46 protein-coding genes are annotated in these 57671 nt (G+C 68.6%); 27 read left to right on the forward strand and 19 right to left on the reverse strand.

All coding sequences use genetic code 11. The features are described from left to right. The first annotated feature begins 67 nt into the window (after positions 1-67). The 3 genes from I0C86_RS14810 (at position 68) to I0C86_RS14820 (ending at position 3106) form a co-directional block, all read left to right on the forward strand. Positions 68-400: an SbtR family transcriptional regulator gene (locus I0C86_RS14810; RefSeq protein ID WP_196201797.1), complete on the forward strand. Its 333-nt coding sequence runs from the start codon at positions 68-70 to the stop codon at positions 398-400. A 165-nt stretch (positions 401-565) separates the two neighbouring features. Continuing rightward, positions 566-1198 (forward strand): hypothetical protein, encoded by a 633-nt coding sequence (locus tag I0C86_RS14815; RefSeq protein WP_196201798.1) that lies wholly within the window; start codon positions 566-568, stop codon positions 1196-1198. Positions 1199-1582: 384 nt separating this feature from the next. Continuing rightward, positions 1583-3106, forward strand: a complete 1524-nt coding sequence (locus I0C86_RS14820; protein WP_196201799.1) for a serine hydrolase domain-containing protein — start codon at positions 1583-1585, stop codon at positions 3104-3106. Positions 3107-3527: 421 nt separating this feature from the next. Here the strand turns inward: I0C86_RS14820 and I0C86_RS14825 are convergent, their stop codons facing one another. Further along, positions 3528-4289 (reverse strand): SDR family NAD(P)-dependent oxidoreductase, encoded by a 762-nt coding sequence (locus I0C86_RS14825; RefSeq protein ID WP_323373639.1) that lies wholly within the window; start codon positions 4287-4289, stop codon positions 3528-3530. A gap of 203 nt (positions 4290-4492) precedes the next feature. Here I0C86_RS14825 and I0C86_RS14830 point away from each other — a divergent pair, with 203 nt between their 5' ends. After that, positions 4493-5362 carry a helix-turn-helix domain-containing protein gene (locus tag I0C86_RS14830; RefSeq protein ID WP_196201801.1) on the forward strand — a complete coding sequence of 290 codons (870 nt, stop codon included), beginning with the start codon at positions 4493-4495 and terminating at the stop codon, positions 5360-5362. Positions 5363-5420: 58 nt separating this feature from the next. Here the strand turns inward: I0C86_RS14830 and I0C86_RS14835 are convergent, their stop codons facing one another. Beyond that, complete coding sequence (locus I0C86_RS14835) at positions 5421-5876, reverse strand: nuclear transport factor 2 family protein (RefSeq protein WP_196201802.1); 456 nt, start codon at positions 5874-5876, stop codon at positions 5421-5423. A gap of 109 nt (positions 5877-5985) precedes the next feature. On the opposite strand from I0C86_RS14835, the gene I0C86_RS14840 reads away from it, so the two are divergent. Continuing rightward, a complete protein-coding gene (locus tag I0C86_RS14840) occupies positions 5986-6642 on the forward strand; it encodes a TetR/AcrR family transcriptional regulator (RefSeq protein WP_230394174.1) in 657 nt (218 codons plus the stop codon). 385 nt (positions 6643-7027) lie between these two features. Here I0C86_RS14840 and I0C86_RS14845 read toward each other — a convergent pair whose 3' ends face one another. After that, a complete protein-coding gene (locus tag I0C86_RS14845; protein WP_230394175.1) occupies positions 7028-7921 on the reverse strand; it encodes a NucA/NucB deoxyribonuclease domain-containing protein in 894 nt (297 codons plus the stop codon). A gap of 444 nt (positions 7922-8365) precedes the next feature. On the opposite strand from I0C86_RS14845, the gene I0C86_RS14850 reads away from it, so the two are divergent. After that, positions 8366-10681: a tetratricopeptide repeat protein gene (locus tag I0C86_RS14850; protein ID WP_196201804.1), complete on the forward strand. Its 2316-nt coding sequence runs from the start codon at positions 8366-8368 to the stop codon at positions 10679-10681. A 528-nt stretch (positions 10682-11209) separates the two neighbouring features. On the opposite strand, the gene I0C86_RS14855 is transcribed toward I0C86_RS14850, so the two are convergent. Beyond that, positions 11210-12094, reverse strand: coding sequence for a LysR family transcriptional regulator (locus tag I0C86_RS14855; protein WP_196201805.1), 885 nt, complete (start codon positions 12092-12094; stop codon positions 11210-11212). Positions 12095-12414: 320 nt separating this feature from the next. On the opposite strand from I0C86_RS14855, the gene I0C86_RS14860 reads away from it, so the two are divergent. The 3 genes from I0C86_RS14860 to I0C86_RS14870 all read left to right on the forward strand — a co-directional run bounded on the left by I0C86_RS14860 (position 12415) and on the right by I0C86_RS14870 (position 14752). Next, positions 12415-12921, forward strand: a complete 507-nt coding sequence (locus tag I0C86_RS14860; RefSeq protein WP_230394176.1) for a pyridoxamine 5'-phosphate oxidase family protein — start codon at positions 12415-12417, stop codon at positions 12919-12921. Between the two features lie 63 nt (positions 12922-12984). After that, positions 12985-13485 carry a dihydrofolate reductase family protein gene (locus I0C86_RS14865; RefSeq protein WP_230394177.1) on the forward strand — a complete coding sequence of 167 codons (501 nt, stop codon included), beginning with the start codon at positions 12985-12987 and terminating at the stop codon, positions 13483-13485. 244 nt (positions 13486-13729) lie between these two features. Then, positions 13730-14752 (forward strand): protein kinase family protein, encoded by a 1023-nt coding sequence (locus I0C86_RS14870; RefSeq protein ID WP_196201806.1) that lies wholly within the window; start codon positions 13730-13732, stop codon positions 14750-14752. Between the two features lie 314 nt (positions 14753-15066). Here the strand turns inward: I0C86_RS14870 and I0C86_RS14875 are convergent, their stop codons facing one another. Together I0C86_RS14875 and I0C86_RS14880 are read right to left on the reverse strand one after the other, a co-directional pair. Continuing rightward, positions 15067-16056 (reverse strand): hypothetical protein, encoded by a 990-nt coding sequence (locus tag I0C86_RS14875; RefSeq protein ID WP_196201807.1) that lies wholly within the window; start codon positions 16054-16056, stop codon positions 15067-15069. Between the two features lie 235 nt (positions 16057-16291). Continuing rightward, on the reverse strand, positions 16292-18262 hold the full coding sequence (locus I0C86_RS14880; protein ID WP_196201808.1) for an AfsR/SARP family transcriptional regulator: 1971 nt from the start codon (positions 18260-18262) through the stop codon (positions 16292-16294). A gap of 109 nt (positions 18263-18371) precedes the next feature. Between I0C86_RS14880 and I0C86_RS14885 the strand changes: the two genes are divergently transcribed. After that, positions 18372-19247: an alpha/beta fold hydrolase gene (locus I0C86_RS14885; RefSeq protein WP_196201809.1), complete on the forward strand. Its 876-nt coding sequence runs from the start codon at positions 18372-18374 to the stop codon at positions 19245-19247. 96 nt (positions 19248-19343) lie between these two features. Next, positions 19344-20087 carry a phosphotransferase gene (locus tag I0C86_RS14890; RefSeq protein WP_323373640.1) on the forward strand — a complete coding sequence of 248 codons (744 nt, stop codon included), beginning with the start codon at positions 19344-19346 and terminating at the stop codon, positions 20085-20087. A gap of 89 nt (positions 20088-20176) precedes the next feature. Here I0C86_RS14890 and I0C86_RS14895 read toward each other — a convergent pair whose 3' ends face one another. Continuing rightward, positions 20177-21013 carry an oxidoreductase gene (locus tag I0C86_RS14895; protein WP_196201890.1) on the reverse strand — a complete coding sequence of 279 codons (837 nt, stop codon included), beginning with the start codon at positions 21011-21013 and terminating at the stop codon, positions 20177-20179. Positions 21014-21122: 109 nt separating this feature from the next. Here I0C86_RS14895 and I0C86_RS14900 point away from each other — a divergent pair, with 109 nt between their 5' ends. Continuing rightward, positions 21123-22025: a LysR substrate-binding domain-containing protein gene (locus I0C86_RS14900; RefSeq protein ID WP_196201811.1), complete on the forward strand. Its 903-nt coding sequence runs from the start codon at positions 21123-21125 to the stop codon at positions 22023-22025. Positions 22026-22282: 257 nt separating this feature from the next. Beyond that, positions 22283-22840 carry an aspartyl/asparaginyl beta-hydroxylase domain-containing protein gene (locus I0C86_RS14905; protein WP_323373648.1) on the forward strand — a complete coding sequence of 186 codons (558 nt, stop codon included), beginning with the start codon at positions 22283-22285 and terminating at the stop codon, positions 22838-22840. Positions 22841-23017: 177 nt separating this feature from the next. Here I0C86_RS14905 and I0C86_RS14910 read toward each other — a convergent pair whose 3' ends face one another. From I0C86_RS14910 to I0C86_RS14920, 3 genes are all read right to left on the reverse strand, one after another. Further along, a complete protein-coding gene (locus I0C86_RS14910; RefSeq protein WP_196201813.1) occupies positions 23018-23620 on the reverse strand; it encodes a hypothetical protein in 603 nt (200 codons plus the stop codon). Between the two features lie 518 nt (positions 23621-24138). Then, a complete protein-coding gene (locus I0C86_RS14915) occupies positions 24139-27414 on the reverse strand; it encodes a CHAT domain-containing protein (RefSeq protein ID WP_196201814.1) in 3276 nt (1091 codons plus the stop codon). A 527-nt stretch (positions 27415-27941) separates the two neighbouring features. After that, a complete protein-coding gene (locus tag I0C86_RS14920; RefSeq protein ID WP_196201815.1) occupies positions 27942-30842 on the reverse strand; it encodes an AfsR/SARP family transcriptional regulator in 2901 nt (966 codons plus the stop codon). Positions 30843-30973: 131 nt separating this feature from the next. On the opposite strand from I0C86_RS14920, the gene I0C86_RS14925 reads away from it, so the two are divergent. The 7 genes from I0C86_RS14925 (at position 30974) to I0C86_RS45465 (ending at position 37396) form a co-directional block, all read left to right on the forward strand. After that, positions 30974-31168, forward strand: a complete 195-nt coding sequence (locus tag I0C86_RS14925) for a hypothetical protein (RefSeq protein WP_196201816.1) — start codon at positions 30974-30976, stop codon at positions 31166-31168. A 238-nt stretch (positions 31169-31406) separates the two neighbouring features. Continuing rightward, positions 31407-31946, forward strand: a complete 540-nt coding sequence (locus I0C86_RS14930; protein WP_196201817.1) for a TlpA disulfide reductase family protein — start codon at positions 31407-31409, stop codon at positions 31944-31946. After that, positions 31943-33781, forward strand: a complete 1839-nt coding sequence (locus tag I0C86_RS14935; protein ID WP_196201818.1) for an ABC transporter ATP-binding protein — start codon at positions 31943-31945, stop codon at positions 33779-33781. Before I0C86_RS14930 ends, I0C86_RS14935 begins: the two co-directional genes overlap by 4 nt. A 14-nt stretch (positions 33782-33795) precedes the next feature. Continuing rightward, entirely contained in the window at positions 33796-34290 is a 495-nt protein-coding gene (locus I0C86_RS14940) for a S26 family signal peptidase (RefSeq protein WP_196201819.1), read from the forward strand. Positions 34291-34806: 516 nt separating this feature from the next. Then, positions 34807-36960, forward strand: coding sequence for an MMPL family transporter (locus tag I0C86_RS14945; RefSeq protein WP_196201820.1), 2154 nt, complete (start codon positions 34807-34809; stop codon positions 36958-36960). 2 nt (positions 36961-36962) lie between these two features. Then, on the forward strand, positions 36963-37244 hold the full coding sequence (locus I0C86_RS14950; protein ID WP_196201821.1) for a hypothetical protein: 282 nt from the start codon (positions 36963-36965) through the stop codon (positions 37242-37244). Continuing rightward, positions 37244-37396 (forward strand): zinc-binding dehydrogenase, encoded by a 153-nt coding sequence (locus tag I0C86_RS45465; RefSeq protein WP_407676309.1) that lies wholly within the window; start codon positions 37244-37246, stop codon positions 37394-37396. The genes I0C86_RS14950 and I0C86_RS45465 overlap by 1 nt, the downstream gene beginning before the upstream one ends. A 37-nt stretch (positions 37397-37433) precedes the next feature. Here the strand turns inward: I0C86_RS45465 and I0C86_RS44455 are convergent, their stop codons facing one another. The 3 genes from I0C86_RS44455 to I0C86_RS14965 all read right to left on the reverse strand — a co-directional run bounded on the left by I0C86_RS44455 (position 37434) and on the right by I0C86_RS14965 (position 42322). After that, positions 37434-37556, reverse strand: coding sequence for a hypothetical protein (locus I0C86_RS44455; RefSeq protein WP_255527734.1), 123 nt, complete (start codon positions 37554-37556; stop codon positions 37434-37436). A gap of 183 nt (positions 37557-37739) precedes the next feature. Then, complete coding sequence (locus I0C86_RS14960; RefSeq protein ID WP_196201822.1) at positions 37740-38543, reverse strand: PrsW family intramembrane metalloprotease; 804 nt, start codon at positions 38541-38543, stop codon at positions 37740-37742. 257 nt (positions 38544-38800) lie between these two features. Continuing rightward, positions 38801-42322, reverse strand: coding sequence for a BTAD domain-containing putative transcriptional regulator (locus tag I0C86_RS14965; protein ID WP_196201823.1), 3522 nt, complete (start codon positions 42320-42322; stop codon positions 38801-38803). 611 nt (positions 42323-42933) lie between these two features. On the opposite strand from I0C86_RS14965, the gene I0C86_RS14970 reads away from it, so the two are divergent. Both I0C86_RS14970 and I0C86_RS14975 read left to right on the forward strand, forming a co-directional pair. Beyond that, positions 42934-43350, forward strand: a complete 417-nt coding sequence (locus I0C86_RS14970; protein WP_323373649.1) for a N,N-dimethylformamidase beta subunit family domain-containing protein — start codon at positions 42934-42936, stop codon at positions 43348-43350. Between the two features lie 339 nt (positions 43351-43689). Next, the gene (locus tag I0C86_RS14975; protein ID WP_196201825.1) at positions 43690-44769 is read left to right on the forward strand and encodes a hypothetical protein; all 1080 of its coding nucleotides are present in this window, start codon (positions 43690-43692) and stop codon (positions 44767-44769) included. Positions 44770-45357: 588 nt separating this feature from the next. Here the strand turns inward: I0C86_RS14975 and I0C86_RS14980 are convergent. After that, entirely contained in the window at positions 45358-46248 is an 891-nt protein-coding gene (locus I0C86_RS14980) for a hypothetical protein (protein WP_196201826.1), read from the reverse strand. A 763-nt stretch (positions 46249-47011) separates the two neighbouring features. Here I0C86_RS14980 and I0C86_RS14985 point away from each other — a divergent pair. Further along, the gene (locus I0C86_RS14985; protein WP_196201827.1) at positions 47012-47530 is read left to right on the forward strand and encodes a hypothetical protein; all 519 of its coding nucleotides are present in this window, start codon (positions 47012-47014) and stop codon (positions 47528-47530) included. A gap of 509 nt (positions 47531-48039) precedes the next feature. Further along, entirely contained in the window at positions 48040-48435 is a 396-nt protein-coding gene (locus I0C86_RS14990) for a DUF3224 domain-containing protein (protein ID WP_196201828.1), read from the forward strand. 134 nt (positions 48436-48569) lie between these two features. Here the strand turns inward: I0C86_RS14990 and I0C86_RS14995 are convergent, their stop codons facing one another. From I0C86_RS14995 to I0C86_RS15005, 3 genes are all read right to left on the reverse strand, one after another. Further along, the gene (locus I0C86_RS14995) at positions 48570-48986 is read right to left on the reverse strand and encodes a hypothetical protein (protein ID WP_196201829.1); all 417 of its coding nucleotides are present in this window, start codon (positions 48984-48986) and stop codon (positions 48570-48572) included. 83 nt (positions 48987-49069) lie between these two features. After that, positions 49070-50149, reverse strand: a complete 1080-nt coding sequence (locus tag I0C86_RS15000) for a hypothetical protein (protein WP_196201830.1) — start codon at positions 50147-50149, stop codon at positions 49070-49072. Positions 50150-50360: 211 nt separating this feature from the next. Continuing rightward, complete coding sequence (locus tag I0C86_RS15005) at positions 50361-51974, reverse strand: DUF885 domain-containing protein (RefSeq protein ID WP_196201831.1); 1614 nt, start codon at positions 51972-51974, stop codon at positions 50361-50363. A gap of 265 nt (positions 51975-52239) precedes the next feature. On the opposite strand from I0C86_RS15005, the gene I0C86_RS15010 reads away from it, so the two are divergent. Continuing rightward, a complete protein-coding gene (locus I0C86_RS15010) occupies positions 52240-53532 on the forward strand; it encodes a serpin family protein (protein ID WP_196201832.1) in 1293 nt (430 codons plus the stop codon). 223 nt (positions 53533-53755) lie between these two features. Here the strand turns inward: I0C86_RS15010 and I0C86_RS15015 are convergent, their stop codons facing one another. Further along, positions 53756-54316: a hypothetical protein gene (locus tag I0C86_RS15015; protein ID WP_196201833.1), complete on the reverse strand. Its 561-nt coding sequence runs from the start codon at positions 54314-54316 to the stop codon at positions 53756-53758. 28 nt (positions 54317-54344) lie between these two features. Next, positions 54345-55595 carry a S1 family peptidase gene (locus I0C86_RS15020; RefSeq protein WP_196201834.1) on the reverse strand — a complete coding sequence of 417 codons (1251 nt, stop codon included), beginning with the start codon at positions 55593-55595 and terminating at the stop codon, positions 54345-54347. Positions 55596-55925: 330 nt separating this feature from the next. Here I0C86_RS15020 and I0C86_RS15025 point away from each other — a divergent pair, with 330 nt between their 5' ends. Then, positions 55926-56318 carry a YciI family protein gene (locus I0C86_RS15025; RefSeq protein WP_196201835.1) on the forward strand — a complete coding sequence of 131 codons (393 nt, stop codon included), beginning with the start codon at positions 55926-55928 and terminating at the stop codon, positions 56316-56318. Beyond that, a complete protein-coding gene (locus tag I0C86_RS15030) occupies positions 56315-57529 on the forward strand; it encodes an RNA polymerase sigma factor (protein WP_196201836.1) in 1215 nt (404 codons plus the stop codon). Before I0C86_RS15025 ends, I0C86_RS15030 begins: the two co-directional genes overlap by 4 nt. Positions 57530-57671: the final 142 nt, after the last annotated feature.

Below are 57671 nucleotides of genomic sequence, written 5' to 3' on the forward strand. Positions count from 1 at the left end.
GTAATGCACGCACGGCGTCCGCACCGCGTGCCGCGTTGCGAGCGCCGATCACCACGTGGGCTCCTTGATGGTGCTCGACCGTCTCCACGCCCTGACCGACAAGGCCCGTTCCGGCATCGACTTCGCCGAGTTCTTCACCGTCATGGTGGAGGCCGGACTCACCAATCGCGCCATCGCGGACGTTCTGGCCGGCGGCGGATACCACATACCCGCCGATGCTGACGCCGCCCTCAACGCCGCCTTCGCCGAACTCCTCCAAGAGGCGCAGCAACGCGGAACCATCCGTCCGGACGTCACGCCCGACGACATTCAAGCCCTCGTGATCGGCTGCGTCGCGACCGCGCGACACCGCGGCGCCACCGTCCTCGTTCAGATCGTCGTCGCCGGCCTACGCGCCTGATGCCGGGAGTCCCTCAGTTCCGCTTCGGCCCACCCAGAGTGCCAAGATCGAGTGCGCGATCAGCGGCAGGAGCGGATGGTCCCGCCCGCCGCGCTCGCCAGCCGCCAACCGTACCGGGGCTGAAATGCGTCGCGCTTTCGGCAGGGTGCCCGGCAAACTGCTGGCGTGTTGCTGACGATCGCGGGCTCGAGTTGTTCCGGGAAGACGACTGCGGTTCGGGCGTGCGCGGAGATTGACGGGCTCGTCGTGCACGACTTCGACGAGATCGGCGTCCCGGCCGGCGCGGACATCAAGTGGCGTCAGCGCAGCACGGAGGAGTGGATCCAGCGGGTGCTGAGTTACCAGGCTGTCGGCCTCGACGTGATCCTCACTGGGCAGTCGCCCCTGGGTGAGGTGTTGGCAAGTCCTTCGGCCACTGAGCTGAACGGTATCGCGGCCTGCCTGCTCGACGTCGACGACGGGGTGCGCTGGCAACGGATTGAGGGCCGTGACCCCGGTAAATGGGATGTCGATGCGAAGCGGTCGTTTGTCGACTGGGCGCGGTGGCACCGCGGGCACGCCACCGATCCCCACCACCACCCTGAAGTGGTCACTGCCAACGGGTATGAGGGGATGAAGTGGGCGCGCTGGAGCGGCTGGCCCAGCACTGATCACCGCTGGGTGGTGCGGGTCATCGACACGACCGGACGAACGGCAGAGCAGTCGGCGGCGGACATCGGACGGTGGGTCGCCGAAGCCCGCTGCGACCTTGCTGCCGGCCGGCTTGCGTTGGCAGGAACGTGGGCCTCCGGTTCCTGACCGACGGGGTGTCCAGCGCAGTACCGCCTCGAGATCCTGGGCGACAGCGCCGTAGCGGCTACGCATAGTCGCCGTGGCGTCGTCGGTGGCCGATCAACCGAGCATCTGATGCCGGCCACTCGCAACGGGTTTCGGCGCGCGGGAAAGCGACGTGGCCGCTCGTCGGCTACGTCCGGGCGGCAGCCGGGCCAGCTTGGCGTGAGGCTGCGTACCGCGCGGATCGCGGCAGAACAAGGTGGTTGATCCTTGAATGAATTCCGAGAATCGTAGGGATACTCCACCGGTGCCAGTTACGACATCGGCGGCGGGCCGCGCCACCTATTGATCCGATTGCTTGTGCCGCACATCTAGATTGGAGGCTCGGCCTCAACCGCGGGGGTTCTCATGCCACCACAACAGTTGTCCCGTCGCAACCTCCTACGCGCCACCGCGGCCGGTGGATTCGTCACCGCCGTCGCCACGCCGCAACGACTCACCCGGGTCCCGTCCGCCGTCCGGGAGCTTGAAGAGAAGATCCAGACCGGGATGGAGAAGTACGGCGTCGCCGGCGTCGGCCTCGGCCTCTGGTATCGCGGAAAGGAATATGTCCGCGGTTTCGGCGTCACTCGCACCGATGCTCCCGAGGACGTGGACGGCGATACGGTGTTCCGCGTCGGCTCGACCACCAAGACGTTTACCGGTGCGGCCATCATGCGTCTCGTGGAGCAGGGCAGCATCGATCTTGATCGTACGGTCCGGAGCTACCTTCCCGGCTTCCGGACCACCGACGCTGCGGCCTCGTCGCGGGTGACCGTCCGGCAGACGCTCAACCACACGGCTGGCTGGCTCGGCGACTTCTTCCTGGATACCGGCGACGACGCCGGGGCGCTCGCCCGCTACGTCGCCGCGATGGACCGCCTCCCGCAGCTCAACCCGCCCGGCCGGGTGTTCGCCTACAACAACGCCGCGCTATCCCTGGCCGGGCGGTTGATCGAGGTAGTGACGCGCCGCTCGTACGAGGAAGAGGTGCGGCGGGGGCTGCTCGATCCGCTCCGCCTGACCCGGTCGGGGTTCTTCCTCGACGAGATCCCCGGCGCCCGGGTCGCGCAGCCGCACGTCTACGACCCGGCCACCGGCGGCATCGTGGTCTCGCCGGACTCCTGGTGGATTCCGCGCTCGCTCCACCCGGCCGGCGCGCTCATCTCCAGCGCACGCGACCAGATCCGGTGGGCCCGATTCCATCTCGGCGACGGCGGTCGCGTGCTGAGCGGCCGCTCGATCCGGGCGATGCGGTCCCGTCCCGGCCCCGGGGGCACCCTGTTCGTCGAGCTGGACGGCGTCGGCGTCACCTGGATGCTGCGGCCGACCGCCGAGGGACCGACAGTGGTGCAGCACGGGGGCGACTGGGCCGGGCAGCACAGCGGCTTCCTGATGGTGCCCGCCCGCGACTTCGCCATCACGGTGCTCACCAACTCCGACGCCGGGACAGCGTTGCTCGACGACCTGTTCGTCGACGATTGGACGCTGCGCCGATTCGCCGGGGTCAGCAACATCCCCGCACCGCCGCTCAAGCTCACCGACGCCGAGCTCGCGCCGTATTTGGGCCGCTACTCCGGTCAGCAGATCGACATCGACGGCACCATCTACACGCGGGAGTTCGAGTTCGTCGCCGACAATGGCCGGCTGGTGCTGATGTTCGGCGGCCAGGCGGTGGACGGGTTCGCGTTCTACCGCAAGGACTACGTGGTAGACCTGCCCCTGAACGGCGGCACCGAGGAGGGCATACGCGCCAACTTCGTCCGCGGCCCGGACGGGACGGTCCAGTGGTTCCGTTTCGGCGGCCGCCTCCTCCACCGCGGCGCGCCTTCCGCCGCCGCCCGTGGCGGACGGCGGGCCACCACCTTCAACCCGCGGTCGCTCCTGTCCTAGCTTGGCGGGGCTTCCTCGTCGAAGGTCGGATCCAGAACGAACCGCGAGCCGGCGTAGTCGAGGACAGCGGTCGGTCCGCCGATGAGCTGTACGGTCGGCCTACCCATGTCTCCTCCTCGGGTGCCTGGCTGGCGCTCGCGGCTGTCGCGATGTGCTGCGCCATACCACCAACTCACCCCCGTAGGGTCCATGAGGAGTGAGAAGCCTATGACCGAGGCGGCACGGTGCATGGCGTGGGCGCCGCCGAAGTTGGCGTTCAGCGGGTTCCGGTTTCCGGCTGAGGAGATCGTCGTCACGTCCGCTGGTACCTGCGTTACAACCTTTCCTGTCGAGAGGTGCAGGAGTTATTCGTGATGGCGTGTGGGAACGAGGTGGGGCGCGGCGGCCTGGTGTGATGCCGCCGAACCTTGCTGCTCGATCGTCAGGAGCGGTAGCGGGTCGCCAGTTGCGGGGACTGGCCGCCGAATGCGGCGAGGTCGGCGTCGAACACACTCTGCAGGAGGTCGTTCTGCTCGACGCCCGGTGCGGTGACGGTCTCACCGAGCTCAAGACCACGAAGACTCGCGGTGACGACGTCGGCCGCGCTCATCCGCGGGGCTGCGCTGAGGTCCATGCCCTGCCGTTCGTGGAACTCGGTCGCGACGACGCCCGGACAGAGCGCCTGGACGTGGATCCCGTGCGGCGACAGCTCGGCATGCAGCGTCTGCGACAGGGCGACGCTGTGCGCAAGGCTGGCCGCGTACACCGCACGGCGCAGCGGGACCTGCTCCAGGCTCGCCGGGCCGCTGAACGCGATCATCCCGGACACGTTGACGATCCGCCCGGCGCCACGGGCGACCATGCCGGGGGCGATCGCACGGGTCAGCAGGGTCGGCGCGAGCACCTTCACCCCGACCAGTTCCGCGGCCTGCTCCGGTGGGAGTTCGACGAACGCCATGTAGTGCGCCACACCGGCGTTGTTGATCAGCATCGTCACCGGCTGGTCCGCGACCGCGGCGATCGCCTGCTCGATGCCGTCCCGCGTCGCCAGGTCCGCGACCACCGTCTGCACGGTGACATCGGGGAACTCGGCCTTCAATTCGTCGAGTCGCTCCCGCCGGCGCCCGACCGCGATCAGTGACACGTCCTGCGACGCCAGCCGGCGCGCGTACTCGCGGCCGATCCCTGACGACGCACCAGTCACTACTGCCAGCCCAGTCACAGTTCTTCCCTTCGTTCGCAGCCGCATACGCGGCATTGAGAGCGCCCGCACCTCCGATGGGGAAGCCGGTCGCGCTCGATCTGTTACCAATGGTGGTCTCGCCGCTGTCACCGCGGGTATGCCCCCGAAATACTGGTCCCCGCAGGGCTACGACCAGCCCCGCTCCGGCGATCTACGATCAAGACATGGCCTCCGGCAAGAACATGCTCGGCGACTACCTGCGCGCCCACCGGGCGCGGGTACGCCCCGATCAGGTCGGCCTGCCCGTTACGGGTAACCGCCGGGTACCGGGCCTGCGCCGGGCGGAAGTGGCCCTCGTCGCGGGGATCAGCCCCGACTACTACCTCCGCCTCGAGCAAGGCCGCGACCGGCACCCCTCGCCGCAGGTCCTCGAAGCCCTCGCTCGCGTCTTCGGGCTCGACCCGACCGGAACCGCCTACCTGCTCTCCCTCACCGAGCAGGCCCCGGCGCGGGCGCGCCGGCGGCCGCGCGAAACCGTCCCGGAAGGCATCCGGAAGCTCCTGGTAGCCCTGCACCTGCCTGCTTTCGTCGAGGGCCGCTATCTCGACGTCCTGGCCGCCAACCCGCTCGCCACCGCGCTCTCGCCCCGGCTCACCCCGGGGGAGAACCGTCTTCGCGCGGTCTTTCTCGACCCCGATGAGCAAGCCCTCTTCCCGGACTGGGACGACACGACCGCCCGGCTCGTCGCCGGATTCCGCCGCTCCGTCGGGGCCGACACCAACGACACCAGATTCGTCGAGCTCGTCGGCGAGCTCTCCCTCGCCAGCGAACGGTTCCGGACCCTCTGGGCACAGCACGACGTCCAAGCCCAGCAGAACTGGCCGGTCACCATCGACCACCCCCTTGTCGGGCCTCTCACCCTCAACCGCGCGAAGCTCATCGTCGGCGACACCGCGCAGACCCTCGCCCTTGCCGTCTACCACCCCGACCCGGGGACCGACAGCGCCGACAAGCTCGCTCTGCTCGCCTCCTGTACAGCATCTGCACCGGTTGGCGTTCCCGCAGGAGAATCGCCGCACCGTCAAGAAGCGTGACCGGATGCTGCGCAACAAGCACGATCGTCGGCAGATCGGTGCGTCTGGGGGCGCGGTGTCAGGTCGACGTGGTGGCGGCCGAGTTGACGGCTGCGACAAGCCCGTCGAGTTGGCCGCGGATTCGAGCGGCGGTGAGATGGTCGAAGTAGTCGTGGGAGCTGACGATCTCGCCGTTGCGCACACGGAGCACGAAGATGCCGGGCAGTGCGAACCGCTCGCCGGTCTCAGCGACGGTGCCCTGATACTCGAACTCGGCGATGATGACTTCAGGATCGGTTGTTTCGTGGATGGTGATGTTGGCCGCCCGACGATGCAGCCGCGGGCTGGCGTCGGTTGGCCGGAAGTGCTCGCGAAGTTCGTCGCGGGTGCGCAGCGCAGGGGCGCGGAGCGGGTCGAACGGGTGCACGACGTGGGTCTGTTCCGCGTAGAGGCTGGGAAGTTCGTCCCAACGGCCCTCCGCAACGCCGTTCACGAGCGCGAGGAAGACCTCTCGCGGGCTCAGGGGTCGGGCCATGGGATTCTCCTGTCATCGGCGCGGGTCCGTCCGCGAACGAGTACGATCCGAAGTGTCGACTCCGATTATGCGGAGTTGGGACTTCGGATATCAAGCGGGCGAAGGAGCGATGAGTACCTCCGACATGAGCCAGACTGGCGACGGGCGGGCGCGACGCGTCGATGCGCGAGCCAACCGCCGCCGCATCCTGGACGTTGCCGAAGAGGTCTTCGGCAAGGGCGGCGAGTCCGCATCGACGGAGGAGGTGGCCCGCCTGGCCGGGGTCGGCATCGCCACGGTCTTCCGCCACTTCCCCACCAAGGCAGCACTGCTGCAGGCCGTTCTCGTCAGGCGGTTCGATCGCCTGCGCGAGCAGGCCGAAGCGTTGCTCGGTACCACGGATCCCGGCAGCGCGTTCTTCGAGTTCTTTCGCCACCTCGTCGCCGACGCGGCAACGAAGATCGCCATAGCCGAGGCTCTGCTCGACGCCGGCGGTGACAGCGACGGCGAAGCCACTCAAGCATCAAACGGACTACGCCGAGCCGTCGGCGCGCTTCTCCAGCATGCCCAGCAAGCCGGCGCCGTCCGGGACGATGTCGAATTACCCGAGGTCTACGCCTTGCTGGTTGCCACATCCCGAGCCGCCGCGCACACAAACCTCGACGACGAGGTGAAAGCCCGCGCGCTCGCCATCGTCTTCGACGGCCTCGCGCCACACCGGAACGCACGGGTGCAAGCACACCAGCAGCCCGAACTGTCCCAGCCTCATGGCCAACCACCTACATGACGAGCCCGGGCTGTCGTACCAGCCGTTGAGGAAACCGTGGTTCGGTACCCCCACGAGAGGATGCTGGCGGGCGGGCAGTCGACGACGAGGGACGGCCGTCGAGGGCCCGCCGATGGACAGAACGCGTATCTCGGCCTCGTGCTCCGACTCTGCGCCAGGTCTCGCAGCGCCGCGACGCTGGGCCGGCACGGGCCGCGAACTCGCGCTGGGTCAGCCCGCTACGCAGGCGGATCGTCCGTGAGAGCCGGCCCACCGTCGTTCGCTCTGGCGTGCTCGGAGCATCCCTTGAGGGTGCACCGTCCGTCCGCCGGACTGTGATGCTAGATCAACAAGGTCATGGCGGTGGGTATCCGCGCCGATACCCACCGCCATGACAGTCGGCCGACTAGGCGCGCACGTTGAAGTTGTCCCGGTCGATGACCCGGTTGTCGAGGAAGAACGACTGTAGGTCGGAGCCGCCGAGGCTGTTCTGCGCCGCGGGGATCATGCACACGCTGTGGCCACGGTTGGTGGTGCTGCGGTGTTCGGTCAGCCATGGCACCTGGCAGACGAGCCTTCCCAACCGTTTGGTGTCGAAGTTGAAGGTGAACCCGGCGGGATTGGCGACGGCGCCCTGGGTGGTGGAGGCGAAGGGGTACTCGTCGCAGGTGTGGCCGGCCGGGCGCGGGTAGCTCGGGCCCGTGGGGCAGGAGGTACTCCGGTTGGCGTCGATCACGGCGCTGTTGGTCGTTCGGGTGAGCTGCGACGGCAGGTTGGTGGTGTTGATGGCATGTCTGATGTGGAAGGCGTACATGGGATAGCGGCTTTCGGGGACCTCGAGGGTCGGGACGAAGTCCTGGTTGGCACAGCCCTCGGAGCCGCCCGGAAGCGCGTCGTCGCAGCGGTGGCCCGGGTAGTTGGCCCACAGCGTGGGGGTCACCTTGTTGAGCGTCGCCGGGTTGACGATCCAGAATCCCCAGTCCGACCTCGCACCCCAGACCTGGCCGGGCAAGCGCGTCGAGGTGAACGTCGCCGATCCGGAAAGGTTGTTCAGCGGACTGCCGGTCGGCGGGTTGCCACCCACGAGGGTGCAGTAGAACATGCAATCGGGTACGGACCAGAGCGTCGGCGTCCCGAGCAAACCCCAGGCGTAGGTCGGGGAGTACTCGAAGGACTGGGTCCACCGCAGGTCTCTGGCTGACAGCGTCACCATGCTGGAGTAATTGAAGTAGATTTCGCCCACTACTGTGCCGCCCTCCGCCAGAATTACCTGGTACACGCCACCGGTCGCCTTGCACATCGCGAAGCGCGACATGTTGGCCCAAGCGCCATCGCCGCACCCCGCCGGAGCCGCAGCGGGCGCGGCGGTCGTACGGACGGAGGCTGGCGGGCTCACCCCGAGCCGGAGGCAGCCCATGGTCCCGTCCGGAGCGCCCGACGCGGTGCACCCAGGGGCCGGGGCCACCTTTCCAGGCGCCGCCGCCGCGGTCACCGGGCTCACCGCGAAGGTCGTGCCTGCGGCCACAAGCAGGCCGACGCCCAGGCGTGCGAGCCATCTTGCCGGCAATCCATCCATAGATACCTCCAGACGAAGCGATCCCCGCTGGCATGGTGGCCCGGATGACCATCCGAAGGCCCGGTACTCCGTTGATCGGCGAACATCAGCGAACATCGGCGAACGCCTTTCACCGCCACCGGCCGTCCGGGTAGGCTGCCGGCACCGGCGTCTGTGGCGAGAGCGGCGATGAGACAGGGCCCCGAGGAGCAGCTTCCGAACAGGGCGGCGGACGCCGTCACGACCGGCCAGATGGCAGCACTTCTGCGCGCCCTACGCCGCAGGCACGCCCGGCACAACCGGGATCGCGAGCTGACCTACCGGGAGATCGCTTCGCGTACCGGATGGTCAACCACGGCCGTCGCCGAATACTTCACCGGGCACACACTCGCCCCCACTGACCGCCTCGACGCGCTGGTACGCCTGCTCGGTGCGACCTCGGTCGAGCAGGGCGCGCTGGCTACCGCCCGGGACCGGATCGACGAGCACCGGCGCAGCGGTCGCCCGAGAGCTCCCATTTCCGCCCGGCCGGTGCTTCGCCAGCTCCCGCCGCCGCCCCGGCATTTCAGCGGCCGCGACGAGGAACTGGCGGTCCTTGATGGGCTGATCGACGGCACCAGGGCGGCGGGCGTCGTGGCGATCGCCGCGATCGACGGTGCCGCGGGCGTCGGCAAGACCACCCTGGCGGCGCATTGGGCGCACCGGACCGCTGACCTGTACCTGGACGGGCAGCTCTATGTGGACCTTCGGGGATTCGACCCGAGCGGCCGCACGGTGACGGCCGCGCATGCCCTGCGGTCATTCCTGTCCGCGCTCGGTGTGCCGGACTCGCAGGTGCCCGCGAGTGAGGACGCCGCCGCGGCACTTTATCGCAGCCTGCTGACCGGACGGCGGGTGTCGATCCTGCTCGACAACGCCTACGACAGTGCCCACGTGCGCCCGCTGCTTCCCGCGACGGCCACGTGCACGGCGGTGGTCACCAGCCGCAACCGGCTCACCGGCCTGGTGGCCCTCGACGGCGCACACCCGATCACGCTCGGCCCGCTCCCGCAGGCAGCCGCCCACATCGTGTTCGCCACGCGAATCGGGGACGGCCGAGCCGAAGCCGAGCCCGCCGCGACCGCCACAATCGTCGGACTCTGCGCCGGCCTGCCACTGGCACTCGGCGTGGCCGCGGCTCGGGCCGCCACCAACCCGCACACCCCGCTGCAAGCCCTCGCCGCGGAGCTGAGCGCGGCCCGCCTCGACGCGCTGACCGGCGACGACCCGCGAAGCGATACCCGGGCGGTGTTCTCCTGGTCCTATCACGCCCTCACGGTGGCGGCGGCGCGCCTGTTCCGGATGCTCGGCCTGCATCCCGGAACGCCGATCTCGGTCGCGGCCGCCGCCAGCCTCGCCGCGGTGAGCGTCACCGAAGCTGGTGCGGCGCTCGCCGAACTGGTGCGAGGCAACCTGCTCAGCCATCGCGGCGCCGACCGCTACCTCATCCACGACCTTTTTCACTGGTACGCCGCCGAACTGGTCCGCGATACCGAACCGGACGGCGTGCGGGAGGCGGCAACACATCGCCTGCTCCACCACTACCTGCACACCGCCCACGCCGCAGCACGCCCGGTCGAGCCTCCGCTCCAAGCACCGGCGCCCGGCGTCGTGGCCGGGGACCCCGGCGACGACGCCTCAGCCTGGTTCGCCGCCGAACACACGGCCTTGCTACGCGCCATCGACATCGCCGTCGCCCGCGGCCAGGACGCGATCACCTGGCAGCTCGCCGAGAAGCTCGGCGACTACCTCGACCGGCGGGGCCACTGGAACGACCTGGCCTCCATCCAGGAGGCGGCACTCACCGCCGCCCGGCGGCTGCGCGAACCACTCAGCGAGGCCGGCGCACACCGGCATCTCGCCCGCGCGCACCTCAGACTCGGACACTACGGCCAGGCACGCACACATTTGAGTGCGGCACTCGAACTTGCTCAGCGGCATGGCGACCGGCACGCGGAGGGACGTACCTGGCTGAGTCTGGCTCTACTCAGCGAGCGGGAAGGCCGGCTGGATGCGGCGCGCGACCAGGCACGACACGCGCTCGGCATCTGCGTCGAGATGGAAGACCGGCCGGGACAGGCCCGCGCGCTCAACGCCGTCGGCTGGTATCAGGCGCTGCTGGGAGAGTACGCCGACGCGCTCGCACACTGCGAGCGCTCCGTGACACTCGCCGCCGAAGTCGACGACCCGATCTGTCAGGCCAACGCCTGGCACAGCCTCGGCTACTCGCATCACCGTCTCGGGGACTACCACCAGGCGCTGACCTGCTATCACCAAGCCCTGGGCCGTTTTCGTCAGGCAGGCGACGACCACCTCGCCGGGCTCATCCTCACCGACCTCGGCGACGCCCACTCCTGCCTGGGCGATACGGTCGCCGCGGGCGGGGCTTGGCGCGAGGCGCTCGCACTGCTCGACAACGTGCGCCATCAGGACGCCGAGAAGGTGCGGGCCCGGCTGGCACATTGACGGTTTGTGCTGTCGAGGCGCCGGTGATGGCAGACGGTGAGCTGTCCGGCGAGGCGCGGGGCACCACGGACGACGTCAGCGAGCGTGCGGTGCCGACATCGGGCCGGGGTCGGCGAACATGCGTGGCCCGCCGGGTTCGAGGTGGTTGGCCCATCGGTCGGCGACAGGGCGCCATCGGCGGCGCGACCGCTACAGCATCGGCGTCCCTGTGCCCGCCAGCGGTACCACCGCCGGCACTCCGAATGCTGGATCGCATCGGATCCGGACGCCAGGATCACTCGCTCGCTCATCATCGGTACGCCACCAGACGCGCGCGATCGGCGGCATGACAGTGAACGTGACCAGGCGCGGCCAGGTGCCAGGGGCGGCTGGTCGCGGAGTGGCGGCGCAGGGGGTGAGCCCAGCAGGTCGGCGGGAGTGCCCGGATGAAGGTTCGCTCGTACCGAGGACACCCGCAGGTAGCCGAACTTCCGTGCGGGTGGCATCGCCACGCTGGTGAGTTCGGCCGGAGCGCCGGAAGATTCGGCGTCAGCCGAGCTCCCGACTGTCCAGCGTGGTGGCGGCGCGGGTGAGGGCGTCGAGGAGCGCCGCGGTGGCGGGTGGGTCGGGTGGTTCGCCGTAGGTGGCGGCGTAGATCCGGCGGGGTGGCGTGGGTAGTCGGGTGGCGGTGATCGCGGGGTGTCGGTGTGCGCGCAGTGCCAGTCCGGGGATGGTGGTGACGCCCATGCCTGCGGCGACGAGGCTTTGCATGACGACCATGTCGTCGGTGGTGTAGGCCAGGTTGGGGGAGAAGCCGGCGTCCAGGCACATCTCGACGAGGTGGCTGCGGCAGCGTTCGCAGCCGGCGATCCATGGTGTGTCGGCGTGGTCGGCGAGGGTGATCCCGCCGCTGATGGTGAGCAGGTAGAGCGGATCGTCGAGCAGGTGGGTCAGTCGGACGGTGTCGTCTTCCGGGGTGGTGTCGTAGCGGAAGATGACGGCGACGTCGACGTGGCCGGTCCGGAGTTGTTGCAGTGCCTCTTCGGGGTGGGTGTCGGTCAGGCCGAGTTGGAGGCCGGGATGCTGCTGGGCGAGGACGGTGCCTGCCTGCGGGACCAGTGAGCTCATGACGGAGTTGAAGCCGGCCAGCCTGACCCGTCCGGCGTCCAGCCCGACAAGGGTGGAGAGTTCCGTCGTCGCCGAGTCGACCCGACCGATGATCTCGGCTGCCCGGTCGGCGAGGAGACGGCCGGCCGGGGTGAGCCGGATCCCGCGGCCGACCCGCTGGAGAAGCTGGGCACCGAGCTGGCTCTCCAGCCTGGACAGGTGATGGCTGATCGCCGGCTGGGTGTAGCACAGCTCTTTACCGGCCGCGGTGACCGACCCGTGGCGGTGGACGGCGTCGATCACGCGGAGCTGGACGAGGGTCACCATTCATAAATTTTAGGCATAGGTACGCGCCGGTATTGGCATTGGACTTCTCAATCGGCCGCCGGCATCGTGACTGTCGTACCGGAGGGAAGTGGTGATGACGACGTTCGCGATCGCGGCACTGGTGTTGATCATGCTGGTGTTGATCATGCAACCAGGTCCCGACCAGGCCCTGATCACCCGCAACGCCCTGGGCGTCGGGAGGCACGGCGGGCTGCTGACCATGGTCGGCGGCGTCCTTGGACTGGCCTGGCTCGGGCTGATCCTGGCCACCGTCGCCGTCCGGCTGGCCAGCGCAAGCCACGGATCCGCAACGAAGGAGAATGATGAGGCAACCGAACGAGCTAACCGAGGTTCTCAACGGACCGATCAGCCGGGAACTGTTGGCACGCGACATAACCCGCCTGGCCTACGTCGCCAAGGACGGCACCCCGCGGAACGTTCCGATCGGGTTCACCTGGAACGGCTCGGAGATCGTCATGTGCACTCCGCCCAACGCCCCGAAGCTCCCGGCCCTGCGGGCGAACCCGGCGGTTGCCCTGACGATCGACACCGAGGTGCACCCGCCCAAGATCCTGCTCCTCCGGGGCCGGGCCGACCTGGACGTCGTCGATGGCATCCCGGACGAGTACATGAAGGTGACCACGAGCTACGAGATGTCGCCTGAGCAACGGGTCGAGTGGGAGGCGGGGGTGCGTTCGCTTTACCGCGACGGCATGGTCCGGATCGTCGTGACCCCGACCTGGGCCAAGCTGATCGACTTCGAAACGACGCTGCCGAGCGCGGTCGAGGAACTCATCCAACGACGGGACGAGCGCCAGCGTGTCTGAGGTCGACCCCGGCCGGCCGATCATCCAGGTAACGAGACAAGGAACAGAAGGACAGTTGGCGTCATGCGAAAGCTCATAGTCCAGCAGTGGGTTACCGTCGACAACATCGCTGCGGAGGAGGATGGCGGGCTCAGTTTCGTGTCAGGGGAGCCCTTTTCCGAGAAGACCGACCCTGCGTTCAAGGCAAGCGTGATGGGGTTCATCGACTCGGTCGACACGATGATTCTCGGCGCGAACACCTACGCCCAGCCCAAGGACTACTGGCCGGACGCCGAGGAGCAGGGCGAGTACGGCGAGAAGCTCAACAACCTCACCAAGTTCGTCGCCTCGTCGAAGCTCGTGGAGGCCCCTTGGGGCGACTTTCCTGCCGCGACAGTGACGCGCGACCCGGCCGCCATGATCTGGGAACTCAAGGAGCAGAGCGGCAAGGACATCTGGCTGTGGGGGAGCCTGACACTCATGCGCTCCGTGTTGGCCGCCGGCCTCGTCGACGAAATCCGGATGTTGGTCTGCCCGGTGTCGCGAGGCAGGGAATCCGCATTTTCCAGGATCGGCAGGACCTGAAGCCGGTCGAGGCCACCTTGTTCGGCAATGGCATAGCACTTCTGCGATACGGGATCAGGAAATAGGCGGAGAGATCCGCCAGCCAGGACACCGCGGTTGAACGCGGCAAGCGCGTCTCCCGCCTCAGCGGCGGCCCGAGAGAGCACGGCTGCCCGGGTGTCGTCCCGTGTCGTGCCGATGCCGTGCTGAAGCAGGTAGGCGAGCGTGCGCCGAGCGACCGGTGGCTCGATGGCACGATGCGGCGATGCTCCTCACCCGGCGATCCCGCCATGACCGCGTCGTGGCGTCGCTGGCAGCCCACACCGACGGCGAACTGGCGGCGTTGTTGCGGGCCTCATCACTCAACGGCGTCGGCGTCGGCGTGGGCGTGGGCGGCGGCTCGTTGATCGCCGACATCGACGGTGTGCCCGTGTTCGTCAAGCGGATCCCTGTCAGCGACCGGGAGCTGGCTCATCCCCACAGCACGGCGAACCTGTTCGACCTTCCGGTCCGCTGGCAATACGGCATGTACCGCCTGGCCGGCCCGAGCTTCAACGCGTGGCGCGAGCTGGCTGCGAACCTGAGCGTCACCGAGGGCGTCCTCGCCGGCGAGGCGGAATCGTTCCCGCTGCTGCACCACTGGCGGGTGCTGCCCGGCCGCCCGCCGGTCGCACCCGAGCACCTCGACATCGACGCCGTCGTCGCCCAGTTCGGCGATAGCCAGGCCGTGCGTGGGCGACTCGAAGCGCTCGCGGGGGCCACCGCGAGCCTCGTGTTGTTTTTCGAACACCTCCCCAACGGGCTGCCCCGGTGGCTTGACGACCCGGTCGGCAACGCCGTGACGGTCGAGCGGCAACTGTTCGAGGTAGTGGCGTTTCTGCGTCACCGCGAGATGCTGCATTTGGACGGACACTTCGGCAACATTAGGGCCGACGACCACCGGCTCTACCTCGTTGACTTCGGACTCGCCACCTCCCCGCGCTTCGACCTGTCGGACGCCGAGCGCGACTTCGTCGCCCGCAACGCCGGCCACGATGCCGACTACGCTTCGATGCGGCTGGTGAACTGGCTGGTCACATCGGTATGCGGTGTGCCCGTGCCGTCCGACAGCGGTCCCGTCGCCCGCGACGAGTTCGTGCGTGGATGCGCGACCGGCGACATCCCACCGGACGTACCGCCGTCTGTAGCGGAGATCATCGCCAGACACGCGCCAGCCGCCGCCCGGATGAACAACTTCTGCTGGCGCCTGTTCGCCGGTGACCTTCACGCGGAGTATCCCGGCCTGTAGCGTCGCTGGATCAGCGCAGCCAGAGAAACCAGTGCCAGCGTTGAGGGCCGGTGCGCTGCCTCTGGTACCTGCTCCGACACCTCGGCCGCCGACGTGGGGCCTGGCCGGGCGCCTTACGGTGACTGTCGAAGTTCCGGGGAACCAGGTGGATGTTCGACAACCGTGGCAGCTCCCTCGCCGAGACTTTGCAGCCGAGGTCGTGTTCCTCCGGACCTCGCGTGATCAGCATCTGCATCGACCTGAGCCTGGAGATTCGCATCGGAGCCAGGCGGTAGGTCGTCGGTTGTCCGCTGTGGCAGCGAAGCGAGCCGAGTTCACCAGAGCTGGAGTTGTCCGGGTACCTCGTCGGTGATCCGCTCGGGGAGTTGCCACAGCCGTATGGTGCCGTCCGCCCCTTCAGTGACCCAGCGGCCTTGGCCGTCGGCAGCCGCAATGGCGTTGTGCTTCATGTCGTGGCCGTAGTTGACGTCGGCCTGCCAGCGCAGATTGCGGGTAGAGAGCAGTAGGTGGTCCTCGAAGTCGCTGGCGAAATCATCGGTGTTGACGGCCACGAGGACGTAGTCGTCGTCGACCAGCGCGGCGGCCTCCATGAGGCGGTGGTCGCCGTTGCAGTCGTAGCCCGCGATCTCGGTGGGATCGCAGGCGGCAACGATCGCGCCGGTGGCAACGTCACGGATCGCAATTTCCGGTACGTCGGCGTGCGGTAGCGCCAGGTAACGGTCGCCGGTACTGGTGAAGCCGCTGAGGAACGCCCCGGGAACCGTCCGTCCGTGGATCCGCCCGTCGGATACCCAGGCCAGATGGCTGAGCGGGCTGTCCTGCCCCATCGCGACGTGTAGTCCGAGCCGCTGGCGATCCGGGTGAGGAAAGAAGTAGGCCGCGCCTACCGAGGAATCCAGCCGGGCGCGGTCAATCTCCTTACCACTCGCCGCGTCGTAGACGACCAACTCGTCGCCGGCTGGCAGATACACCCACAGGTTTCCTTGGCTGTCGAGATGACAGTTCGGCCGGCAGGGCAGGCCCGTACGGGGGATCGTGTGCTCTCTGTGCCAAAGCGTCCGGCCGAGCCGGTCACAGACAACGAGTTCGTCGAGGGTCACCGCAGCCAGGTGGCGCTCGCTGGCACTCGCCATGAACTGCTGCGCCGTCACGGGGACGGGCACTTGCGCGACGACGCGTAGGTCGGCGTCCAGGACTGTCACCGACCGTTCGGCCGGGTGAGTGGCCAGCCATCCGGTCCCGGCGACGTAGATGATCCATCCTGTTGGCGGGAGAGTGACTTCGGCGATCACGACCGGACGCACCCGGGCAGGATAACGCTGGTGCGGCAGACGATAACCACGACCGTCTACGCCGGCGAACGGACCAGCGTCATCCCGTCGAGGGCGGCGTCGTGACCACCGCCACCGCCACCGCCATCGCCGACGCCCGCGATCCGCGTCCCCCCGGGGGACGTCTACGGCGTGTTCGCATGAGGATGATCGTTGGGGACCGGTGGTCCGGGGACGACCAGGATCGCAGGGGCCGCACCTTCCCGGCTCATCGGATGCGGTTGAGGGCCGCTACCAGGCGGTCGAGATGATGCGAAACGGGGCCGATGGTGAGCATGCCACTGCCGGCCCCGGCCAGCTCGTTGGCAGCCGGCGTGAGCTCGCTCCGGGCGCGTTCCATCGCGGTCCGGTCGCCTAGCGCGATTGCAGCCTGGGCGGTGAGGCACCACAGGGCCTCGAACAGCAGGTCGCGTGGCGGATCCGGGGTCCGACGCAGCGCCGCGGCCGCATCGGCCGGGCGGTCCCGGGTCAGCAGGACCAGCGGGCGTACCCAGGGCGTGTAGGGGCCCCAGTCAGGGTCGTCGTCGAAGCAGACCGGGTCGCCGTGCCACACGCGCAAGCCCAGCAGGGCCAGCGGGAGAAGGCCCCGCTCGACGCCGGGCATGCCGGCGTCGGCAAGCTGTGCTGCCGCGTCGCGGTAGGCGGCCTCCGCAGCCTGCGGCGACGGCCCGGTCGCGGCCAGTCGTAGTGCGCGGTACCACTGGATGAACACGTCGACCAGCGGGCGTTCGTGCCGCTCGGCAAGCTGGGCCGCGGCGGCGGCGTGCTCGTCGGCAACGGCGAAGTCCGCGAGCGCGCTGCGGGCCTGCAGTCGGACGAGATGACCAAGGATCTCGAACGTCACCAGGCCGTGCCGGGCGGAGAGCGCAACCAGCTCGGCACCGATCTCGTCGCGCTCGGGAGCCAGGCCCGCACGGTGGAAGGTCTGCATGAACACGCCGTTCAGGGCGAAGGCCAGCAGGACCGGATCGCCAAGTCTGCGCGCGATCCGCTCCGCTTCCCGGGCCGCCTCGGGCCCGCGTGCCGCGCGCGTGCCGCGTGACTCCATCGCGATCGTGGCCAGCAGCCGGGCCCGGATGGCCTCGGGCGGGCCGGGGCGAAGGGCGGCCAGGGCCCGCTCGGCCGCCGTCACGATCTGCGCCGCCTGCGCCGGATCATCCGAGCGCGTCCAGATCGCAGGCACGTCGTAGCCGCCGATCACCCGGGCGGTGAGCTCAGGATCGGCCCACCGCTCGGCTGCGGCGATGGCCGCGATCCGCTGCTCCCGCGCCGCCTCGAGCCCGCCCGCCCCCGTCACCGCGAGGCTTCGCAGCAGGCCGACCGTCGATTCCAGCCGAGCCCCGGAACCGGAGGCCACCGTACGGTCGTACGCCGCTGCGGTCTCCGCCCAGACCCGTTCCGGTCCCGGCCCGTCGGGACCGTCGCTGACCCGATCGGCCTGGCGGAGGATGTCGGCCTCCAAGCGACGCAGCCGCGGGCTCGGATCGACGCCGAGCTGTTCCAGCAGCAGGCTGCGCGCTCGGCGCAAAACCGCAAGCGCGTCACCCTGACGTCCTGCGCGGTACAGGGCAAGCGCCAGCAGCCGCCACGCCTCCTCCCGCCACGGATTCTCGGCCACGTGCGCGTCGAGATCCGGTACGACGTCGGAGGCACGCCCGACGGTCAGTCGCGCCTCGGCCCGCTGCTCGATCGCGTTCAGCCGTAGCTGCTCGAGCCGGGAACGCTCGGCGCGCGCCCACGGTTCGTCGTCGAAGTCGGCGAAAGCGGGCCCCCGCCACCAGCTCAGGGCACGCTCGATCCGTTCGAGTGCCTTGTGCGGCGGCGCGGCGACCGCGGCGGCGACCGCGTCCTCGAACCGCCAGGCGTCGACCGCGTCCGGTGCGGGCCGAAGCGCGTAGCCCGGTCCCTCGGTAACCAGCAACCGAGCCGGCTCACGCGGTGGACGCTGCGGCTCGAGCGCGCGCCGCAACGCCGCGACGAACGTGCGGACGGCGCTCACCGCGCCCGGCGGCGGCTCCCGCCACAGATCATCGACGAGACGGCTGACCGGTACGACCTGGCTGCGCGCGACGACGAGTCGCGCCAGCACCGCACGGTGTTTCGGCCCTTTCAGGTCTATCGGCGCACCGACGCCGTCCCAGGCGACAACCGGTCCGAGTACACCGAATCTGACCTGCACTGATCGAACCGCCCTTCCGCGTCTCGGCTCAACGTAGCGCGCTCATCGGTTGCTCATCCGCTATCGGCACGCTGGAGTCGTCCACCGACGAGACGAGAAAAGGACGATCATGACAGCTGCCATTCCCGGATTCGGCTACCAGCGCATCGCGGTTGACGACGTGACACTGAACGTGGCGGTGGGCGGCACCGGCAGCCCGATCGTGCTGTTGCACGGCTTTCCGCAGACCCACCTGATGTGGCGGCACATCGCCGTCGACCTGGCCGTCGACCACACCGTGATCTGTCCCGACCTGCGCGGCTACGGCGCCAGCGACAAGCCCGATGCGCGCGACGCCGACACGTACTCCAAGCGGACCATGGCCGCCGACATCGTCACCCTCGCCAGCAGGCTCGGCCACGAGCGCTTCGCCCTGGCCGGACACGACCGCGGTGCCCTCGTCGCCATCCGCGCCGGCCTCGACCATCCCGCTACGATCACCCACCTCGCCATCCTCGACGTCCTGCCGACCCTGGACATGTGGGACATCCTGCACGGGTCCACCGCAGCAGTCGCCTTCCACCTGTACCTGATGGCCCAGCCACCCGGCCTGCCCGAACAGATGATCAGCGCCAGCGCGGACGCCTTCTTCGGCTACTTCCTCGACGTATGGGCTCAGAAGCCGCAGGCCATTCCTGGAGACCTGCGGGCGGAGTACCTGAGAGCCTCCCGCGAGGCGATCCCCTCCATCGTCGCCGACTACCGCGCCTCGGCCGGCATCGACATCGAACACGACCAGGCCGACCGAGCCGCCGGCAACCGACTGCCCATGCCGGTCACCGTGGTCCAGCAGGACTGGGGAACCGCACTCGGCTACGACGCCGCCGCGCTGTGGCGCACCTGGGCCGCTGATCTTGAGCACCGCACCACCTCGGCCGGGCACTTCATGGCCGAGGAAGCACCTGATGAGATCATCAGAGTGCTGCGCTCCCTGCTCGTACGGTAGCGAATCGCCTGGTCACCGGCGACGCGGTGACGTCACGCATCCGGCGGGCTCAGGATCAGTACGGTCTGTGCGGAGGAGGTGTGCAGGATCGTGGGAGTGAGCGCGGACGGGCCGGAGCCGCTGCCCGGCGGTTTCGTCAATGCTGTGGTGCGGGTGGGTGACACGGTGCGGCGACCGGTCCCGCCGTCCGGTGGGTTCGTCCGGGACCTCCTGCGGTTTCTTGAGCATCGCCACTGGCCGGGCGCGCCCCGTCACCTCGGCTTCGATGAGCTGGGCCGTGAGATCCTCACCTTCCTGGCCGGGCACGTGGCCTGGGAGGAGGCGCAGCCGGCTGAGGTGCGATCGGACGAGAGTCTGGTGGCGGTGGCCCGCTTGGTGCGTCAGCTACATGATCTGACCGCGGGGACCGATCTCGCCGGTGATCAGGAGGTTGTTTGTCACAACGACTTGTCCCTGAAGAACACCGTCTACCGCGATCTCGGAGAGGGTCTGCGTCCGGTGGCTTTCATCGATTGGGATCTTGCGGCGCCGGGGTCTCGGGTGCACGACGTGGCCCACGTGTGCTGGCAGTTTGTCGGTCTGGGACCGGGCATGGACGTCGGTGAGGCCGCGAGGCGGGTGCGACTCATCGCGGACGCCTACGGCCTGCGGGCCCGAGGAGAACTGATTCGAACGGTTCTGTGGTGGCAGGACCGCTGCTGGAGGGGAATCGAGGCCGGCGCGGTGGCCGGCGAGCCAGCGATGATGCGGCTACGCGCGCTCGGCGCGGTAAACGAGGTACGGGGGGCCTATCAGTGGACAGCCGAGCACCACGTCGCGTTGGAGCGGGCGATGTTGTAGGCATGAGCGTGCATCCATTCCGGCTCTGGACGGCCGACCAGGGCAGCCGGGAACCCTGTGATGTCGTGCGGCGCCCGAGCTGTTGACGCCTACTCCAGGTCTGTTCCACGGCTGACCTTTTCCCATCTTGCCAAGTCGGTTCGCAGCAGTTCGTGATGCGCTGCGATGTGGTCGACCGCGTCGTTGCCGAGCGCCAGTCGCAGCGGTGGGTCAGGACTGTCGAGTACCTCCAGAATGGCCCGCGCCGCCTTGGCGGGGTCGCCTGGCTGGGTGCCGTCCATGGCGTCGACTGCGGCGCGAGTGGCCGCCGTCGACACGGCGTATTCCTCAATGATCCGCGATCTGTGCATCCGCTGGCCGCCAAACTCGGTCCGGAACGCACCCGGCTCCACGATCAATACGCGGATGCCGAACGGTACGACCTCAGCCGCCAAGGCCTCGGACAGACCCTCGAGCGCGAATTTCGCCGCGCAGTATGCTCCGAAGCCCGGCATGCTCAACTGCCCGCCCATCGAGCTGAGCTGGATAATCGCTCCGCTGCGCCGGGCACGCATGTGCGGCAGGGCGGCCTTGGTCACTGCGACCGCACCGAAGAACATCACGTCCATCAAGGCCCGCAGGTCGGCAAGGTCGAGTTCCTCGACAGCGCCGACACTCCCGTGGCCGGCGTTGTTCACCAGCACATCGACCCGGCCGAACTCGGCAATTGTCTGCGCGACCGCGGCAGCGACCTGCGCATCGTCGGTGACGTCGAGCGGTGCCGTCCGCAGCCGGCCTCGCCCGATGGTGACGAGATCGTTCAGCTGGTGCGGTTGGCGCGCTGTGGCCATCACCCGGTCTCCGGCGCCGAGGGCCGCCAAGGCCAACTCTCGACCAAATCCGGCCGAAGAACCGGTGATCAGCCACACCCTGCCTGGTTCCATCATCGTCACTGTCGCTCCTACATGCGTCGTCCAGGTCTCTCGGGTCTACATTGCCCAGCCGCCCCGAGACGCCGCCAACACAGCCTTCCTTCAGCGGTTACAGTCTCATCCTGTGACCGTCGAACTGCGGCAACTGCGCTATTTCGTCGCTGTTGCCGAGCACCTCAACTTCAGCCGCGCCGCGGAACGCCTGCACCTGGCCCAACAATCGCTGTCGCAGCAGATCAGAACACTCGAACGCGGTCTCGGTGTCCGCCTGTTCGACCGAGACACCCGCGGCACCCGGTTGACAGCCGCCGGACAGGTGTTCCTGCCGGAAGCACGCGCCGTCCTCGCCCGCTTCGACACCGCAATCGCCGTAGTGCGGCGCGCCGGCCGCGGTGACGTCGGCCGCCTCAGCCTGGCATTCCTCACCTCTACCGCCAACTACATGCTGCCGCCAGTCGTGCGAGCCATGCGTCAGCGGTTCCCAGACCTCGAACTTACGACCCATGACGTACCGATCGGCGAACTCGTCGCGGGCCTGCGTAGCGGGCGGTTCGACGCCGCGTTCACCCGCCCGCCCCTGGTCACCGACCTTGCCACCCGGACACTGGCCATCGAGCCGGTATGCGCGGTGCTACCTGTCCGGCACCCGCTCACCACCCGCGACGCACTCCAACTATCCGACCTCGCTGACGAGGACTGGGTCCTAACCCCGAGGGAGTCGTGGCCGCCCTGGCATGCGAAGTATGACCACGACTTCGCCGCCGCCGGGTTCACCCCCAGGGTCGTCCAACGGGCCACCGGCGTGCCCAACCTGCTCGGCCTCGTCGCCGCCGGCGTCGGAGTAACCCGCCTCGCCCGCTCAGCCCGCAGCATCCGCCGCACCGGAGTCGTATTCGTACCGCTGGTGAACGACCATGCCGAAACCGTCGTCGCATGGACGCCCACTCGCGAAGGACCGATGCTACAAAACCTTCTCGACATCACTACGAACCTCACCGCAACCGCCGACCTCACGTCCGAGGGCTGAGCATTCGAGATGCCGCCTCAACGTCCGCACATCGGCACGAGCGTGCGTCCGACACGTTGAAGGACCGTGTACGGAGAGTGACAAGGGAGTCGGCGTGTGACGTACACGATCGGCGGCAGGTCCGGACGTGACGCTGACGACGCGAGGGGCCGCCGGGTGCGGAGAATAAGCCGATGGACGATCACCGGTAGTGTCATATGTCCTGTCTCTCGGTCGATAACGCTTCAAATCAGGACGTCGGAGGGCATGCGTTGTTCGTGGATGAGGCGCCGTATCCGTTCCTCGAGGACCTGCGTGGTGCGTGGTCCGACATCCGGACCGAGTGTCTGGCGTTGGGCGACGATTTGTTCGAGCCGTGGGTACAGCGTGAGATGTACGGCACGGGTTGGAGCGTGTACGGCCTCGTTGCGTTCGGCACGCGTATTGACGCCGCGCTGGCCGCCTGCCCGAGCACAGCCGAGGCGTTGTGCCGCGTTCCCGGCCTGACAACTGCCGGCTTTTCCCGGATGGCTCCGGGCACTCACATCAAGCCCCACGAGGGTTGGGTCACGACCGTCTATCGTGCCCATCTCGGACTTGTGGTGCCGGACGGTGACTGTGCGCTGCGGGTGGGCTCGCAGACCCGGCCCTGGCAGGAAGGTGGTTTGTTCCTGTTCGACGACACGGTCGATCACGAGGCCTGGAACTACGCTGACAGCAGCCGCACGGTGCTGCTGTTCGACTTTCTCCGCCCGGGACGGACCATGGACGAGCTTGACGAACTGCCGCCGGCGGTTGCGGCTGATCTGCGCCGCAGGAATGAGTCCCAGCGGTAGCGGCGCGGGGTGCGGCCGACCATGTTGCCTCGCGGTGTGGCCCTGCGCTGCGCCTCGTTGTGGTACGCCGCGTTGTCCGGCGCCGCCGCGACGCGAATCTCGACTCAACTGGGTGCCGAACGCCGCTGCTCCTTGCGGCGCGACGCCCGGTTGGCGGCAGATCCGTGGACCTCGAACTCATGGGCCGAGGGGCGTCGGCCGGTCGTCGAGCTCACGGCGCCAGGCCCGTTGCCAGCGTTCCTCGATTCGGGAGGCACGCCAGCGTGCGGCGGGGCCGTCCGGATGGACGCCGCAGGTCGGGCAGGCACGGCCCGGGCGGCATCGTTCGGTGCCGCATGCCAGGCAGTGCCTGTCGACGTCGACCCCGGCATCGTAGCGATGGAAGACCGCCCGGACGACCGTGACGAGGGGTCCCGTCGGGTGGTGCTCAGGGTCGGGACAGTAGGCGATCCCGGACCAGCCCCACGAGTTCCAGGGCGGTGGCGTCCGTGGGGTTCGCCTGCCAGCCGCCTTCTCGCGATGCCGCAAGGCGGCGTACTCCTGCGCACGATGTAGGACCACGTCGCGCGTCCGCTGTAGTTCGTCAGCGGCGCGCACGAGCGCGTCGGGATCGTCGGTGAGTCTGCTCGGGATACGGGCGGCGACGACCAGGTGGTGCCAGGTGGCGCGGAATCCGTATGGGGCGCAGTGCAGGGTGCACTCCCGCAATGCGTAGAGCCTGCGCTGCGGTGAGAGCGCGCTGTCGCGGACGCGGCGCGCCTGCGCAGGGAAGCTGGTCACGGAGCCAATCATGGCGCCTTCCGGAGGAGGGCACGACTACGTTTCGGTGCCCGGACGAACCACAACGCAGGACGAGACGGCCATCATGACAGCCGGATGCGGCATCAACTCAACATCGACGAGGCGGTTGGCCTGACCGCTGAGCCCCGCCATGACGGCGCCTGCCAGCCGACTCGGCCGCAACGGGACCGCGACGTTCCAGGCAGGTACACCGACGCGGGCCGGCCCGCAGATCGCACCTCACGATCGTACGCATCATCTCGAACGGCTCCGGGTCAGTACATCCACATCGGCACGTCCGAACGTCGACCGCACCGGCTCGCCCCAACGCTGAGTTGGGCGCGATCGGGGCAGATGAGCGCACTGGACTCTGGCCCGGGTCGCGGTGAAAAGCGCCGCGCTGCCGATCGGGACCAGACAGCTCGACTCTGCGAGCGGCGATTCGTATCCGGGTAGGTCACGAAGGCGCGGCTCGCCTCCGCCCACAGCACCTCCGCCTCGTGTCGGCAGTCAGCCGACTACGGTCCGATGTGTACGTATGCTGCCCAGCGGGTGGGTATGCCAGGGTAGCGGTGACGCAACTGTCGGACGGCATCGTGCAACGCCTGCGCGCTTCGGCCCGCATCGGGTATCCGGCCGATCCCCTCGTAGAAGAGTCGGGCGGTCTCCGTCGCGGTGCCGTCGGTGACTTGCCACAGCGTGCCGACGACGTGCTGAAAGCCGGTGATATGAAACGCCGTCCCAAGGTGGATCACCTCGGCGGGAACGGCCGGGCTGCTGAGGACCGTCGCGCAGGCGGACAGGTAGACCAGCTCTCCGTGGGTTGCGCGTTCCGCCAGCAGTTGGCGTATGGACAGGGGCCCGTCGTACAGGTGCAGCGCACTGTCCGCCGGGGCGTTCGGATAGCTGCTGGCATGGCACGCCACGTGCAACCATCCGCCTGCTCGGAGCCTGGAGCGCACCCGTGCGCACGTCGCCTCGCCGTCGAGGAGCTGCTGCGCGTGCGGAACGCGTCTGAGGATCCGCTTCACCTCGGCGGTGACACCCGACAGTGAGGGCCGCCCGGGAGCCGCGCGGATCCCAATCAGTTGCACAGCGGGCGAAGCCGGTTCGGCAGCGCCGTAACGGTTTGCCGCTCGTAGCAGGGAGGTGACCGTCGGAGCGTACGAGGAGACAGCCAGGTCGAGCACCGACTGACCGGGGGACGTTCCGGCGGCGTGCAGAGGAAGTGCGGCGAGGCTGCCCGTAGGGATCCACCAGATCCGAGAAGGTGGGCTTCCGTCTCGGCCGAGGTGCGCCAGCACCGGACCGGCCACCGTACTCCACAGCCAAGACAGCACATCCCGCAACGGCTGCTGGGCGTCATGAGTCGCATGCTCATTTTCCGCTTGGAGTTCGGCGAAGGGCAGCGCGTTGAGAAAGGCCGCCGCCTGCTCCTGTAAAGCCTCGACGGTCACCTGCGGCAGGGGGACCGCGTCGACGCCGTCCCGGGTGAGCACCAGGGCGTGGCTGCCGTACCGGCTGACGTTGACGGTAACCACAGGACCAGCGGCAGCCGCAGGCATCAACTGGTCGATGGTGACCGGCGCCAGGAAATTCGCGCAGCCCGGCAGGCGGCGGATCCGAACGACGGTCTGATCCCAGGCCCTGACCAGGGCACGTCGGCGGTCAACGTCGCTTTGTCGGGCGTGCGGCGTGTTCGGATCGGGGCTACCTTCCGAGACAGCTAGCTCGTCGCCGATCCGGCGGAGATCCGCGATGAGCTGCGGAGCCTGCTCCGGGTCCGCTGCCAGGATCTGGTCGAGGTCCCCGCGTGAGTCGAGGGCCCGCCCGAGGAGCAGGCCACGGCCTCGCTCCAGCAGTTCGAGTGCCTCGTGGGGCGCGCCAGCCCGCACTGCCACGGCTGCCGCGTCCGAGGCGAGCTCCGACCAGATCGCGGTTTCGCGCAGGTGGTCGTCGGGAGCGAGCGAGCGGCCTACCAGCCGCGGCAACAGGCTGATGGCCCTTCCGAAAGCCTCGTGAGCGGTCTGCCAGTGGCCGAAGTCAGCGGTGCGGCCGATCAAGCACGCTGCCCGGATGCGAAATTGAGTGGCCGCGGCCTCGTCATCGACGATTCGCCGGCACTGGTCTACGGCAGCGTCGAGGTCCGCGGGGCGACCGGCCAGGCGGAAACGGTCCTGCAGCGCAAGACCCAGACAGAGCCGATGCGCCACGCGGTGTCCACGCTGGTGCTCGGGGATTTCGGCAATGATCATGGGCAACTCGGCGATGAGTTCATCCAGGAGAACAGGTTCGGGTACGGCCATGTGCCTGCCCATAAGGGCGTCGACTAGTCCTTCGCGAAGCTCCATCCGGGCGGTATCGGAGGTCGGGCCGTTGATCGCCTGCCTGAGCCGGGTGATCGTCTCGTCCATCTCCTGGACGAGTGCGAGATCAGGTTGACCGTCGGTTCTGCGTTTCGCCGCCAAGACCGAGTAAGGCCGCTGCAGCACGGCCTTGGATATGCCGATCAGCCTCGAATCCTGCCCGGTATCACGTCTGATAGACAGCTGATAACGTAGGAAGTGAGCCACGGCGCTGTCTACCGAACTAGCAGTCAGCTCCCCGCGCAAGGTCAGGGCCCTGGCGAGGGTGGAAGCGACGGGTGAGGCAAGGGCAGCGGACACATCGGGCTGCCTGTCATAGACACCTTGACCACGATCGATGACCTCGTCCAGGTCGCCCCACTGGCGGCTAGCCTCGAAGCGTTGGAGCAGCAATGAGCACAGTCGCGTCGACGCTGCGTCCTGCTCCTCCCCGGTGCTGCTCGCCCGTAGGGCCGTTCGCATCGCCCACACTGCAGCATCCAGGTCGTCAGCCGTACTCGGCCCACCCGCTTCGGCCCGCAGGCCCAGCGCGTGCCCGAGCATGGCGAAGAATGCCGGCTGTGGCGTCGGCTCAGCCTCCGCAGCCTCCGCAGCCGCGCTCAGGGCGTCGATCGCCATATCGAGGTCCGATGCCGAACCACTCGCCAGGTGACGCTGAAGCACCTGGTCGCCGATGTGGTAGAGAACGTTGCGGGCGTGCCCATCCGCCACCTGCGCAGTGACGAGGACCTGCCGCCAAGCCGTTACTTCCTCAGACAGCGAGACCGAGTCGCCACGCTCACGGATGAGCCGCAGCGTCTCGGCGTGGGCGCGGGCGCTCTCGCGTTCGACCTCCCCGCCGGCGGGAGCCCTACCCAACGCCCGGCGGAACGACTCGGCCAGCACCTGTAGGCCGAGGTCCCCGCCCAGCGGAGGCATCTCTAGTCTCAGCAGGGCGGCCGCGCTCTGTAAGGCATACAGAAGGTGGGGGTGGTCGGCGGGCAGCACGTCGAGGGCTTGCGCGCTGACGACCACGGCGTCGTGTACGGCCCTCGCGTCGTTCGGCAGCTCAATGCAACGGGCGAAGTGCGCCTGCGCAAGATGTCCCAGTAACGCGAAAAGGTCAGCGCCCTCCGGCAGTAGTTCGAGGGCGGCCCTGTACAGGATGATCGCCTGGTCGATGTCCTCGACTCGCGCAGTGCCGTGCTCCAATTGCTGAATGAAGCGGGACTTCAACGCGCCTGCGAGTGTCGACCACACCCGGATGGCCACGTCCGGGTAGAGGAGACCACGACGAGCATCGGCTACCGACGCAAGCGCTTCGATGCTGGCGTCCAACAGCGCCGGTGGGATCTCGTAAGCAGGCTTGCCCAACTGGAATGACACGTTCCGTTCCAGATCTGCGACCTCGGCATTTATCCTCGCGACAGCCTCTGGCGTCGATCCCATACGGCGAGTCTGGCAGGACCGCCATCGGTCCTGCCAGACTGAAGCATATGAACATCGATCGCCTGCCAGCAGACGGCGTCTATCCCCGCCCGGGGAGCGGTGCACAACGAGGCGGAGGCGACCTGTTCCTCGCTGTGCTCGCCGGATCGGCGCTCGCGCCCTTCGTCCAAGCTGTCGCCACCAGGGCCGGAGAGGATGTCTACGCGAAGATTCGTGGCCTCCTCACCCGCCAACGCGCCGACTCGACTCGCGAGCCACAGTCGGTCGCGGCACCGATCGTTCTCGCGGACCCAGGGGCAAGGATCATCCTCCGGTTTCCGGTGACGCTGTCGACGTCGGACGCCGGTGCGCTAGCCGGCGTGCGACTACCGAAGACCGACGGTCAGGCATGGCTCCTGGTGGAGCACCTCGCAGAGGGCTCGACCTGGACCGTGCGGCAGGTTCACCAACCTCCAGCCGGGGCGATTGTCCTTCGGGGTGAACCGTGACGCCTGAAGCTCATGGCGGCAGACGCCGGGTCGACGCGGTCACGCCCTCGCCAGGGGTGAGCGGGTCAGCCGAGCCTGGACCTCGGCCGCTCGCGGGTGGTCCAGTTCGGTGAGGATGGCCAGCGACCGCGACCAGTCGGCCCGAGCCGCTCTCAGGTCACCGGCCATCTCGCGGGTGTCGCCGAGCCGGGTCAGTGACACCGCTTCGCCGAGACGGTCGCCCACCTTCTGGAACAACAGGATGGCCTGCTGGAAGCAGCGGACGGCCGGTCGGTACCGGCCCAGGCCGTGGTTGGCCCGGCCGATGCTGTCCCAGGTGTCCGCCGCGGCCCGGTGGTCGCCGATCAGTTGGTGTTGCCGCAGCGCCCGGGCGCAGTACGTCAGCGCGGCCGGGTGGTCACCGAGGAGGCTGTGGCACCAGCCGATCGCGTTCAGCGCGTTGGCCCGGCCCGGACGGTAGCCCACGGCGCGGTACAGCACGAGCGCGCGCTTCGCGTGTGCCAGCGCGTCCCGGTACCGGCCCTGCCGCTCGCACGAGTCGGCGAGGCTCATCTCCGTGTTCGCCCGGCCCGCGTCGTCGCCGAGTTCCTCGTACCAGCGGAGTACCTGCTGCAACTCCCGCCGGGCGTCGTCGTGCAGTCCGAGACGCAGGTACGCACGGGCGAGTTCACGCCGGGCCCGGGCCTCCAGTAGCCGGTCCCCGAGCCGCCCGGCCGCTGACAGCGCGGTCCGCTGTACCGTCGCCTGGTCGTGCCGGTAAGCCCGCCGGTCGAAGTACGAGCACAGGTACCAGGCCAGCTCGCAGACCTCCCGATCGAGTCCGGCCGTGGCCGCCTGGTCGATCAGGGCGAGCAGCACCGGGTGTTCGGTGGAGAACCATCCGAACGCCGCCTCGGCATCGCCCGGCTGTTCGGCACCGGCCCGCTGTGCTGCCGGAACGTCGTCGAGCGCGGCAGGGAGCCGCGCCGGAACGGATCCCGCGTGCCGGTACGGTGAGATCAGCCGGTCCGCGATCGCGGCCACGTCCAGGTAGTGGTCGAGAATCCGCCGCAGCACGGCCCGGCGTACCCGCTCCGGTTCGACCGTCCGGGCGAGTTCGGCGGCGTAGGCGCGCAGCAGATCGTGACAGCCGAACCGTACGGGCCGGTGCTCGACCAGCAGATGGGCCCGAGCCAGCTGCGCCAGCAGTGGACGGACCCGGTCCAGCGGCAGGCCGACCAGAGCTGCCGCCGCGTTGGCCGAGAGTTCCGGGCCGGGATGCAGACCGATCAGCCGGAACAGCGTCGCCGCCTCGGTGGAGAGCAGCCGGTACGACCAGGAGAACACGGTCCGGACGTCGAACGCCGCCTCGTCGTCGGACAACACCGCCAGGTCGCCGGAGCCCTCCCGCAATTCCCCGACCAGCGCATTGAGCGGGAACGCCGGCTGGGTACTGGCCCGGGCGGCCACAATGGCCAACGCCAGCGGCAGCCGGGCACAGGTGGCGATGATCTGGCCGACCGCGTCGGGTTCCGCCGCGACCCGCTCCGGACCGATCCGGTCGACCAGCATCTGCCGGGCATCGACATCGGTCATCAGGCCCAGACTGAGTGGACGGGCGCCGGAGGCCACCAGACCGGACAGCTCGTTCCGACTGGTGACGATGACGAGGCAGTCGGCCGAGCCGGGCAGCAGCGGACGGACCTGATCGGCCCGGCGGGCGTTGTCGAGCAGGATCAGTACCCGTCGCCGGGCGAGCAGACTGCGGTAGAGGCCGATCTGCGCGGTCGGACTGACCGGGACGCGTTCCGGCGCGACCCCGAACGCGTCGAGGAACTCGCGTACCACCTCGTCCGGCCGGACCGGGTCGGCACTGGCGTCGAAGCCCGCGAGGTCGGCGTAGAGCTGCCCGTCGGGAAACCGCTCGGCGATCTGGTGTCCCCAGTGCACGGCCAGCGTCGTCTTGCCCACGCCGGCCGTCCCGGTCAGGGCGACCACCGTCGGCCCGCCCTCCTTCTCCGCCGTGATCAGCTCGTCGAGCCACCGCAACTGCGCGACCCGCCCGGTGAAGGCTGCCGTGTCGGGCGGAAGCTGGGCCGGGACCACCACCGGAGGCATCGCCGCCGACGCGGACCCGCCGACCGCGTTCGGCGACCGCTCGACCGGCCCGCAGGGCACACCGGCGGACGAGTCCGATTCGAGCAACTCCTGGTGGGCGTCGGCGAGCACCGCACCCGGATCCGCGCCCAACTCGGCAACCAGGCGCTTCCGCGCGGTGTCGAAGACCGCGAAGGCGTCCGACCGGCGGCCCAGGGCGATGTAGCACCGCATCAGGTGGGCCTGGGCCTGTTCGTCCAGCGGCCGGGCCTCGGCCCACTCGCGCACCACGCCGAGCACCTCCTCGGCCCGGCCCAGCCTGATCGCGGCGTCAACCCGCCAGGAGAACGCGAACTGCGCCTCCGCGATCAGGGGCGCCGTCCGGGGATGCCCGGCGAGCACCGGTACGTCGGCCAGCGGCGGCTGCCACAACCGCAGCGCCTCCCCGGCCAGCTCCCAGACCCGCGCCTGGTCGGCGCGGGCGCGCGCCGTGCGGGCCTCGGCCACCAGTCGCCTGAACTGGAGCACGTCGATGGCGATCGGGTCCACCACCAGCCGGTATCCGGTGCCCACCGACGGCAGCAGTTGGCTCGCCATCCGCAGCGGACGGCCCGGTTCCAGCACCCGGCGCAGGTACTTCACGTGGGTGTGGATAACGTTCGCACCGCTGCGCGGCGCGCCGGTCGGCCAGAGCGCGTCGACCAACTCGTCCCGGCCGACGGGTTGACCCTCGGCCGGCGCGAGGAGACCCAGTACCGCCCGCCGCTGCGGTGGACCGACCGGCAGTTCCACCGTGCCCCGCCACAGGCGTACCCGGCCCAGCAGACAGAGCCGCAGCTTTTCCGACCCGTCGTCCAGTTCCAACGTGACTCCCCGGTGCCGTAACGGCCAGTAGCGGAGTAATGGCGTTGCGGTCGTCCATTGTGCATCCAGTCAATAACCAGTGCGGAGATCCACGATGGCACAGCTGAGTCGATCGAGAGGAGGTGAACCAAATGTTGCGAGTCATGAACGAACTGGGTGACCGGATGCTTGCCGCCTTCGTCCCACGGGCAACCGCCGCAGCCGCTGACTGCGGTAGCGCCCACTGGAAGAACATCTGCAAGGACAACGTCTGGCAGTTCTGCCGCTGCTGGAGCAACAGCAACTGCAAGTGTGACGCCTGCGACCCATCGACCCATCGTTGCTGAACAACGAGCAGTAGAACGGTCCCGGATATCCGGACGGTCAGCAGGTCCCAGTGATCGACCGAGCCGTAGACGAACTGCGGCGGCAACGGGGGCCGTGGCAGCGGGACAACCAACCACGCGCGCTGGCGTGGGAATCGACCACGAGGTCCGGCGGCGAGTTGCCCCCCAGCCCGCCGCCGGACCTCGTTCTCCCCGCCGGCCACGCGGATCGGCCCGGGTCCACGAACAAGGAGCATTCATGCCATATCTTGTCGCCGCCGTGGTCCTGGCAAGCGCGCTGGGCACGCTGAACCTGCTGCTCACCCTGGCCGTCATCCGTCGGCTGCGGGAGCACACCGAACTGTTGGCCGGGCTCGCGACCGGTGCTGGCAGCGGAATCATCGAGGCTGGGCAGACGCCCGGCGACTTCGCGGTCACCGACACCGACGGCAGCGTCGTACGCCGGGAGAACCTCGGCGGTGACGTCTTGGTCGCCTTCTTCTCCCCGGACTGCCCCGCATGCACGGACGCGTTGCCACGGTTCGTGACGCAGGCGGCCGGGTTTCCCGGCGGGCGTGTCCAGGTGCTCGGGGTGGTGACCGGCGACGGGCCGGGGGTAACCGGACTCGCGGATCGGCTGAACGGCGTGGCGCGGGTGGTCGTCGACGGCATCGACGGCAAACTCGCCACGGCCTTCCAGGCACGCGCCTTCCCTTCCTGGTGCCTGCTGGACGCGACCGGCACCGTCGCGCGCAGCGGCAGCGGTTGGACCGAGCTTCCGGTCCCCGTCCCCGCATGACCTCGGGAGGCACCCGGCCGAAGGTGGACTTCCGGTTGGTGACCGCCGCCGTCCGCCTGGCCTACCGGGCCGCGCCGGGAGCGGCCGTGGCGCAGGCACTGATCGCGATCGGCGGTGGCCTGCTCCCGGTCCTGGTAGGTGTGCTCACCAAGATGGTGGTGGACCGGCTTGCCGGTTTGGACGGCGGCCCGGTAACGACGGTGATCGGCCTCGCGGTCGGGCTCGGCGTTGCCGGCGTTGCCGTGGCCACCCTGCCGCATCTGTTCGGATACGTGGATGCCGAGTGGCGCCGGGCGGTCGCGGTGCGGGCACAGGCGGACCTCTACGCGGCGGTCGACCGCTTACCCGGCCTCGTCCGCCTGGAAGACCCGGCCTTCCGCGACCATCTGAACGTGGCTGACTCTGCCGGCCGGCACAGCCCGGTCACCATCGCCGGTAGCAGCCTGGAACTGCTGCGCTCCATCGTGACAATCGCCGGCTTCGCTGGCACTCTGGCCCTGCTCAACCCGTGGATGGTCGGCGTTCTCGCGCTGGCCGCCCTCCCCACCGCCCAAGCCGAGCTGAGACTCGCCCGGCAGCGGGCCGGCCTGTTCTGGCGACTCAGCCCGATCGAGCGGCGCCAGTACTTCTACGCCAATCTGCTCACCGGCCTCGCCGCTGCCAAGGAGATCCGGCTGTTCGATCTCGGCGGCCTGTTCGGGCAACGGATGATCAAGGAACTCCGCACGCTCAATGCCGAGAACCGCAGGATGGACCGCCGAGAGGTTCTCGTGCAGGCCGGGCTCGCGGTGGTCGGTGCGGTCGTCGCCGGCGCCGGTCTGATCTGGGCAATCGTCGCCGCCCGCGGCGGCCGGTTGAGCATCGGCGACGTGACGATCTTCGTCGCTGCCCTGGCCGGCATACAGGGAGCGGTCGCCAGCGGGATCGGCCAGGTGGCCACCGCACACGAGGGCCTGCTGCGGTTCACCCACTACCGGGAGGTGCTGGGCACCGCCCCGGACCTGCCCCTGCCCGCCGAGCCGGTGCCGGTGCCGCCGTTGCGCGGCGGCATCGAACTGCGCGACGTCTGGTTCCGGTACGGGGACGGGCACCCGTGGGTGCTGCGCGGCGTCGACCTGACCATTCCGCCGGGGCGGACGGTGGCCCTCGTCGGGCTGAACGGCGCCGGCAAGAGCACTCTGGTCAAGCTGTTGGCACGGTTCTACGACCCCACCCGGGGCAGCCTGAGCTGGGACGGCGTCGACTACCGCGAGCTGGACGTCGTCCAACTTCGGAACCGGATCGGAGCGGCGTTCCAGGATTACATGTCCTACGATCTGTCCGCCGAGGAGAACATCGGCCTCGGCGACACCACGGCATTCGGCGACACCGGACGGATCGTCACCGCGGCAGAACGGGCCGGCGTGCACGACGTACTGACCGCGCTTCCGCACGGGTACGCCACCCAGCTGAGCAGGACGTTCGCCGACCCGGACGACCGGGATGACGAGAGCAGCGGAGTACTGCTTTCCGGCGGGCAGTGGCAGCGCCTCGCGCTGGCCCGATCCTTCCTGCGGGCCGGCCGGGACCTGTTGATCCTGGACGAGCCGAGCGCCGGTCTGGACGCGGAGGCAGAGGCGGACCTGCACCAGCGGCTGCGCGGGCTCCGGGAGGGCCGGACCACCCTGCTGATCTCACATCGGCTGGGTACGGTCCGGGACGCCGACCACATCGTCGTGCTGCGCGACGGGGTGATCGCCGAGCAGGGCAGCCACGACGAGCTGCTGACGAACCAGGGCGCGTACGCCCGGTTGTTCAACCTCCAGGCTGCCGGTTACCAGCCGGTGCCCGGCTGAACGGCACGGCACCCATGATCTACGTCGTGCTCGCCGGGGCGGTCGGGGCCGCCCTGGCCGGTCTCGTCACCCGGTTCCGGCGCAGGTGGGTCCTGGTCACCGTGCACGGTCGGTCCATGGTGCCGACGCTCGAACCGGGCGACCGCGTTCTGGTCCGCCGCGTCCCGCCCGGTGCGGTGCGGATCGGTCAGGTGGTCGTCGTCGAGGAACCCGTCGGTGGCGCCTGGCACACGTGGCCGCTGGTCGGCGGTGTCGCACCCGGGCCCGAACGTCGGTGGATCGTGAAGCGGGCCGTTGCCGGTCCCGGTGATCCGGTGCCGGCGACGGTCGTGCCGGCCGCCGGCTCCGCTCTGTCCCGGGTTCCGCCAGGAAGGTTCGTGCTGCTCGGTGACAACCAACCCGAGAGCTGCGACTCGCGGAACTTCGGCCTGGTCCCCGGTGACCGGCTCCTCGGAGCGGTACGCCGGGTCTTCCGCCCGGCCGGCCGACGCGCCACCAGCGTGAGGTGACCGGACAGCGCGGGGAGATTCGGGCTGGTTCCCGATGACGTCCGCTGGCCCGTCGGCGGCCGTCCGGCCTTGACGGATGGTCGCCGGCAGACCGACCGACTCCTACCTGCCGGTGGACCGGACGGACGGACCACGGTCGACGTCACCACTACCGCCCCGGAGGTAGTTCTCCGCCCGGCTACGTCGCGGGCGGCAGCGGCAACTGTCCTCCCCGGCCCGACGACTCACGGCCGTCCCGGGCGGCATCGTGACCGGGTACATGCGGGCACGTGGTCGGCGCTCGTCGAGGGCACCGGCCGGCGCCGTCCGCGGCCGGCGGTCCTCCGGAGGGGTCGGGACAGATCCTTCCGGGACCGGCTCGCCGCCGGAGCGTCCGCCCACCGGGAACGACGTAGGAGACGCGATGCGCAGATGTGAGGGCACGGATCAGGTCGATCGTCAGGTCCGCGACGGCAGAGCGCGCCGGGGACGGCACGACCTCCCGCCCGTGCCGCGGGCCACCCGCCGGGTCGCGGCATGATCCGCCTCTCGCGTTTCGTGCTGCGGCACAGACTCGCGGTGACCCTGTCGTGGCTCGTACTCTTCCTCGCCGGTGCGGTGGCCGCCAGCCAGTTGTCGGATCAACTGACCCGCGACTTCTCGTTCCCGAGTACGGCCGCCGACGAGGCCAACGGAGCGATCCTGGCCACGTACGGCAACGGCGCCGGGACGTACCCGCTGGTGCCCGTGGTCGTCCTGCCCGACGGGACCGGCGCCGACGCTCCCGCGCTCCGGCAGGCCTTCGACGCGGCGGCGGTACGCCCGCAACTGCGGGTGGTGTCGTACCCCTCGACCGGCGACCGCCGCTTCGTCGGCGCCGACGGACGTACCGTGTTCGGGCTTGTCTTCCTGCCGCCCGCGACCGGCGGGCCGGCACCCGACTACGGGGCGGAGATCACCCAGGCGATGTCCCGGGTGCTGCCGGCAGGCGCGACGGTGCACGTCACCGGGCTCGGCGAGCTGGCCACGGCGGACGACACCGGCTCGGGCAGCAGCGTGCTGACCGAGACCCTGATCGGCGCGCTCGGCGCCCTGGTCGTGCTGGCGTTCGTCTTCAGCTCGCTGCTGGCCCTGGTGCCACTGCTGGTGGCCGCCGTGTCGATCCTCACCACGTTCCTCATCGTGCTCGGGCTGACCGCCTTCTCCGACGTCAGCTTCATCGTGCAGTTCCTCGTCGCGCTGGTCGGCCTCGGCGTCGCCATCGACTACTCGCTGCTGCTGGTCACCCGGTGGCGGGAGGAACGTGCCCATGGCCATCCCGGCGACGAGGCGGTCCACCGGGCGATGGCCACCGCCGGACAGGCCGTGCTGTTCAGCGGCGTCACCGTGGCCATCGGGCTGGTCGCGCTGGTGGTGCTGCCCGTGCCGTTTCTGCGCAGCGTCGGTTACGGCGGCATGCTCGTCCCCCTGGTCAGCGTGCTGGTCACCCTGACCCTGCTGCCGGTGCTGCTGGCCACCGTCGGACGCCGGGTCGACTGGCCCCGACTACGCCGGGAGGAGACCGCCAGCCGCGCCTGGCGGGCCTGGGCCGGCGGCGTGGTCCGGTTCCGCTGGCTGGCCGCCACCGTCGGCGTGCTGATCCTCGGCGCCCTCGCCGTCTCGGCGACCGGCCTCAAGCTCGGCGATGCCGACTCCGAGGCGCTGGCCCGCTCGGCCAGACCGGACGCGGCGGCCGGACTGGCCGACCTGACCCGGGCCGGGATCCCCACCGGTGTGCTGACCCCGATCGAGGTGCTGATTCCGGCCGGCACGGCACCCCCGACCGGGCTGGACGCACTGCCCGGCAGCTACGCGGCCGTGGTGCCTCCGGACGCCGGCTGGCAGCGGGGTGGGACGCGGCTGCTGGTCGTGCTTCCGCGCGACGAGGCGAGCAGCGACGGCGGCAAGAGCACGATCACCCGGGTACGCGACACGCTGACGGGCGTCCCCGGAGCCCGGGTGGGCGGGTTCGGCGTGCTGGAGAAGGACGCCCAACAGGCCCTCTACGGGCCGTTCCCCGTCCTGCTGGCCGTCATCGGACTGATCACCTTCATCCTGCTCGCCCGGGCGTTCCGTTCGCTGCTCCTGGCGCTCAAGGCGGTGCTGCTCAACCTCCTGTCCCTGGCCGCCAGCTACGGCGTGCTGGTCCTCGTCTGGCAGCACGGCTACGGATCGGAGGTCGTCTGGGACATCCCGGCGACCGGTGCCATCACCTTCTGGGTGCCGCTGATGTGCTTCGCCTTCCTCTACGGACTGTCGATGGACTACGAGGTGTTCATCCTCGCCCGGATCCGCGAGGAGTACGACCGCACCGGCGACACCCGTACCGCGATCGTCGAGGGCATCGGCCGGACCGGCCGACTGGTCACCAGTGCCGGCCTGATCCTCTTCCTCGCCTTCCTGTCGCTGTCCACCGCGCCGAGTACCGAGATCAAGATTCTGGCCACCGGACTGGGCGCGGGAATCCTGCTCGACGCGACGGTGGTGCGCTGTCTGCTGGTCCCGGCCACGGTGTCGCTGTTCGGTCGCGGGAACTGGTGGCTGCCCAACTGGGCCGCCCGGCTGCTGTTCCTCCCCGTGCCGACGTCCGATCTCCCGGCCGACAGCCCGGCCGACGCTCCCGAGCGCACGCCGTTCACCACGGTCGGCTGAGCATGGGTGGACGGCCCGCGACCGAGGGCCGTCCACCCGACAAGGGCACCGCGGCGGTGATGCGACACCGGTACCGGAAGGCGGCGGCTTTCATCGGCGGGGGAAACACGGTGATCGGTGCGGGTACCACTGCGGATGCCGGTTATGACGAGCTGCAGGCCATGGTCGAAGTGCTGTTCATGGTGCGGGGCGGGAACATGGGCGAGCGCGGCGAACAGGTGCGGCCTCAAGTCGGTCATCGGGTTTCTCCATCGGTCTGGTCAGCCGGGAGCGAACCGAGCTGATCGACCAGCGCCGGGCCGAACTTTGGGAGCTTCTCGCCACCGGCGAGCTGCGCCCGCAGCACATCGACTTCCCGCTCGAAGAGATCGACAACGCGATCGAAGTGATCGAAACCCGCAGCAACCTTGGCAGGGTCGTGCTGCGCACCAACTGATCCGCCGCACCGGTCGCCGCCGCTGCGGCCGGGCTTTTCAGCGTGCGTGCTCGATGGCGTACGCCCGGATGATGGTCTGTTCGACGGAGTTGCCGGTGCTGTCGGTCGCGGTCGCCCTCAGCGAGACGTGGTTGGCTTCGGTCGGATGGTCAACCACCATCGTCAGGTTCGGCCCCGAGCCGGTGACCCGCGCCGGATGCCAGGTCCTTCCCGCCGAGGGCTGGCACTGGCCGCCTACGATCGCATGATCGGCCTGTCGCTCCAGGACCTCGCCACCGACGGCATACCCCTGGGCATCAGCTCGGGACCAGGCCCAGAACCGCCAGGTTCTTCCTCCCGAGGGTCAAAGGACCGGCGGCGGGGACTCCAGCGAGTGGTCGGCGAAGGTCCGGTACCGACGCAGGGCCCAGAACAGCCAGCCCAAGCTGATGATCGCCAGCAGCACGAAGACCGGCGCGCTGGTGAACGTGTCCCAGAGTGTGTGCAGGATGACCACACCCACGAAGGTGGCGGCCAAGGCCAGCAGTCGCCGGGCGCCCGGGGCGGCCAGAAACGCCCAGAGCGCCCCGGCGGTGAGTCCGGTCCACGCGGTGTGCCCGGCCGGGGCGGTCAGCCCGCGCACGAACAGGGTCTGTTCGACGGCACCGATGTTGCCCTTCGACGACAGCAACGCGGTGAACGCGTAGCCCATCGTCTCCAGGGCGGCGAATCCGAAGCCGGCGGCGACCCCGATGACGAGTCCGTCGGAGGGCAGCCGCCGGGCGTGCCGGGCCAGCACGGTGAACAGCAGTACGATCGGGACGATCAGCTTTGCTGACTCCTCGATCAACCCCACGAACAGGGTGGGCACGGTGCCGAGATCGCGCCGGGTGTCGTACTCCAGCGTGCCGGCGACCACGGTGCCGATGACGCCGCCGAAGAACGCCGCCGTAACCAGTGCCCACGCTGGCACTTGCCAGCGGCCGGTGCGGGCCTGCGCGAACGTGAGGAACGCCAACGGTACGACGGTGGCGCCGAGCAGAATCAGCGCCGGCACGAAGTTGGGGTTCTGGGTGACCACGAGGGTGCGCAGCACAACCAGATAGAGGAGTAGGCCGACGGCGAGTACTCCGAGCCACGACCATCGCCTCACCCGATCGCCACGCATGGCAGCATTCTGCGGCACTGTGGGGCGGTTTACCAGAGCGCCTGTGGCGCCCTGCCGGTCGGTACCCGGCCGAGGATCCGTGACCTGTCACTTCACCTGGTCTTGGAGCATTGACGGCACGGCCAACGAGATCTTGCCCGTACCCAGGATGGCCAACGACGTGCGGTCCGCGACTCAGCGCCCAGGCGATCCGGACCCGTGGCGCCGTGGCGCCGTGGTGCCTGTCTTGCGTCGAAACGGCCGGGACCGGTACCGACCTACGACTCCTTGGACCTGCCTGAAACGGGCATGTCTCGACCTTGCGATAGCCCCGCTGAGGCCCTGGCCAGTAGGGACAGGGCGCGCTCCTCGCCAGGAAGATGCCCGGTGCGTCGGTGACTGTTGCGCGCGCGTGTCGCGTACGCCCTAGCCTCCCCGTGTTGGCCGTCGGACAGGTGAGCTTCGGCGAGGGCGGTCAAGGCCAGTCCCTTCAGGATGGCGTATCGGTATCGGTCGGCTAGCGCCAGGGCTTCGGAAGCGTGTCTGTTCGCTACGGCGGAATGTCCAAGTCGCCCGAAACTCGTGGCCAGTCCCAGCTTGGCCACGATCCTCGGATGGGCCCTCATGGCGGGCCGGAACGACAGCGCACGTTCGTAACAGCGAATCGCTTGTTTCTCGTCGTCCCCTGCCGCACTGATCGCGCCCATCAGGATGAAGAATTCGCCGTCGTTGCAGCTTCCCTTCAGGTGTAGGAACAAGGTTTCTATCTCCGTCGCCAGTTCGGATGCTGTCTCAAGGTCACCCGCTGCCAGGTGAATGGTGGCGATTCCGATCAGAGCGTTCAGTTCTTGTCGCAGGTTGCCGCGATCGTGTGAGATGGTCAGTGACTCTGACAGCAGGGTCAAGGCTCTTTGGCGCTGGCCGAGGTCGTGGTAGGTGTTTCCGAGGGATTCGAGTGCAACGGCCCATGCAACTCCTGTTTGTGCGCTTTCGTCGATCAGGCTCAGCGCTCTGGTCAGTGCCTCCACGGACTCCTCGAGGCGCCCCATGAATCGATAACCGATACCCAAGTTGATAAGAGACGTCGACTGGTCCAGTGTCCGCCCTTGCCGCTGCCAGTGTTTCGCGACTAGTAGGTGGAGCCTCGTCGCGACCTCCGTCTGTCCGAAATCCGCATAAATTATTCCGAGATTTGTGATGGCACCCAGGTGGCGGGCCGACCAGGCAGTACGAGAGCTGATCTTCATTGCTTGGGTGGTGTGTTCGATGGCGGCTCGGAAGTGGCCGAGAACGTATGAGACCTGCCCTAGGCTGGTGTGCATCGCCGCCGTGGCGACCGGATTCTCCGAATCCTTGGCGGCCGCCAACCCCAATTGCGACACCTTCAGCCAGCTGGTAAGGTCGGCCCGTTGCCAAAGATAGCCGCGGAGACCGTCGGCCAGCAGCCACACTATCGCCGATCTGCCGTGGTCCGCGGCGAATTGAATGATCGAGCGGAGATTACTCCACTCATCGTCCAGCCACGCCAGAGCCTCGGATCTACTCCGGAGGACAAGCGAAGGAGTGATGCTGGTGCCCGTCGGCTCGGCTAGGCGGAGTAGCTGAGGATAGAGTATCTGGGCAGCGAGAACCACGCCGTGCACGTACCAGTTGAACAAATTGTCGAGGGCTTCGGTGTCGCCGGGCTCAGCCAGTGAGGTGCTGCGTTCGCGTGCGTAGTGACGGAGCAGGTCGTGGAATGTATAGCGACTCGGCGCGGACTCCTCGACCAGATGGGCTGCCGCGAGCTGATCCAGCATGTGGACCGCATGAGCTTGCGTCGTGCCATAGAGCGCGGCGGCGGCATCCGTCGTGAAGGTCTGGCCGGGGATCAGGCCGAGTAGCCGGAAGAGTCGCTGCGATTCGCGTGGAATCGCAGCGTAGGACAGGTCGAAGGCGATCCTGACCGCAGAGCCCGCATCATCCGCGACACCCAGGGTTGCGATGCGATCGGACCCCTGCAGCAGGTCGACGTAGTCGGCGATGGTCCGGCAACGGCGGTCTGCGAGATGTGCCGCCGCGATGCGCAGCGCGAGCGGAAGGTGAGCGCAGATACTGGCAAGCTGGTCGGCGACATCGAGTTCCGCCAGCACCCGCTCTTCGTTGAGCACGTGACTGAGTAGCCGACGGGATTCATACGGCGTGAGGACGTCCAGTGAGACGCGATGTGCCCCCTCGCGCGCCACCAGCCCGGTGAGCCGGTCGCGGCTGGTGACGAGGACGAGGCAACCAGTACTGCCGGGTATCAGCGGACGCAGTTGCTCCGCCGAGCGGGCGTTGTCCAAGAGAATCAACATTCGTCGGCCAGCCAGGAGCGATCGATACATCGCAGCTGCTCGGTCAGTGTCCGCCGGCATCGCGTCCGGGCGAACTCCCAGCGAACGAAGGAAAGCACCGAGCACCTCGACCGGTTGCATCGAGGGTTTAGCGGAGTATCCATGCAGATCGACGTAAAGTTGTCCGTCGGGGAAGTGGTCCACGACCCTACGTCCCCAATGAGTTGCGAGCGCTGTCTTACCTACACCAGCGGTGCCGACAATCGCTACGATGGAGACTGCTGAACCAGCGACGAAACTGCTCGGCAGAATTCTGTCCAGTTCCGCTAGTGTGGCTGAGCGACCAATGAAACAACTCGAGACGGCTGGTAACTCTTGAGGCGGTGAAGAGGTGAAGTTGAGTCCCGGGCCGGTCCCTTGGACGAATGGTGGAACTGGCGGAACCCCGGCCGTCTGCGGACGGGCCACCTCTTGGCGAAGCACGCGCTGGTGCAACTCGATAAGCTCTGGGCCAGGGTCGATGCCTAGATCATCTGCTAACCTGCTCCGGATTTTTTCATAGGTGGCCAATGCCTCGGCTTGGTGGCCACTCCCGGCCAATGCGGCGATCAGGCGCAGGTGCACGGGTTCGTGCAGGGTGTTGCCCGCGGACAAGGCCCGCAACCACGGCAAGGCACGCTGGTGAGAGTTCTGAGCCGCACAGATTTCAGCGAGCAGCAGGGCTGCCGTGATTTTCTCGTCGTTCAGTTGAGACACCAACGGATGACCACGGAGACACGGTATGTCAGAAAGTGGGTCGTCCCGCCATAGTTCAAGAGCGGTCTCGATCAGGGCCAGTGCCTGTGCCGGGTCGGCAGATTTCGCGGAATCCTTGACGAGCTGTCGGAACTGCCCGACGTCGAATTGGCTGGGAGTTCCGGTTAACTTGTATCCACCGGGCATCAGCATGAGGATCTGCGACTGCTCCCGTGGGGGTCGCAGTGGCTCGAGGGCTCGGCGGGCGCGTGTTACGTAGGCTTGCAGGAGTCGGACGGCTGCGGGCGGTGGGTCATCTCCCCAAAGGAGGTCGATAAGTTGAGCGCGCGGGACGGTGCGGTCCGGGCTCAGCGCGAGCCGGCCTACCACGGTCCGCGCCCCTGCAGATTGAAGGCGGACAGGGGCTGCGCCCCTCTTTATGACGAGCGGACCCAGCACCTCGATCCTGATCGGCGCTTCTGGGACCGTTACCGATTCAGGCTCCACGGATCTGGAGTCGGGGGTTATCTTTGGCGTCGACCGAGCGCACTCTTGGAAAATCGCCGCCTGCTGACCGGTGAGGCGCAGTGCTTCGATGAGTGCTCGAAGCGACCTGGGATGCGGCTGTCGGGTGCGTCGTTGTTCTAAATCACGAATAGTGGCTAAATTGAGCCCGGCTATGTTGCTAAGTTCCTGCTGGCTCAAGTTCGCGATGTGGCGTTGTCGCCGCAGTGCGTCGGCGAAGTCCATGAGTGATCCCCGTAAACGCTCTTTTGCTCTTCGACGTCCCGACCCAGGATAGCTCTGTTTGAAATTTCCATGATCCCTTCGCGTCAAACATGATCCAAAACCGTCTTACATGGACAGTTTTCTCAATCCGGGCGGCTTGGTGTCGGGTGGCGCTGGGCCGGCCGAGGTGGGGCACAAACCCACCTCGGTTGATCGATGCGGGTCACCCACTCGGCACCCGGGCGCGTTTTGAACGGCACAGGGAGAACCGCCCGCATTGCGTCCGCGATGTCACGCTACGTGAAGACGCTCATCAGGCCGGCACCGGCAACGGCCCCGCCGTCATGGCCACGCCGCATAACACGGCGATCGGATAACACCGCGGCAACGGCGAACCAACCTCGCCGGAGCCACCCGATGCGCCGATCGTCGACCGCGCGACCTCATTCGAAACCGTAACCATAAGAAGTTCGACCGTGACAAGCGGTAATTCTCTCAGGCAATAGCCCTGCTTCCGTACCTGGCCCGTCTGGCCCGTCAAAGCGGCGAGTCACCGGCCGGCCAGGCGATCTCCGGTATGGGTTTCCTACGGGCGCTGCGGCGGTGCTGCGACGTGTGCGGAGCGCGGCACCCTGTATCGGCCGCTCAGGAGTTCGCCTGGCCGGCGAAGTCAGCAGTTCGAGGGAGTGAAATGGCTATACCGCTCTACCGGCGCCTTCGCGCCCTACACGGTGGTCAACAAGCACCCGTTGCTGGCGGGCACCGGGCTTTCCGTCGGTGACCAGTTCGGTCAGAGCGGATACAACGGCGGGGCCAGCGGTTGGGAGGTTGACTCCCTGCTCGGGCTGGAGGGCGAAGCGACCACCTCGCAGGTTCTCGCACGCGGCACCAACCCCGGCGGCGGTGCCTCAATGGTCTTCCTCGAGAAACCCAACGGAGGCTTCGTCTTCAGTGCGTCGTCCATCGCATTCAATGGCGCGCTCGCAACCGATGCCGTTGCATCGACGATCCTGCGGAATGTGTTCACGCTCGCCCGTAAGCCGAAATGATCGCCGTGGGCCAAGGACAGTCACGCAGTCAGCAGTGCCCCGGAAAGGTCGTCAGGTGGCCGGCCTGATCGGGTGGAGTGAACGCGCCCTTGCTGGTGGTAACAGGGCGGGCAGGACCGGTTCAGTTACCAGCGCACCGCGACCGCGACCACCTCCGGCGGGAATCGAGACCCGGCGAACGCCGACCTCGGGGGACAGCCACGGGCGGAAGCTACCCCCTCTCCTAGAGGCACCGGGGCTGTGCGATCGTTTGCCAACTAGACGCCGAACCGAAAGTGTCCACAATGGTGCGCCGTCCAGACCGGATGGTGCACTCGTCCATAGAACGGGGAGTTAAACATGTCGCAGTCTTCACCCGAACCGTCCGCTGGCCACGCTCGTCGCGCACTGTTGCGCGGTGGTGGGTTGGCGGTGGCCGGCCTGGCCGGCGTCTCCGCCGTGGCGCTCGACGCGGCGCCCGCCTCGGCCGCCGCGGTCGGCCCGTGGGAATACGTCGCGCCCGGTGGATCCATCCAATCCGCAATCAATGCGGGTGCCAAGGCGATCCAGCTCGGTGCCGGCGTCTACACCATCACCACGCCGATCGTCCCGACCGCCGGCTGCACGATCCGTGGCGTCGGCCAGAAGACGGAGATCGTCGCTGGCAGCGCGATGGCGGCCATGATCGCGGTCGGACAGGGCAAGGCCATCGACGGGGTCTACCTCGGTGACCTGGTGCTCGACTGTGCCACCAAGGCGACTACCGGCATCGACCTCTACATCGTCGGCACCACCGGAAACTACAAGGGCGAACCCGACTCGATGTGCCGGCTGGACAACCTGTGGGTCTACAGCCCGGTGGTGGACGGCGTCGTCTACCGGGGGACCGACACCCAGGCGACCTCGACCAGCCGGGTGCGGGTGCGCGGCGCCGGGCAGTACGGGTTCCACATCGACGCGCCGGACAACTGGTGGACCTCGTGCGAGGCGACCACCCGGTCGTCGACCGGGGCCAACGCCGGCTTCTACGTCGGCACCAACGCGGCGAACAACTTCTTCCAGGCGTGCAAGGCGTGGTACGTCCGCGGATACGGGTGGCACGTCAAGGCCAACCGGAACAAGTTCATCGGCTGCGAGGCCCAGGACACGAAGTCCCACGGCTGGTACATCGAATGGGACCGAAACACCTTCGTCGGTTGTGTGGCCGACACCGCCGGGATGTACGACGTGGACGGCGCCGCGGACACCGCGGACGGGTTTTACGTGGCCGACGGTGCGGCGACGGCGTTGGTCGGCTGCCAGTCGTTCGACCGGCGACCCGGTGGGCGAGCCGCGCAGCAGCGGTACGGCTTCAGTGTGCCGACCACCATGGTCAGCGGTGGCCGGCTGGTGGGTGCCACCGGTTGGGACAACACCGGCGGGCTGATCCGCCAGCGCTGACGGCGGGCTACGTGCCGGGTGGTGCCGTCCGAGGGGTTCGCCGTGACGGCCCGGTCGCCGCGCGGAAACCGATGCGTCGGTTCGCCCTCCGTCGACCGGAACGACATCGGCGACACCGGGTCCAGCAGCGGATCGCCGTTCCGGAACCGTCCGCGGTCCACCAGGTCGGTCGACCGGGGTACGCCATCCTCGTCCGGCTTCGTCGTACGTCACCGTCCCGGCTGTCGGAGCTTGAGGAATAGGCCGTCCCGCCCCGCGTCGGACGCGCGGATGCCGCCCACCCGCGAAGGTGGCCGGCATCCGCGCGTTCAGCTACTCGCCGTCCTCCGGCGTGAACGTTCCCCGGGCTCGACGTCGGACGCCTACGTCGACACCGCCGTCTCGGAGGAAGCGCTGGCGAAGGATTACCTCGATGCCAAGGGGGATGGCTACGGTGTCGTGCTGGGGGGCGACCCACCGAAATCCTGGTGCGATCGTTGGCTCAGAGTTGTTCACGTCCGGGAAGCCGACCCCTCTCCGCTAGACCGAGAGAGCTAGGCGAGCGGCACAGATACTTCAACAGCGTTACAGCTGTTCCGGTCTTGGGGTCTACTCGGTGAGCACCTTCACCGAGTCGACACTCCCGCCGTTTCGGTTGACACCGACGAGGAAGTCGCTCCCAATGTGGGTGATATCTTCGATCTCGTCGGTCAGGTTGTTCCCCGGAATTCCGATGTCGCTCTCCACGTCGCCTCCAGACCAGTTGTACTGGTATACCCAGTTCCATCCGGTATCGGGCGTCGAGTCGTTGATTGACTTGGTGTTCCAGATGTAGTTCTCGGAGCAGTCGATGCCTTGGTCGGAACGATTATCGTGACTCGTCAGGTTGCTCTTGACCAGCGTCCATCCACTCGTAAGCGAACCGGCACCGGGATGGGTCCACAGTTTACCCAAACGTCGGGCGGCATATTTGCCGGCTCCGCCGGCCGCCGTCGCGCTGTAGCAGAGGCCACTGATGTTGCCTATAGGTAGATGGACCACCTCGCTTGCGCCAAAAGATCCGTTGGCGTTCAGGTGCACGATCGTCACATCGTCGCTCGGAAATGCGGATTGACTTCCTTGGGTGGCGATCAGGGCCGGGCCCTGGCCGAGATAGTTCGGGTTGTAGGCGAGGTCGTTACCGTGGCCGAGCGAGGGCATGGAGGTTGGCGCCCCGGCGCAGGTCCAGCTAGCGCCGTCCCAGGTTGAGCCGTCGCGCAACCATCTGGACAGGACCGGCTCCCCGGCGCTGCCCTTCGAGAAAATGATGTAGAGCTGTCCGCCCGGCCCCGCCACCATGCCTTGCAGGACCGTACGACCCGCCCTGCATACACTGCTGTTCGGGATGTTCAGCCGTTCCGCCCCGCTCCTATCCGTCGCAGCGGAGGCAGGCGTTGTCGAGGCAATAGTGACTCCGATTGAGAGTGCCAGCACGGCCGCGGTGCTTGATAGTTTCTTCACGTCGGTGTCTCTCCTCGGGGGTAGGGCAAGGCAGTGTACCAAATGTGTCCACTTGCTACTGTCGCTCTTCGATGGCATAAAGTCGTGCTTCGCGTGCTGCTGGGTAGCCGCCCCAGTGTCCACCGAGGTCGACTCCGGTTCAGTGACGACTGTGCCACCCGGTTAGGGCCGCGTGTTCGAAGTGATTCGACGGCAGGGGTGCCGGACAACGGGGCACGACTGTTGCCGGGCACCTGCAGCGGGCGCGGCGGGTGTTGCTGGCCGCCGAGGTCTTGTCGAACACCGAACTCGGCCGGCGGGTGGGGGACTGGCTCCCGGTGGCCTCGACCGGCTCGACGTGCGCGACATCGAGGCGTCTCTGGCCACTGCGCCGAGAGCCCGCCACCGGAGACTGACCGCACTGCGCCAGTGCCTCCGCTTCGCGCACCGCTCCCGCCTGGTCCTGATCGACCCGGCCAACAGCCTGAGAGCCAAACAGATCAACGCCTTCCACGGCCGGGCGCCGCCCCCTCGACCAGCAGCGCCAGCTCCTTCGTCGCTGGACCAGCATTGAACCCGACGTCAACACGCTCGGCCCCGAGCTCGTCGCTCCGCGCTCGGCCTCGACCCGCAGGTCCCGCTTATCTACCTCGCCGAGCGGATCCAGCCCTGGCCGAATGAAGCTCCCGCTGCGGAGCCACCAGCTGTGACCTATAAACGCACGAGAACCGATACTGGCCCATGAAACCCACGAACATGTCTTCGAAGCGGGACGGTGATCGGGATGCGGCACGCAACGGTGTTCGCTGATTACGGCCAGTTCTATCTACAGGACTCCCAAGCCCACAACGCGGCCATGCGGGCAGGTGCAGCGACCGACCCGACTCGTGCAGCAGGCGGCTGGACGGACGAAGCAGTGCGCCTGCACCGGATCGGGCTGGAACCTCACTCCATCTCCGTGGGCGCGGCGCGATCAGACTTCGTCGAGACGGCATTATCGGTCCATGAGACTGCTCCGGCGATCGTGCCGGAGGCTGAGCATGTCGTCGAGGCAGACCTTGATGTCGTGACCGGGGCAGTTCTACTCGTGGGTTGCACAGCGCCACGCGACCTCACGCAGGCGCTGAACGTGGAGCCGGGACGGTACCGCGTTCGCGTGTCGTACGTACCAGCGGACCCGTTGCCGAACGCCGACCCCGACGTGGACGGTGACCACTTCACTCACCTGATCGAAATGTGGCCGATCAGTAGGGCCGAACGGCTGACAGTGATCCGGCAGGGCCCATACCCCTGGGCCAACTGAGAGTACTGTCGGCGCTCATCAGCCGACGAACCGTTCCCATGGCGAATCTGGCCACGTCTGGCGGCGCCTGACACACGTTCGCGGAACATGGGTCACGATAGGTCTCGATCTGGAGGGTAGACGTTTGATGAATCTGGGCGCAAGGCTGTGGGCGAAACGACTCCCAAGCCGAAACTTCGGTGTAGTCGTCACCGGGCACAGGGCTTGCGCGCGCCCGTAGCCCATCTCGAGGATGGGGTTCTACCTGCCCACTTTCGACGTACAGACCTGGGCACCGTCGACTTCCTCGGCGCGCCGGACACGCGCGAAACAGCCGATCTAACGCTGTGCGATGGGAACGTCCGCAGCTCACTCGACCTCAGCATGCCTCTTCCCGCGTCGGCGTCCGGGAAGTTCGGCCCTCCGCCGGAAGCACTGAGCAGGGCTTCCGAGGGTCACCGTCCGGGGAATGTCAGTGCCGTGTGCAAGGCTGCTCCGCGATAAATGCGGTCAAGGCGAGAGGGTGCGAAATGAGCACGACGGCTGGCGGAACATTTGACGTCACATCATTCGAGCCGGAGGTGCTCGACGAAGGCCCGGGGGGCGCGCTTGGCCGGGCGCGGATCACCAAGACCTTCCAGGGCGGCCTGGTCGGCATCAGCACGGTGACCATGCTGTCGGTGGCCGACATCGAGGGCAGCCCCGCTGCTTATGTCGCCGTGGAGCGATTCACGGGCGAACTCGACGGCCTCAAGGGCTCGTTCGTCCTCCAACACAGCGCACCCGGCAGCCACGGTGAGCAACTCGCGATCCGCGTCGTCCCGGGAACGGGCTCCGGTGACCTCACCGGGATCGTGGGAGCTTTCGAGATCATCCAGTCCGACGACAGCAGCCACTCCTATGTCTTGGAGTACACCCTGGCCTGACGCATGCCGGCGACCCGGCTACGCCTACCCGAATAAACAAGGGGACTGCGCTCCCAACGGCGCTGCACCGCGCTCGGACGCAGGAACAGGAACCGCGTCCAGGGCGATGGACGCCCGGTCCGGGGGAGCGTGGGTCAGTGTGCGGCCGGTGTCGGCCTGCGGCGAACCCGCCACCACATCTCGACGACGATCGGTGGCAGCACGATCGCGGCGCCGGCGATCGCAAGGGCCCGGATGCGCCGTTGCCGGATCTCTTCTCGTAGCTCTTCGTAGGTGGCCTGGTGCTCGATGACGTCACCACGGGACCGTACGCATTCGTCGCCCGGTCCGATCAGAACGTCATGGTTGGTCGGGTTGGCCTCGAAGCAGGCGATTCTGGTCGGCTTCAGTTCCCAGTTGACGCGGTCCCAGTCGACGTCGACCCACGAGTGCGATGTGCACTGGTCGCCTGAGCAGGAGGTACGCACCGGCAGATCCCAGCCGACACGCAGCGTGAGAGCGCCGACGAGCAGGCCCAACAGGACGGAGCTGAGGAAGACGACCATGCGCATGTCGGGTTGGACCGCCGGCCCTCGTGCCTGGTTCCACCAGAGGCCCTCGAGAATGAGCCCTTCCGTGCCCCTCGACAAGAGGTTCAGCGCTGACCCGGAGAGGCGACTGGGGATGCGCTATCCGGGTCAGGACCGGGGTCGGCGCCTGAACGGGTGACGCACAGCCGGTGCAGCACCGCCAGCCGTCGGCCGGTCAATCCTGGCCGGCCAGGCCAGGCGGCTCCGTCGCGCAGCAGCGCCGCGAAGTCCTTCTCGGCCCGCCCGACGTCGTGATCGAACATCAGGCATGCTTCGGCCAGGACGGTCCGCCACGGCAGCCGCAGCGGCGCGTCGTTCCGGCCGGAACGGCGCAGGTGTCCGGGCAGCCCCTCGTGGTGAACGCTCAGCAGCCAGCCCGGCCACCGCTCGGCGAGCCGTGCCGACGCGAGGCGGCCGCTGCGCCCCTGCCAGGCGGTGACCGTCCGGCCCGCGACATCGACGAAGACCCCACCGTCGACGTACTGCTCGCCGGGCACGGTCACAGTCGGCAGGTCCCGCAGCATTGTCAGCAGCTCCGGACCGGTCGCCAGCAGGGGCGTCAGCGACATCCCACCGACGTGGTCGCGGACAGTCCCCTCGACGTCACGCACACTCACGACCGTCAACTCGTACCCGCGCAGGTGCGACAGGTGCTCGAACGGGTCGACTGCGGCCACGTACTCGTCGAGGCTCAGTGGCCGGCCCAGGACGCCGCTCGGCGCGTTCATGCCGGCGACCAGGTCCGCGATGGTGAGCCCACGCAGCGGTCGGTCGGGCATCAGCAGGGTGCCCCCGTCGACCGGCAGGCCCGCGATCACGTCCACGTACCCGTGGTCGGCGTGTTCGACGGTCCAGCCGGGCCAGCGCCATCCGAGCAGCGGCAGAACGGCACGGCGCAGTCCGGCGCTGTCGTTGGCGATGCCCTGGCGGTTGTACCAGCGCAGGAGGCGCCGGTCGTGGTCGAGCAGCACACCGCCGGAGGCCCACACCTCGTCGTACGGCTCGGCCTCGACCCGACCCTTCGGATCCCTCCACGCGTCCGGGCCATCGAACAGCGACGCCGGCAGGCTCAACGCACCAGACCGGTCGAGCCGGAACTCATGGCGTCCCCGCCGGACGACGACGTACAGTGCTGGGTCTGGCATAAGTGCTCCTACCGCAGGACCACCAGGTGTCCGCAAGCCTGCCAGCCCTCCGCACGTCCGTGTACCCCTGGTAGAGCCGCCGGACAACTGCCGCAACCACCGCGGTACCTCCGACGGAGGCTGGCTTGTCCGCGAAACGGTGCTGCGCTGCCGTAGCGAGCATGGCCTCGCTGATTCTGGTGGTGACGCCCCGTCTGGTCGAGTGACGCGGTCATCCGGCCAGCGCCTCCGCCAGCTGGTCCAGTCCCAGCGAGCCGACCTCCAGCGCCCGACGGTGGAATGCTCGCCGGTCGCCGGGGAAGGACGAGCGGCCTGCCAGCCACACCCGCTCGCCTACCTTGTAGGCCAGCGCCTGGCCTGGCCTACCCAGATAACGCGCGAGCTCCGCGGATGCGTACGGTCCTTGATGACAGCGGTCCCGCAGCAGTTGCAGCGCGGCATCCGGCGTCCACGATGCGCCGTCACCGGACGGCACCGGCAGCCGCAGGTGCAGGCCGATGTCGAGCACGACCCGCGCCGCCCGCAGCAGTTGCATGAACAGGTACCCCAATCGTGCGCCGGGCTGCTCGTAGCGCCCGAGCTCGTCCATGAACCGCTCGGCGTACAAGGCCCAACCCTCTCGGCAGCCGGAGAGCCCACCGAGCAGGTTCAGCCGCTGACCGAGGCCACCCTTGCAGGCCTCGTAGCCGACCTGGAGGTGGTGGCCGGGAACGCCCTCGTGGTACGCCGTGCTGTAGGCGTACCAGGTGGGGAAGCTCGCCTGGCCGTCGGGGAGGAACCACCAGACGCGGCCTGGCCGGGTCAGGTCCAGCGACGGCCCGGTGTAGCCCGTACCGGCCGACACGGTCACCCGGGACTCGATGCGCCGCAGCGGCGCGGGGATGTCGAAGTGCACGCCGTGGAGCTGCCCGGTGGTGACCTCCAACAACTCCTGCAGCCACGCACCGAACGCGGCCCGGCTGTGCAGGGTGCCTGGCGCGTCGGGCCCGTCGAGCCGGTCGAGCACCGCGGGCACGCTTCCGCCCAGGGTCTTCGCCTCCGCGACCAATTCCGCCTCGATGGTGGTGAACTCGTCCCAGCCCCAGTCGTAGAGTTCGCGCAGGTCCGGCTCGATGCCGAGGAAATTCCGCACCCAGAGTGCGTACCGCTGCGGCCCGAAAGCCTCCTCGCTGCGCGCCTGCGGTGCCAGCTCCGAGGTCAGCATCGCGGCCAGTTTCTGGTACGCCTCCCGCGCGCCCTGTGCCGCCGCCTGCAACGACGTCCGCTGCCGCCCATCGCCGTAGCGCTCCACCAGAGCGATGTCATCGTCAACCCAATTGCGGCAGCGCTGCGTCACGAGCTCCATCTGGCGCCGGGTCGGCAGGTGACGGCGCTCGGCGGCGAGCAGGAGACTGCGGGCGTACCCGTCGAGGGCTGCGGGGATCGCGGCCTGGCGCGCGCCGACACGGGCCCAGCCATCCTCGTAGGCGGTGCCCTCGGCGTCGCGGCCGGGCACCGCGGCCTCGACGGACTGGCGGATGAGCTGGAGCGGGCCGGTGGCCGCCGCATGCAGTTCGCGCAGATCCTCCCCGGCATCGTGGAAGGCGATGCGGGCGCGCAGCCGTTCGGCGAGGTGACCGTGCAGCGAGCTCGTCGCGGGCAGCACCCCGTGCAGGGTCTCGAGCTCGCGTAGGGCGCAGGCGGCGAGATCGGCGCGGGCCTGGTGGCCGTCCGGACTGTAGTCGGTGAGCCCGTCGACCTCCTGCTCGCCGACCTCGACCACTGCCGCGCACGGGTCGAGGCGGGCCATATCAAGCAGGAGCCGGCTGGCGAAGTCCTCGATCACGGAGGCGATGTTAGTGCCCTGGCCTGCTCGGGACGTAGGGGCTTGCGTCGAGGGCGGCAGACGAGCAGACGGCAGATGCGGCAGACGAGCAGACGGCAGATGCGGCAGACGAGCAGACGGCAGATGCGGACGTCGGGCTACCGGCTCCCGGCTCCCGGTGAGGGAGTGCGGTTTGATCCAAGGCACCTGGCAAACATTGCTCAATATCGATGAATTCAGGACCTGTACCTGGTGCCACCCCTTAGGACCGCTCTACCGTCGCTGCATGGTCTCGCGTCGATCGGTCCTGCGGACGGTACCGCTTGCCGCCGCTGCCCTGACCACCGTCCCGGGCCATCCCCGTTGGCTCGGCGAGTCGTCCGCGTCGACGGATCCGGTACGCGTACCCCCCGACCCGGCCACGGTGGAGGCCGCCGCGACTGCGGTACGCGGCTTCACGGCCGATCTCTACCGCACCCTGGCGTCCACCCGAGCGGGTGAGAACGTGGTGTGCGCGCCGTACTCGGTGGGGCTCGCCCTCGCCATGACCAGGGCAGGCGCCGGCTCGACCACGGCGGACGAGATGGACGCCGTGCTCCACGCGCCGTATCCGCGACCCGGCGCGCTCGACAGCGGGCTCAACACCGTCGATCAGATGCTCGCCGGCCGGTACCGGGACGGCGACGGAACCAGGCAGCCCCGGCTGACCACGGCCAACGCCCTGTGGACACGGTCCGATCTGAGCCTGAGACCCGGGTTCCGGGACATCGTGGCCGGCCACTACGGTGCCGCGCCACACCCTGTCGACTTCCGTAACGCGCCGGAGGCGGCCCGTCAGGAGATCAACACCTGGGTCTCCGACCGGACCAACGCGAAGATTCCGGAGCTGTTGCTGTCCGGCACCGTGAGCCCCGACACCAGCCTGATCCTCACCAACGCGATCTACCTCATGGCGGCCTGGAAGTACCCGTTCACCGCGACGGCCACGGCGGTGGGGCCGTTCACCCGGGATGACGGCAGCGTCGTCGACGTCCCCGTCATGCGCGGGCCGTTCGATCGGATGGGCTACCTGGAGGGGGACGGGTGGCGCGCGGTCGACGTGCCTTACGCGGGCGGGGAACTGGCCATGGCCATCGTTCTGCCGACCCGGGACGATCTCGCCGCGGTCGAGGCGGATCTCGACGTGACGTGGCTCAGCGCGTTGCTGACCGGATTCCGGCTCGTCGACGTCCAACTGCGCCTGCCCCGATGGACGTTCCGCCTGCCGGCCGAGCTGGGTGCCGCGTTGGGCGGCCTCGGCATGCCCACGGCGTTCACGTCGCAGGCCGACCTCACCGGCATGAGCACCGATCCGGCCCTGTGCATCGACGACGTGGTGCACGAGACGTTCATCGCGGTGGACGAGAAGGGTACCGAGGCCGCAGCCGCGTCGGCCGTCATCGTCCGGCCGCCGTCGATCCCGCAAGGGCCGCAGTTCTTCGTCAACCGGCCATTCCTGTACGTCATCCACGACCAGCTCACTGGCGTACCGCTCTTCCTCGGCCGGGTCCACGACCCGCTGGTCACCGGCCCAGCCTGACGGGACCGGAACGAGCGCACGGATTGCCCCAGAACTCATGAGCACCATGCCGGACCGGGAACTGGTCGACCGGTTCCGGGCCAACGGCGGCAGGCAGAAGCCGTGCCAGGCCGGCTTCAAGGCGGCGTACGCCGGCAGCGTCGAGGAGGGCGCCAGGATTGCGTACCAGCGGTGGCCCAACGGGCCGGCGCTCGTGGCGCCGGCCCCGCTGTTCTCGACTGGTTCAGGCGCGGAAGAAGGTGCACTGGAAGGCCATGTCGTCCACCCGTACGGCACCGCTGCCACCGAGCAGGGAGACCCGGATGAACACCTGGGTCGGACCGTCCGCGTAGCTGGCCACGTCGTGCCGCCGCCAGGCGGTGTCGGTGATGCGGACGGTGCGTAGTGCGAGATAGGTCCAGCTCGCCGGATCGATCACCTCGACGTTGAGCACCGCCGGTCCGCTCACCCCCCGGACGAAGAACCCTCCGCCGCAGGTGGTGGAGTGCCCGGCGGTACGCGGCCGGACGGTGAGCAGCTTGCCCACCCCGGACCAACCGCCGGCCGATGTCGTGAGGATGGCGTTGTTGGAACCGGATCGGGCCGTTCCCGTACCCAGCTCGAATGCGCCGCTGCCGGCGCCCGAGCGGTGGAACTCCCACACCGCTGCCGGATCCCCCTCGAATCCGTCAGTGTGCTGCCAGAGGTCCGCCTGAGCGGGGCCGACGGCCACGGTCAGGGCCACCGTCGTCGCCATGACGGCCGCGGCGGTGAGGCGTGCGGCTCTGGTGAATGCGGCTCTCATCCCTGTCTCCTTCGCTCGTCGCCGCTCGTCACGACGCGCCGTAGATGACGACCTGGTACGCGTTGATCGCCTCTCCCACCGGCTGGTGCCAGGTTCGCGGGGTGGCGTTGCACTGGCTGCCGTTCCGGTTCGCGTGCGAGTTCAGCCCGTACGCGGTGTTGTTGCCGAAAAGCGGTCCACCGCTGTCGCCGCCGAGGGTGCAGATGTTGGTCTCGACCATCTGGCGTACGGTGCCGCCCGTGCCGTTGACCGTCACGTTGGTCCTGAGCACGGAGCCGCACCTGAATCCGGTGGTCTTGCCCGAGTTGCAGACCGAGAGCCCGCTCACGGCCGTCGCCCAACCGTGGATGCTCCGGTTCGTGCCGTTCCACAGGTTGATGACGCCGGTCGGCCAGACCGACGCACCGTTCATCCAGATGAGGCCGTAGTCGTTCTCCGGGTAGTTGCTCTCCAGCGACGGCCCGACGTCCTGCCCGTTGGGCAGCGTCCAGTGCGGGAAGCCCTGCGTGCAGTGCCCGGCCGTGATGATGTAGTTGAAGGTGAAGTCGGTGGCGGTGAAGCCGACCGAGCAGCCGCCCAACGCGTCCGCGCTGGAGATCCCGACGTTCGGCTGGATCTGGCCGGCGCTGGTCTCGAACCGGACCGCCGCGCCGAACTTGCGCGCCGCCGAGCGTTGCGTGGCGTTCTTCGCCCCCGACGCCGGCAGGCTCACCACCACCTGGTTGGTCTCCGGGTCCACCCCCCAGGTCGTGTTCGGTTCGCTGGCCGCGGTCTCCAGGGCCTGCTGGATGGTCTGAAGTTGCCGTTCGCCACGGGCGACGAGCCGCGCCTTCGCGCCGGCGGCGGTCACCTTCGCGGCGGCCGAGGTGTCGGTGACCGTGACGACGAGGTCGCCGTCGGACAGGTACGCGCCGCCGGAGCTGGCACCCAGCTCGGTGGTCAACCGGTTGGCGAGTCGCACATTGGCGTTCTCGGCGCGGAGCAGCTTCTCGGCGGCATCGCGGCTGATGCCCCGCTGCTCGGCGATCGCCCCGGCCATGTCCGCCGCCCCGTCCGCCCGGGACCCGTCGGCCACGCCGCCGGCCGGGGCCAGGGTCGCCGCGCCATCGGTCCGGGCCGAGTCTGCCGCACCCGCGGGCAGGACCGGCCGGTCGACCGGCCCGGCCGCCGCGGCCGTCGGGACGAGGGCCACCGTCGCCACGACGGCGAGTGCCATCGCGAGCGTGGACCTGCGGCTCGGTCTTTTCGTACGCGGGTGGCTGACAACACGTTCTGACATTCACCGCTCCCATCACGAGGGGACTGGTGCGCTGGGTCAGGAGCCGGACGGCCCGGACCGAGCGGTCATCGTCGCAATCGGGAGCGGCGCCCCGAGTGGAATGTTGGACGCGGCTGGACACGGCTGGACAGGTGACTCCGGCGGCTACGAGCGGACGTCGGCCGTTGTCGACGTGGTGCCGGGGCCAGTTCTACCAGCGGTTCACCGACGAGGATCCGTTGTGCCGCCGGAGCGCGGTCGGCGAGGTCGTGGAAGATGTAGACATCGGCGGGGCGGCTCCGACGTACCAGGTGAGCGACGGAACGGCCGTCGTGCGCACTAGGAGGCCCGATGAAGTACGTCATTCTGATCCACTCGAACCCGCAGCCCTGGGGGCATCCGACGAGTGACTACCTCGCGGCCCACCAGGCACTGCCCACCGACGTCCGCGACCGGCTGAACGCTGAGTTCGAGCAGGTGATGACCGAGCTGCAGGCCAACGGCGAACTGCTCGGCGGTGAGGCACTCGGCGACCCGGCCAACGCCCGACTGTACCGGTGGCGTGACGGCGAACCGCTCGCGAGCGACGGGCCGTACTCGGAGGCGAAGGAGCATCTCGCCGGATTCTTCCTCGTCGACGTCGACAGCCAGGCGCGTGCCGAGGAGGTCGCCGCTCGGTTCTCCGGCCCGGACGAGACGGTGGAGCTGCGGCCGCTGATGTGGCCGGGTGGCGACGACCAGTGACGCGTTCGGTCCTCGAGGACGTGTGGCGCCGGGAGGCACCGCACGTCCTCGGGGCACTGCTGCGCCGGTACGGCGATCTCGGCGACTGCGAGGAGGCGCTGCAGGACGCCGCCGAGGCGGCCGCCGCCAGGTGGCCCGTCGACGGAGTGCCCGACGTGCCGAGAGCTTGGCTGATCACCGTTGCTTCGCGAAGGCTGATCGACCGGGCCCGGACGGACTCGGCCCGGGTCCGTCGCGAGACGCTGGACGCGGCCCGACGGCCGTACGCGATGGAGGAGGTAACCACCCACGACCGTGACGACACGCTACGGCTGTTCTTCCTCTGCTGCCATCCTGCACTGACACGCCCATCGCAGGTCGCGCTCTGCCTACGGGCGGTGGCCGGCCTCGGCGTGGAGCAGATCGCGGCCGCATACCTCGTCCCGGTCCGCACGATGACGCAACGCCTCAGTCGTGCGCGTCTGGCGCTGCGCCAGGCCGGTGCGCGGTTCGTCCTGCCGTCGCAGCGGGACCTGCCCGACCGGGTCGCCGCGGTCATCGACGTGTGCCACCTGGTGTTCACCGAGGGGTACGCGCGGACATCGGGCGAGGCGCTGCTCGACGTCCTGCTCGCCGAGGAGGCGATCCGGCTCGTCCGGCAGTTGCGCGCCGCGCTGCCCGACCATGCCGAGGTCGCCGGTGCGCTCGCCCTTCTGCTGCTCACCCACGCCCGATCTCCCGCCCGGGTCGACGCCGCCGGTGATCTCGTGCCGCTCGCGGAGCAGGACCGATCACTCTGGCGGCGCGACCTGATCACCGAGGGCGTCGAACTGCTGGAGCGGACCCTGCCCCGCGGCCACGTGGGCAGGTTCCAACTACAGGCCGCGATCTCCGCCGTACACGCGGAGGCCGTGATGTACCGGGAGACCGACTGGCTCCAGATCAGCCTGCTCTATGACATGTTGAGCCGGATCGCGCCGGGTCCGGCCGTCACCCTGAACCACGCGGTCGCCGTCGCCATGGCACACGAACCCGCGGCCGGTCTCGCCATGCTCGAACCGCTACGGGAGCACCCCGCAATGCAACGCCACCACAGGCTGTACGCCGTGCGCGGGCACCTGCTCGACCTCGACGGCGACGCCGAAGGCGCGAAGGAGCAGTACCGGATTGCCGCCCGGCTGACGGCGAGCCTGCCGGAGCAGCGGTACCTCAATCGGAAGCTGGCCGGCTGAGGATCACGGGCTCGACCGGACCTACCGGAGATCTTGGCCGGCGCACAACCTTGGAGCGCACCTCCAGATCGTCACATCATGACTACTCGCTCGGAGCAGTCTTGATCGTTAGTTCTTGCAAGGGGGGGAGGCGCTGGTTTCG

The sequence above is a fragment of the Plantactinospora alkalitolerans genome (assembly GCF_015690345.1).
GTDB lineage: Bacteria > Actinomycetota > Actinomycetes > Mycobacteriales > Micromonosporaceae > Plantactinospora > Plantactinospora alkalitolerans.

Coding starts and splice junctions, on each gene's coding strand:
- I0C86_RS14810 (WP_196201797.1), top strand. CDS start 68: ATGGTGCTCGACCGTCTCCACGCCCTGACCGACAAGGCCCGTTCCGGC.
- I0C86_RS15025 (WP_196201835.1), top strand. CDS start 55,926: ATGAAGTACGTCATTCTGATCCACTCGAACCCGCAGCCCTGGGGGCAT.
- I0C86_RS14835 (WP_196201802.1), bottom strand. CDS start 5,876: ATGGCCCGACCCCTGAGCCCGCGAGAGGTCTTCCTCGCGCTCGTGAAC.
- I0C86_RS15000 (WP_196201830.1), bottom strand. CDS start 50,149: ATGCCAGACCCAGCACTGTACGTCGTCGTCCGGCGGGGACGCCATGAG.
- I0C86_RS14975 (WP_196201825.1), top strand. CDS start 43,690: ATGTCGCAGTCTTCACCCGAACCGTCCGCTGGCCACGCTCGTCGCGCA.
- I0C86_RS14895 (WP_196201890.1), bottom strand. CDS start 21,013: ATGATGGAACCAGGCAGGGTGTGGCTGATCACCGGTTCTTCGGCCGGA.
- I0C86_RS14845 (WP_230394175.1), bottom strand. CDS start 7,921: ATGTGCAAGGCGACCGGTGGCGTGTACCAGGTAATTCTGGCGGAGGGC.
- I0C86_RS14990 (WP_196201828.1), top strand. CDS start 48,040: ATGAGCACGACGGCTGGCGGAACATTTGACGTCACATCATTCGAGCCG.
- I0C86_RS14820 (WP_196201799.1), top strand. CDS start 1,583: ATGCCACCACAACAGTTGTCCCGTCGCAACCTCCTACGCGCCACCGCG.
- I0C86_RS14960 (WP_196201822.1), bottom strand. CDS start 38,543: ATGCGTGGCGATCGGGTGAGGCGATGGTCGTGGCTCGGAGTACTCGCC.
- I0C86_RS14885 (WP_196201809.1), top strand. CDS start 18,372: ATGACAGCTGCCATTCCCGGATTCGGCTACCAGCGCATCGCGGTTGAC.
- I0C86_RS14915 (WP_196201814.1), bottom strand. CDS start 27,414: ATGGGATCGACGCCAGAGGCTGTCGCGAGGATAAATGCCGAGGTCGCA.
- I0C86_RS14860 (WP_230394176.1), top strand. CDS start 12,415: ATGATGAGGCAACCGAACGAGCTAACCGAGGTTCTCAACGGACCGATC.
- I0C86_RS14985 (WP_196201827.1), top strand. CDS start 47,012: ATGCGGCACGCAACGGTGTTCGCTGATTACGGCCAGTTCTATCTACAG.
- I0C86_RS14850 (WP_196201804.1), top strand. CDS start 8,366: ATGAGACAGGGCCCCGAGGAGCAGCTTCCGAACAGGGCGGCGGACGCC.
- I0C86_RS44455 (WP_255527734.1), bottom strand. CDS start 37,556: ATGGTGGTTGACCATCCGACCGAAGCCAACCACGTCTCGCTGAGGGCG.
- I0C86_RS14855 (WP_196201805.1), bottom strand. CDS start 12,094: ATGGTGACCCTCGTCCAGCTCCGCGTGATCGACGCCGTCCACCGCCAC.
- I0C86_RS14965 (WP_196201823.1), bottom strand. CDS start 42,322: ATGGACTTCGCCGACGCACTGCGGCGACAACGCCACATCGCGAACTTG.
- I0C86_RS14925 (WP_196201816.1), top strand. CDS start 30,974: ATGTTGCGAGTCATGAACGAACTGGGTGACCGGATGCTTGCCGCCTTC.
- I0C86_RS14865 (WP_230394177.1), top strand. CDS start 12,985: ATGCGAAAGCTCATAGTCCAGCAGTGGGTTACCGTCGACAACATCGCT.
- I0C86_RS14830 (WP_196201801.1), top strand. CDS start 4,493: ATGGCCTCCGGCAAGAACATGCTCGGCGACTACCTGCGCGCCCACCGG.
- I0C86_RS14995 (WP_196201829.1), bottom strand. CDS start 48,986: ATGCGCATGGTCGTCTTCCTCAGCTCCGTCCTGTTGGGCCTGCTCGTC.
- I0C86_RS14840 (WP_230394174.1), top strand. CDS start 5,986: ATGAGTACCTCCGACATGAGCCAGACTGGCGACGGGCGGGCGCGACGC.
- I0C86_RS14945 (WP_196201820.1), top strand. CDS start 34,807: ATGATCCGCCTCTCGCGTTTCGTGCTGCGGCACAGACTCGCGGTGACC.
- I0C86_RS15020 (WP_196201834.1), bottom strand. CDS start 55,595: ATGTCAGAACGTGTTGTCAGCCACCCGCGTACGAAAAGACCGAGCCGC.
- I0C86_RS14870 (WP_196201806.1), top strand. CDS start 13,730: ATGCTCCTCACCCGGCGATCCCGCCATGACCGCGTCGTGGCGTCGCTG.
- I0C86_RS14930 (WP_196201817.1), top strand. CDS start 31,407: ATGCCATATCTTGTCGCCGCCGTGGTCCTGGCAAGCGCGCTGGGCACG.
- I0C86_RS15010 (WP_196201832.1), top strand. CDS start 52,240: ATGGTCTCGCGTCGATCGGTCCTGCGGACGGTACCGCTTGCCGCCGCT.
- I0C86_RS14950 (WP_196201821.1), top strand. CDS start 36,963: ATGGGTGGACGGCCCGCGACCGAGGGCCGTCCACCCGACAAGGGCACC.
- I0C86_RS14935 (WP_196201818.1), top strand. CDS start 31,943: ATGACCTCGGGAGGCACCCGGCCGAAGGTGGACTTCCGGTTGGTGACC.
- I0C86_RS14940 (WP_196201819.1), top strand. CDS start 33,796: ATGATCTACGTCGTGCTCGCCGGGGCGGTCGGGGCCGCCCTGGCCGGT.
- I0C86_RS15015 (WP_196201833.1), bottom strand. CDS start 54,316: ATGAGAGCCGCATTCACCAGAGCCGCACGCCTCACCGCCGCGGCCGTC.